The organism is Serratia sp. (in: enterobacteria) (assembly GCF_051654945.1).
In the GTDB taxonomy this organism is placed as follows: domain Bacteria; phylum Pseudomonadota; class Gammaproteobacteria; order Enterobacterales; family Enterobacteriaceae; genus Chania.
On sequence record NZ_JBOFZA010000099.1, the window covers coordinates 1 to 57671 of the forward strand.

35 protein-coding genes, 4 tRNA genes and 1 other annotated feature (1 of these 40 running past the window's edge) are annotated in these 57671 nt (G+C 56.9%); of the genes, 22 read left to right on the forward strand and 17 right to left on the reverse strand.

The window, feature by feature from the left end:
- Window positions 1-203 precede the first annotated feature (203 nt).
- The 5 genes from ACRDCA_RS24360 to ACRDCA_RS24380 form a co-directional block, all read right to left on the reverse strand.
- Entirely contained in the window at window positions 204-1373 is a 1170-nt protein-coding gene (locus tag ACRDCA_RS24360; RefSeq protein ID WP_438691854.1) for an HlyD family type I secretion periplasmic adaptor subunit, read from the reverse strand.
- A gap of 10 nt (window positions 1374-1383) precedes the next feature.
- A complete protein-coding gene (locus ACRDCA_RS24365) occupies window positions 1384-3522 on the reverse strand; it encodes a type I secretion system permease/ATPase (protein WP_438691855.1) in 2139 nt (712 codons plus the stop codon).
- Between the two features lie 26 nt (window positions 3523-3548).
- Window positions 3549-4946: a TolC family outer membrane protein gene (locus ACRDCA_RS24370; RefSeq protein ID WP_438691856.1), complete on the reverse strand. Its 1398-nt coding sequence runs from the start codon at window positions 4944-4946 to the stop codon at window positions 3549-3551.
- 183 nt (window positions 4947-5129) lie between these two features.
- A complete protein-coding gene (locus ACRDCA_RS24375; protein ID WP_438691857.1) occupies window positions 5130-27641 on the reverse strand; it encodes an Ig-like domain-containing protein in 22512 nt (7503 codons plus the stop codon).
- A 686-nt stretch (window positions 27642-28327) separates the two neighbouring features.
- Window positions 28328-29719, reverse strand: coding sequence for an MFS transporter (locus tag ACRDCA_RS24380; protein ID WP_438691858.1), 1392 nt, complete (start codon window positions 29717-29719; stop codon window positions 28328-28330).
- 211 nt (window positions 29720-29930) lie between these two features.
- Between ACRDCA_RS24380 and pncC the strand changes: the two genes are divergently transcribed.
- The 13 genes from pncC (at window position 29931) to luxS (ending at window position 39779) form a co-directional block, all read left to right on the forward strand.
- A complete protein-coding gene (gene pncC, locus ACRDCA_RS24385; protein ID WP_438691859.1) occupies window positions 29931-30419 on the forward strand; it encodes a nicotinamide-nucleotide amidase in 489 nt (162 codons plus the stop codon).
- A gap of 112 nt (window positions 30420-30531) precedes the next feature.
- Window positions 30532-31596: a recombinase RecA gene (recA, locus tag ACRDCA_RS24390; protein ID WP_438691860.1), complete on the forward strand. Its 1065-nt coding sequence runs from the start codon at window positions 30532-30534 to the stop codon at window positions 31594-31596.
- Window positions 31597-31657: 61 nt separating this feature from the next.
- Window positions 31658-32188, forward strand: coding sequence for a recombination regulator RecX (gene recX, locus ACRDCA_RS24395; RefSeq protein ID WP_438691861.1), 531 nt, complete (start codon window positions 31658-31660; stop codon window positions 32186-32188).
- Between the two features lie 131 nt (window positions 32189-32319).
- Window positions 32320-34947 (forward strand): alanine--tRNA ligase, encoded by a 2628-nt coding sequence (alaS, locus tag ACRDCA_RS24400; RefSeq protein WP_438691862.1) that lies wholly within the window; start codon window positions 32320-32322, stop codon window positions 34945-34947.
- 254 nt (window positions 34948-35201) lie between these two features.
- Window positions 35202-35387, forward strand: coding sequence for a carbon storage regulator CsrA (gene csrA, locus ACRDCA_RS24405; protein ID WP_004091602.1), 186 nt, complete (start codon window positions 35202-35204; stop codon window positions 35385-35387).
- 333 nt (window positions 35388-35720) lie between these two features.
- Window positions 35721-35813 (forward strand) — tRNA-Ser (locus ACRDCA_RS24410).
- Window positions 35814-35816: 3 nt separating this feature from the next.
- Window positions 35817-35893, forward strand: a tRNA-Arg gene (locus ACRDCA_RS24415).
- Between the two features lie 199 nt (window positions 35894-36092).
- Window positions 36093-36169, forward strand: a tRNA-Arg gene (locus tag ACRDCA_RS24420).
- 52 nt (window positions 36170-36221) lie between these two features.
- Window positions 36222-36298 (forward strand) — tRNA-Arg (locus ACRDCA_RS24425).
- Window positions 36299-36462: 164 nt separating this feature from the next.
- Window positions 36463-37029: a fructose-1-phosphate/6-phosphogluconate phosphatase gene (gene yqaB, locus ACRDCA_RS24430; RefSeq protein WP_438691863.1), complete on the forward strand. Its 567-nt coding sequence runs from the start codon at window positions 36463-36465 to the stop codon at window positions 37027-37029.
- Window positions 37026-37454 (forward strand): YqaA family protein, encoded by a 429-nt coding sequence (locus ACRDCA_RS24435; RefSeq protein WP_438691864.1) that lies wholly within the window; start codon window positions 37026-37028, stop codon window positions 37452-37454. Before yqaB ends, ACRDCA_RS24435 begins: the two co-directional genes overlap by 4 nt.
- Window positions 37455-37535: 81 nt before the next feature.
- Window positions 37536-39098: a glutamate--cysteine ligase gene (gshA, locus tag ACRDCA_RS24440; RefSeq protein ID WP_438691865.1), complete on the forward strand. Its 1563-nt coding sequence runs from the start codon at window positions 37536-37538 to the stop codon at window positions 39096-39098.
- Between the two features lie 165 nt (window positions 39099-39263).
- Window positions 39264-39779 carry an S-ribosylhomocysteine lyase gene (luxS, locus tag ACRDCA_RS24445; protein WP_025120397.1) on the forward strand — a complete coding sequence of 172 codons (516 nt, stop codon included), beginning with the start codon at window positions 39264-39266 and terminating at the stop codon, window positions 39777-39779.
- 198 nt (window positions 39780-39977) lie between these two features.
- On the opposite strand, the gene ACRDCA_RS24450 is transcribed toward luxS, so the two are convergent.
- The gene (locus tag ACRDCA_RS24450; RefSeq protein ID WP_438691866.1) at window positions 39978-41267 is read right to left on the reverse strand and encodes an HlyC/CorC family transporter; all 1290 of its coding nucleotides are present in this window, start codon (window positions 41265-41267) and stop codon (window positions 39978-39980) included.
- Between the two features lie 60 nt (window positions 41268-41327).
- Window positions 41328-42122, reverse strand: coding sequence for a cytochrome C assembly family protein (locus ACRDCA_RS24455; RefSeq protein ID WP_025120395.1), 795 nt, complete (start codon window positions 42120-42122; stop codon window positions 41328-41330).
- A 166-nt stretch (window positions 42123-42288) separates the two neighbouring features.
- Between ACRDCA_RS24455 and ffh the strand changes: the two genes are divergently transcribed.
- The 6 genes from ffh (at window position 42289) to ACRDCA_RS24485 (ending at window position 46486) form a co-directional block, all read left to right on the forward strand.
- The gene (gene ffh / locus ACRDCA_RS24460; RefSeq protein WP_248944129.1) at window positions 42289-43650 is read left to right on the forward strand and encodes a signal recognition particle protein; all 1362 of its coding nucleotides are present in this window, start codon (window positions 42289-42291) and stop codon (window positions 43648-43650) included.
- 215 nt (window positions 43651-43865) lie between these two features.
- On the forward strand, window positions 43866-44114 hold the full coding sequence (gene rpsP, locus ACRDCA_RS24465; protein WP_004932501.1) for a 30S ribosomal protein S16: 249 nt from the start codon (window positions 43866-43868) through the stop codon (window positions 44112-44114).
- A gap of 18 nt (window positions 44115-44132) precedes the next feature.
- Complete coding sequence (gene rimM / locus ACRDCA_RS24470; RefSeq protein ID WP_021182184.1) at window positions 44133-44681, forward strand: ribosome maturation factor RimM; 549 nt, start codon at window positions 44133-44135, stop codon at window positions 44679-44681.
- Window positions 44682-44733: 52 nt separating this feature from the next.
- Window positions 44734-45501, forward strand: a complete 768-nt coding sequence (gene trmD / locus ACRDCA_RS24475) for a tRNA (guanosine(37)-N1)-methyltransferase TrmD (RefSeq protein WP_438691867.1) — start codon at window positions 44734-44736, stop codon at window positions 45499-45501.
- A 53-nt stretch (window positions 45502-45554) separates the two neighbouring features.
- Window positions 45555-45911, forward strand: coding sequence for a 50S ribosomal protein L19 (gene rplS, locus ACRDCA_RS24480; RefSeq protein ID WP_025120393.1), 357 nt, complete (start codon window positions 45555-45557; stop codon window positions 45909-45911).
- Window positions 45912-46105: 194 nt separating this feature from the next.
- Entirely contained in the window at window positions 46106-46486 is a 381-nt protein-coding gene (locus tag ACRDCA_RS24485) for a VOC family protein (protein WP_438691868.1), read from the forward strand.
- Here ACRDCA_RS24485 and ACRDCA_RS24490 read toward each other — a convergent pair.
- From ACRDCA_RS24490 to ACRDCA_RS24515, 6 genes are all read right to left on the reverse strand, one after another.
- Window positions 46483-47130: a helix-turn-helix domain-containing protein gene (locus ACRDCA_RS24490; protein WP_438691869.1), complete on the reverse strand. Its 648-nt coding sequence runs from the start codon at window positions 47128-47130 to the stop codon at window positions 46483-46485. The two genes, ACRDCA_RS24485 and ACRDCA_RS24490, sit on opposite strands and share 4 nt — an antisense overlap.
- Window positions 47131-47267: 137 nt before the next feature.
- Window positions 47268-47486 carry an ogr/Delta-like zinc finger family protein gene (locus ACRDCA_RS24495; protein ID WP_025120391.1) on the reverse strand — a complete coding sequence of 73 codons (219 nt, stop codon included), beginning with the start codon at window positions 47484-47486 and terminating at the stop codon, window positions 47268-47270.
- A 57-nt stretch (window positions 47487-47543) separates the two neighbouring features.
- Window positions 47544-48098 (reverse strand): lysozyme, encoded by a 555-nt coding sequence (locus ACRDCA_RS24500; RefSeq protein WP_438691870.1) that lies wholly within the window; start codon window positions 48096-48098, stop codon window positions 47544-47546.
- Complete coding sequence (locus ACRDCA_RS24505; RefSeq protein WP_438691871.1) at window positions 48082-48300, reverse strand: HP1 family phage holin; 219 nt, start codon at window positions 48298-48300, stop codon at window positions 48082-48084. Before ACRDCA_RS24505 ends, ACRDCA_RS24500 begins: the two co-directional genes overlap by 17 nt.
- A gap of 279 nt (window positions 48301-48579) precedes the next feature.
- The gene (locus ACRDCA_RS24510; protein ID WP_438691872.1) at window positions 48580-49344 is read right to left on the reverse strand and encodes a DUF481 domain-containing protein; all 765 of its coding nucleotides are present in this window, start codon (window positions 49342-49344) and stop codon (window positions 48580-48582) included.
- 203 nt (window positions 49345-49547) lie between these two features.
- Window positions 49548-50894 (reverse strand): anaerobic C4-dicarboxylate transporter, encoded by a 1347-nt coding sequence (locus ACRDCA_RS24515; protein WP_021182193.1) that lies wholly within the window; start codon window positions 50892-50894, stop codon window positions 49548-49550.
- 636 nt (window positions 50895-51530) lie between these two features.
- Between ACRDCA_RS24515 and ACRDCA_RS24520 the strand changes: the two genes are divergently transcribed.
- Together ACRDCA_RS24520 and tyrA are read left to right on the forward strand one after the other, a co-directional pair.
- Complete coding sequence (locus tag ACRDCA_RS24520; RefSeq protein WP_438691873.1) at window positions 51531-52604, forward strand: 3-deoxy-7-phosphoheptulonate synthase; 1074 nt, start codon at window positions 51531-51533, stop codon at window positions 52602-52604.
- A gap of 6 nt (window positions 52605-52610) precedes the next feature.
- The gene (gene tyrA / locus ACRDCA_RS24525; RefSeq protein ID WP_065686940.1) at window positions 52611-53732 is read left to right on the forward strand and encodes a bifunctional chorismate mutase/prephenate dehydrogenase; all 1122 of its coding nucleotides are present in this window, start codon (window positions 52611-52613) and stop codon (window positions 53730-53732) included.
- Window positions 53733-53897: 165 nt separating this feature from the next.
- On the opposite strand, the gene pheA is transcribed toward tyrA, so the two are convergent.
- The 4 genes from pheA to bamD form a co-directional block, all read right to left on the reverse strand.
- Entirely contained in the window at window positions 53898-55055 is a 1158-nt protein-coding gene (gene pheA, locus ACRDCA_RS24530) for a bifunctional chorismate mutase/prephenate dehydratase (protein ID WP_438691874.1), read from the reverse strand.
- 84 nt (window positions 55056-55139) lie between these two features.
- Window positions 55140-55265, reverse strand: a sequence feature (Phe leader region).
- Window positions 55217-55264, reverse strand: coding sequence for a pheA operon leader peptide PheL (pheL, locus tag ACRDCA_RS24535; RefSeq protein WP_192958309.1), 48 nt, complete (start codon window positions 55262-55264; stop codon window positions 55217-55219). (Overlaps the previous feature by 48 nt.)
- A gap of 124 nt (window positions 55266-55389) precedes the next feature.
- Entirely contained in the window at window positions 55390-55734 is a 345-nt protein-coding gene (raiA, locus tag ACRDCA_RS24540; RefSeq protein ID WP_025123763.1) for a ribosome-associated translation inhibitor RaiA, read from the reverse strand.
- Between the two features lie 311 nt (window positions 55735-56045).
- Window positions 56046-56777: an outer membrane protein assembly factor BamD gene (bamD, locus tag ACRDCA_RS24545; RefSeq protein ID WP_438691875.1), complete on the reverse strand. Its 732-nt coding sequence runs from the start codon at window positions 56775-56777 to the stop codon at window positions 56046-56048.
- 132 nt (window positions 56778-56909) lie between these two features.
- Here bamD and rluD point away from each other — a divergent pair, with 132 nt between their 5' ends.
- Window positions 56910-57671, forward strand: partial view of a 23S rRNA pseudouridine(1911/1915/1917) synthase RluD gene (gene rluD, locus ACRDCA_RS24550; RefSeq protein ID WP_438691876.1) — the 5' portion only. 216 nt of this gene lie beyond the right edge of the window; 762 of the gene's 978 nt are visible here — the first part of the coding sequence; the start codon lies at window positions 56910-56912; its stop codon lies off the right edge, out of view.

The window sequence follows — 57671 nt, forward strand, 5'->3', positions numbered from 1 at the left end:
AGATGTTCTGAGCTACATAACGCATTACTACAACCATCGAAGAGCGCATAGCTTTAATGATGGTCAGACACCGCATGCCAAAGAGAGGCATGCGGTGTAAAAAACCTTAATCGGTGTTCGATATTACTAGACCACATCACCTGCCCTGTACGCTGAACTAGCTCCCTCTCCCTGTGGGAGAGGGTTGGGGTGAGGGGTGACCATCAACGTTCGCGCAGTGACTCCTTCACCTTGTTCAGCGGCTTGATCAGGTAATCCAGCACGCTTTTCTGGCCGGTTTTGATCTCCACGCTGGCCACCATCCCCGGCACAATCGGGAACTTCTTACCGGCCTTGTTCATCAGTTCTGCCTGCTTGGTGCGCACGTAAACCCGGTAGTAATACTGGTCACGTTTGACCTCGTCCTGAATGGTATCAGGTGAAACGTTTTCCACCTCGCCATTCAGGTTGCCGTAGATCGAAGAATCATAGGCGGTCACCTTGACGGTGGCGGGCAGTCCAGGGCGGATATAGGCGATATCCCGTGGGTTGATGCGAGTTTCGATCAGTAACTGATCTTCCAACGGCACGATTTCCATCAGCTTGCCGCCCGGCTGTAATACGCCGCCCACGGTAGTCACCTGAATGTCCTTCACGATCCCACGCACCGGCGAAACCATAGTGGCGCGATCCAACTGATCTTCCTTGCCGTTCACCAGTTCCAACTGGGCGTCGAGATCGGCGTTGTTTTTCACCTGCTCCTCACGGGCGCGCACGGCGTACTGGTTACGGGCCTCATCAATCTTGCCGCGCAGCTCGCTGACCTGACGCCGCAGGCGGATCACTTCAACCTGTCCGGCGGCCCCTTTGGCGACCAGCGGTTCGGTCATGCGTAACTCCTGTTGGACCAACTGCATCGATTGTTGCAGGTTGGTGACGGTCTCATCGCGGTTGCGCTTGCGGGAGTCATATAGCTGGCGCTCACGGGCCACCAAATTCGGCTCCTGCATCGTGTCGGCACTAAACTGCAAAGGTTCGCCGGTCAGTTCGGAGCGCAGGCGTTCGGCGGAGGCGCGTAGGGTCCGCACGCGGGAAAAGGCTTCGCCATAGTTGGACTGAAAGCGTTTCACGTCCAACTGCGCCAGTTTCTGGCCTTTGCTGACGATGTCCCCTTCGTGCACATACAGATGATCGATAATCCCACCGTCCAGGCTCTCAATCAGCTGCGCCCGGCTCAAGGGAGTGACCTTGCCGGTGCCAACGGTAACCTCATCGAGTATCGCAAAATAGGCCCAAACCACGAACAGGATCATCCCCAACAGCGTCAACCAAAGTACCGAGGAATGCCGCCGCCCCTGCCGTGCCAGATCGTCTTGCATGGTGATATTGCTCATTGATCGTTCCTCATGCCACGCCCTGTTCTTTATTGATCGGCTTATTGGCCGCCTGCAGGATCTGATCCCGTGGCCCGTCGGCGACTACCCGGCCGTTATCCAATACCACGATACGGTCCACCAGCTTCAACAGCGCAGGCCGATGGGTGACCAAAACCAGCGTACGGCCACTGAGCCAGCCGTGCATCTGGCGGATCACGTACTCTTCCAACTGCTCATCCATCGAGGCGGTGGGTTCATCCAGCAGCACGATTTGCGGATTGCGCAGGATCATGCGGCTCAGCAGCACCATCTGGCGTTGGCCACCGGACAGGCCACGGCCGCCCTCATGAATAATGCGATCCAGGCTGGCGGCGTCCTGTTGTACCAGGCTTAGCGCCCCCGAGATCCGCAGCGCCTGGAGCATTTCCGGTTCGGTAGCGTGCGGGTGGCCGAGCATCAGGTTCTGGCGCAGGCTGCCGAAAAACAGCCGCGATTCTTGCGAGAGGAAGCCCAACTGGCGGCGTACATCGCTGGGATCGATATGGCTGATGTCAACCCCGTCGATGATCACCTTGCCACGGGTAGCGCTGGCCTGGCCGGAAAGCAGCTTCAGCAGCGTCGATTTGCCCGCGCCAACCTTACCGAGGATCGCCACCCGCTCGCCGGGTTTGATCTCCAGATTATTGACGGTGATCGAGTTGTCCCCTTTCTCCACGTCGTAGCTGTATTGCAGGTTACGCAGTTGGAAATGGCCGCTGAGTACCGGACAGTGCGCCATCTTGCCTTCTTCCGGCTTATCGAGCGGCTTTTTCAGCAGATCGTCAAGGCCGGTCATGGCGGTTTTGGCGTGCTGCCAGCGTGAAAACACCATGGTCAGCTGCATCAGCGGGGCGATGGTGCGGGAAGACAGCAGGCTACAGGCCACCATGGTACCGGTGGTGATATCGCCGTTGAGCACCAGATAGCTGCCAAATACCAGCATCCCGGCATAGGTCAACTGCTGCACCGTCGAGGCCCAACCGCTGAGCCGCGCCCCCCACAGCCGCTGTTGCATACCGATGGTGGCGCTGACCGCGTGGGTTTGCTCCCATTGGCGCTGGAAGTAAGGTTCGGCCTGCAACGCTTTGATGTCCTCAACCCCTTCGATCGACTCAACCAGCACAGCGTTGCGCAGTGCGCTTTCACGCATGCCTTCTTTCGCCAGCTTGGCCATCGGCCATTGCAGCAAGATCCCGGGGATCACGATCAGCGGGATCGCCAGCATCGGGATAAACACCAGCGGGCCGCCTACCAGCGCCATAATGACCAGGAACAGCAACACGAACGGCATATCCGCCGCGGCACCCACGGTGGTGGAGGTCAGTAATTCTCGTACCTGATCGATCTCCCGCAACTGCGAGATAAAGGAGCCGGTTGATTTTGGCCGCGCTTCGTTTTTGATCGCCAGAGCGCGGGCAAACAGCATGCCGGAGATCTTCAGATCGATTTTCTTACCCATCAGATCCGAAATTACGGTGCGCGACAGGCGGATGGCGTACTCCAGCGCCGCCGCGATCAGCACCCCGAAGAACAGCACCCACAGGGTCGAGTAAGACTGAGCCGGAATAACCCGGTCATACACCTGCATCGAAAACAGAATGCCGGCGAGCGCCAGCACGTTGCTGATGATCGACGCCAGCGAGATCTCACCGATCTGCCGTTTGGCCCCGCGAAAATGTTGCCAGAACCAGTGTTTGCGATAGGGCTGCACGAAGTCGTCGATGCGTGAGTCTTGCCCACGCTCCGCTGTACCCAGTAGCACAATGGTGCCTTGGCCTTTGAGCAGTAACTCCACCAGCTCGGCTTCCCGCTGTACGTCGCCGCTGTCGTTGAGCCAATAGAGCGCCTTGCCCTCGCTGTCGAGGGATTCGATCACCATCAGGCCGCCGTCGTCGATCTCGATCAGCGCGGGCAGGATCTCGTTACGCCAGCGCACTTTCTCCCTCGGCTGCAAGCTGACGCTAAGCCCCATCAGGTGGCCCAGCCGTTCCAAACGACGCGGGGCAGGCAATTGTTCATACCAGCGCATTTGCTGGCGGACGGATTTAACGTCGACAGCCAGACCGTAGCCGTTGGCCGCTCGGGCCATCGCTGCGATCCAGGCTTCGAGTGAAGCAGGTTGTGACATAAGCGCTCCTGGCAAAATCATTCAGACTACAGCGACGGTAGGGTGTCGCCACTGGCTCGTTGGCGCTCGATACCCAACATATCCAATAAGTTGTCGACCGCAGAGGCGTAGCGCACCGCCGCGTCCCAGCCGTCGTACAGGGCGATGACGCGTGAGCTTTCTGCCTGTAGCACGTCTTGTTCCACGCTGAGCAGGTCGTTCAGGCTGCGCTTGCTGAGCTTGTATTCATCCTGATAGACGCTGCGGGTATAGTCCGCACTGCTCAGCTGTTGCGCCCCGGCCAGCTCTCGCTGCTGCGCCCCGATCAGATCCGCATAGGCGGTAGACGCTTTCTGGTTCATATCCAGTTTGGCGGCCTCGACCTGAGCCTGTGCCGCCTGACGATCGCCCTCGGCGGCATCGACCTTGGCATTGACCGCGCCGCCCTGATAGATCGGTGCCTGCACGACTAGCTGCAACTGATCGTTCCAGTAGGACTGTGATTCGTTGCCATCGCTCTCATAACGGGTGCGGCCAGCCTGAACGGAGATGGTTGGCCAGTGTTGGGCCTCGGCCTGGCGCACGCGCTGGATAGCCGCCTCCTGCTTGGCCTGGGCGCTGAGTACCGCATTGCTTTTTTGATAAGGCAGCGATTTGAGGGTGATTTTCTGTTGCAGCAGTTGCTGCGGCAGGTCGGGGAGTTTATCCGGGACAACACCGGTCAGCACGGTGAGCTGAGCCAGGGCCGAACGGTGCTGGGCGCGATACTGTTCCAGCGTGGCGTTCATCCCGGCGATACGGGTTTGTGCCTGCAAGACGTCGGATTGCGAGCTGAGACCGGCGTTGGCCCGCAGTTCGGCAATCTCCTTGACCCGGTTCAGCGACACCAGGTTGCGCTCCGCTGCGGTGCACAAATCCTGATAGCGCTTGACCTGAAGATAGGCTTGCAGCGTTTGCTGGCCCACCTCGGTCATGGTTTGGTAGAGCGTGTAACGATAGGCATCGGAGAGGTTATGTTGCTCGTCGATGCTGCCGCTGGTCTTGCCAAAGTCGTACAGCAACTGGTTAAGCGTCACGCCTGCTGAAGCGGTGTTGTTCAAGGTGCCAGAGGAGTCTGTCTGGCTGGATTTGCCAAAATTACTGTTGAGGCCGATTTGCGGGAACCAGGCGCTTTGTGCCAATGCCAGGTCAGCCTTACCCACATTGATTTGCGCTGAAGCCTGGGCAATTTGCGGGTTACGCGCAAACGCTCGCAGGATCGCGTCCTGTAAGGTTAATGTCATCACCGAACGTTCTGTCGGTGCGGCTTGCCAGTTGAATTCGACCTGCGGTGCGGCGAGAGTCTGACAAGTCAGCCCGCCTAAGCCGCCCAAAAACAGTCCGATTGTGGCCGCACGCCGTAACGTGAGCCGAGTTCCATCCATGCCATAAGCGTGTTTTTTCATTATCGCTACCACGTCTATGCCGATAACCGCGGTGGTGCCGTTTCGGCTTTGTTATTGTGACGATCGTTAATTCGGCGGCCCGTCTCCCGAACGGTACCGCCGTACTGCCTTGGCCTGAAGACTGTCATTCCCATGCCACTGGCTCGCAGCTTGCGGGCCAGTGGCTGACAGCAAGGCCGGTTACTACACCAGATTGACGTGCAGGCCTTGCTGCACCAGAACATCTCCCAGGGTGTTGCCGCTTTCGAGAGCGGAGTTGTGGTACACGTCGAACACTTGACCATCGACCGTCCGCTGGCCCACCGAACTCCAGGTACCGCCTTCGCCCTGGGTCAGATTGACCTGGTCACCGATGCTGCCCTTGATCAGCAGGTTGTCGCTGGCGGCGTCCTTGACGTTCAGCGCTTCGTGCAGATCCAGGGTGATGCTGTTGGTGCCGCTGGTGCCCAAATCGAAGATATCGATGTGTTGCACTTTCAGGCCCAACGCCGTCAGATCCAGGTTGAGGTTCTTGCCATCCAGCTCCAGGGTATCGATGCCCGCGCCGCCGTCGATCGACAGGAAGTCGAGGGCGTTGACGTGGATCACATCGTTACCGCTGCTGCCATGGATGGTGTCGCCGCTGGCGGTAGTCCCATCCGCCAGATTGATGGTCACGCCGCCAATGCTGAAGGTGGTGTCTTCAACCTTGGTTTCGCTTGCCGTATCCACTGGCAGGGTTGGGTTCACCACCAGCGTGCTGGCGACCGGCTCACTGGTATCGGTAGTGGTTTGAGTGCTGCTGGCCTCGCTGGTTGGCGTGCTGGTTTCGGTTGTCGCATGCTGCACGCTTGCCACCTGAGCATGCTGTACTGCGGTGTGATCGGTCGTGCTCTCGGTGCTGGTGTTTTCGGAACCCGAAGTATCCAGCGACAGCGTTTCGACCGCGGCGTTAGATGTCATCAGCAGTGGCAGCTCAATACCGGAAGTCAGCCCCGCAGAGACGGTGACCCCGTTACCCGCCAAGTCAGTCACCGAAGCTGCCACCACCGTGCCCAACAGGGTTGGCAACAGGTTAAGCAGGTTCAGGTTCTTCAGGGCGTTGGTGGTATCGAATTTCACCGTCCAATGTCCGGTGGCATCCACGGTGCCCAACAGCGTACTGCCCAGCAAGGTCACGCTAACCTTCGCGCCTTGCTGCACGTTTAGGCTGGTGCCGCTGACGGACAGGCCGTTAGTCAGAATGCTCAGCGCACTGCCCAGGGTGCCGAGGGCATCAATGCCCAACAGCGGCAGCGCGTGGATTTTCACCGTGGCGTTGGCGTTGGCCGAGCTGGTGTTGCCGTAGTGATCGGTGACGGTCACGCCGACCGACAGTGGGCCATCTGCCAGGCTGGCCAGCTTCAGGGTAGGAACGCTGACGCTCCATTTCCCGTCATTGCCTACGGCAGCGGTCAATATCAATCCCCCCACATTGACGCTGACGCTACCGCCGATGGCGTTGGTGGTGGTGCCGCCGATCAACTGGTTCAGGTTGGCTTCGCTCAGGTTGAGGAAACCATCGCCAAACAGGCTGCCCAGGCTGACGGTCGGCAGGTTATGGATACCCACGCCCAGGTCGGCGTTGATGCTGCCGGTCTTGCCCGCTGAGTTGGTGACCGACACGCCTAGCGACAGATTGCCATCCAGCAGGCTGGACAGGTTGAGCGGCGTCAGGCTGAGTGACCAACTGCCATCCGCTTTCACCTGGGTGGTGAAGGTATTGCTGCCAAGGTGAACCTGAATGGTTGATCCCGGCGCGTTGGTGGCATGACCGCTGATGATCTGGTTGGTGGTCGCTTCCAGGGCATTCAGCAGGCCGTCGCCGCCAAACAGCGGATCCAGCGTCAGGGATGGCAGGGCGTTGATCAGCACGTTGAGTGGGCTAACCTTGCTTACGGTGTTACCCGCCGCATCGGTGATGCTGGTGGTCACGTTGGTCACGCCATCCAGCAGCCCTTGCAGATCCAGCGTTGGGATCGGCAACTGCCATTTACCGGTAGCATCGACGCTGGTGGTGTAGGTGTGGCTGCCCAGCGTCAGGGTGATGGTGGTGCCTGCCGCGACGTTACCGGCGTTACCGCTCAGGATCTGCGGTGACAGCAGATCGCTGAGATCCAGCGTGCCGTTGCCAAACAGCGGGTTGAGCGTCAGCGTTGGCAAAATGGTCGCCACGTTGAGGCCCACGCTGGCACCGCTGGTGTTGCCCGCCGGATCGGTCACCGTTGCGCTGACGGTCAGATTCCCTGCCGCCAGGTCCGCCAGTTGCAGCGGATTGATGGTGGCGCTCCAGCCACCGTCAGCACCGACGACGGCGTTCAGTTGCAGCGTGCCGACCTTGATCACGACCTGAGAACCGGCCGCCGCATTGGTGGTGGTACCGCTGATGGTCTGAGTCAGCAGCGCTTCGGCCGCATTGAGGAAGCCGTCGCCGCCAAACAGCGGGTTCAGCGCCAGCGTTGGCAGCTTGTTGACGATCACATCGATCGCCGTATTCAGCACGCCAGTGTTGCCAGAGCCATCCAGCACCGAAACGCCCACGTTGATATTGCCATCCAGCAGGGTGTGCAGGTCGGCAGGTTGCAGCACCAGGCTGAACTTGCCGTCGGCACCGACGGTGGTCAGGAAGTCTTTACCTCCGAGAGAAACCCGCACCTGCGCACCGGCGCTGGCAAAGGCCACGGTACCGCTGACGGTCTGGGCCACCAACGCTTCCGCCGCGTTGAGGAAGCCATCACCGCCAAACAGCGGATCGAGCGTGATCACCGGCAGTTTCACATCCAGTTGCAGCCCGGCGGTGGCGCTGGTGGTGTTACCCACTCCATCGGTGGCCGTTGCGGTAACGGTAAAGTTGCCGTTGCCCAGCCCTTGCAGGATGCCGAGGATATCCGGCGTAACGGTAGCGCTCCATTTGCCGCCGTCGCCCACGATGGCGGTCAGCGTTTGCGAGCCGGCGATATCCAGACTAATGGTGGCACCCTTCGCCAGGTTGGTGACGGTGCCGCTGATGGTCTGATTCAGCAACAGGTCTGCCACATTGAGGAGGCCGTCGCCAAAGATCGGATCCAGCACGATGTGTGGCAGATTGTGGATGATCGCGGTGATATCGATGTTTTTGCTCACCACGTTACCGGCCGAGTCGGTCACCGAGACGCCCAGCGCCAGATTACCGTCACTCAGCGCTGCCAGATCCAGTGGTGGGATCGACAGGCTCCAGACACCGTCCGTACCGACACTGACGGTATAGGTTTTAGTGCCCAGGCTGACGCTAAGGCTACCGCCGCCGATACCGAGGCCGTTAATCACCCCGCTGACCGTCTGTGACACACCGGCTTCTACCGCATTCAGCAGGCCATCGCCAAAGGCGACGACCGGGCCGATCACCGGCAGGTTGTGGGTCAGTACGTCGATATCGATCAGATCGTTGACCACGTTGCCGTGGGAGTCGACGATCTGCACGTTGACCTGTGCCAGACCATCACCCAGCAGGTTGAGCTGGCTAGGCAGCAGTGACACGCTCCACTGGCCGTTACCGCCCACCACCGCATCCAGCGTGATGCCTGCGACGGTGACGTGGACGACCGCACCGTTGTAATCACCGGTGGCGTTACCGCTGATCACCTGAGTGAGCAGCGATTCGGCCAGATTCAGCACGCCATCGCCGCCAAACAGGGCATTAACCCCCGCACCGAGCGTCTTGTTCAACGCCACGTTCAGCGTGACGTCGGTGTGGCTGCTGTTGCCAGCCGTGTCGGTTAGGGTGACGCCGATAATCTGCGGCCCATCGGTCAGGCTTTGCAGGTCAAGCGTCGGCAGTGGAATGCTCCATTTACCATCCGGGCCAACCACTACGCTGGCGGTCAACGGCCCCAGCGTCACGGTGACGGTTTCGCCAATGCCGCCGGTACCGGTCAGTGTCTGGCCGAGCAGCGCTTCTGCCAGCGTCAGGATATTGTCCCCGGTCAGCAGGTCAACCTTCAGCAGTGGCAGTGTGGTATCGGTCGTGATGACGTGTGTGGCAGGCGTGATGTTGCCTGCCGCGTCGGACAGCGTGGCATTGATGGTGTTGCTGCCCTGCGGCAGGTTGACCAGATCGGCTGGCGGTACGTTGACCGACCAGGTACCGGTGGCACTGACCTGTGCACTGTAGGTTTTGCCGTTCAGCGTGATGGTGACGATGCGGCCCGCTTCAGACACCGAGGCGGTACCAGAAATCGCCTGGGCGACGGTGCTTTCACTGGCGTTCAACACGTCGTTACCCGCGAAGGTATTGATGGTGAGCGTCGGTGGAATGCGGTCGACCAACACGGTTTCGCTGGCGGTAAACACCGTCGGCAGCGGTGACAGCAGCGTGGTGCTGGCGCTGACCACAATGTTGCCATCAACCGGGAAGGTGACCACGGTGCTGAAGGTACCGTCCGCCAGGGTGGTGACCGGGATCCCGAGCGGTAAGCCGCCCACGATAATGGTCACTACCTGTCCCAGCCCGATCCCGCCAACCACTTTACCGGTCAGGTTGATGATCAGCCCGACTTCACTGGCGTTAACGATGTTATCGCCGGTGATCGGATCGATAGTGATGATCTGGCCCGGAGGCGTCAGGTTAACGGTAAAGTTGTGGTTGTCGACGGCGAGATTGCCAGCCTGATCGCTGACCTGAGCCGTGATGCTCGGCGTACCGCTCAGGGCTTTCAGATCGGCAGGCGGCACCGACACGCTCCAACTGCCGTTTGCCAGCACTACTCCAGTATAGGTTTTGCTATTGAGCGTGACGGTGATCTGCTGCCCAACCGCGACGTTAGTGGAGGTCCCGGTAATCAGCTGCACCGACTGACTTTCGGCATAGTTGATAATGTTATCCGTCGTGAAGTTGGCGATGGTAACGGTAGGCAGGGTGGTAACCGAGATATGGACCGAAGAACCGGCCGTACCCTGGTTGCCTGCGGCATCCGTGGCAGTCACGGTGATGCTGTTATCCCCTTCAGCCAGCGCTTTCAACTGCGGTGTAGTCAGCGCCAGGCTCCAGTTGCCGCCGCTGACCTGGGCGGTAAAGGTTTGCGTCCCAATCTTCACGCTGACCGAGGTGGCGTCACCTGCGCTGCCGCTGAGGACTTGCCCCAGGTTGGCTTCGGCCAGGTTGAGGAACCCATCGCCAAACGGTGTGTTGATGGTTGGCACCGGTGCGGTGAGATCGCTGGTGAAGTTCAGCGCGGTGCTATTGGTATTGCCCGCAGCATCGGTCGCGGTCACGGTCAGCGAATGAGGCCCATCCAGCAACGTGCTGAGGGTGGCCGCTGGCAGCGGTAACGTCCAGTTGCCGTTGGTATCAACCAGTGCGTTGTAACTCACACCATTGACATCGATCACCACTTTCACCGCCTGACCGGCGCCATTGACCCCAGTGGTGCCGGTGATCGTCAGGGCACCGGCGGCTTCGCTGATGCTCAGCACGCCGTCAACGCCAAACGGAGGAACGATGGTAGGACTCGGCAGCGTCAACAGGGCGTTAACATCCAGCGGCGCTGTGGTGGCCGTATTGCCGCCGCGATCCTCGACGGTCACCTCAATGGTATGCGTACCGTTGGTGAACACGCCAAGCTGAGTGGTGTTGAGAGGCAGTGACCAGCCTCCCAGACCATCGGCCAAGGCCGTGAAGATCTGCTGGCTTGGCAGACCGGCATCCACCGTCACAGTGACGATTTGGCCGCTACCGACCAGACCGGTTTTGCCGGTCAGGGTTTGTGCCAGCGCCGCTTCGGCAATATTCAGCAGGCCATCGCCAAACGGCAGATCGAGGGTTGGCAACGGCAGCTTGTTAACCAGGATCTCCAGCGAGCCGTTGGCGCTATTGGTGTTACCCACCGCGTCGGTGGCCGTCACCGTGATTGGCCAGTTGCCGTCTGGCAGGCCAAGCAGGGTGGCGCTATCGAGCGGCAGCGTCCAACTGCCGTCGGCATTCACCGTGGCATTCAGGTTCAGACCGTTGACGTTCACCGTCACTTTCTGACCCAGATTGCTGGCAAGGCCGGTAGTGCCGGTGAGGGCACCGCCCAGCAGGGCTTCGGCATGGTTGACGATGCCATCAATAAACGGCGTATCCAATCCGGCCACCGGCAGCCCGGTAAGGGTACTGTTGAAGTCCAGCGTCGCACCTTGGCTGTTGCCGCCCTTATCGGTGGCAATCACGCTGATGGTGTGTGGACCATCCAGCAGCCCCAGCAGATCGGTGGTTGGCAGAGTGACGCTCCACTGGCCGTTGTTACCGACCGTGGCGTTGTAGTCTTTACCGTTGAGGCTGACCACCACCGTCTGACCGTTGCCGATAATGCCGGTGGTGCCGGTCAACAACTGATTGACACCGGCTTCCACCAGATTCAGGGCACCGTCGCCAAATGGCAGGTTAATGGTCGGGTTCGGCAGGATATGCGATAGGATCTCCAGTGACCCCCCCGCGCTGGCAGGGTTACCTGCGGCATCTACCGCAGAGACCACCACCTGCACGGTGCCATCGGCCAGCAAGGCCAGGGCATTGGCTGGGATCAGTGCGCTCCAGGTGCCATCGCCATTGACGATGCCGTTTACTACATAGCTGCCAATCTTGACTAGCACTGGGGTGTTAACCAGCAGGTTGAGCGCGGCACCGCCGATTGGCGTTGCTACCCCCAGCTCGAGAATGTTGAGAATGTTATCGCCAAACAGCGGGTTCAACGTCAGTGATGGCAGCGTATGGGTGTTGACCGCCACCGTAATCGAGTCTGAAACGCCATTACCGGCGGCATCGGTGACGCTCACGCCGATGGTCACGCTGCCGTCCAACAGCCCTTGCAGGATATTGCTTGGGATATTGACACCCCACGCACCGGTGATCGGATCCGCCAGGGCGGTGTAAACATTAGCTCCCAGCGTGACGGTCACGGTCAGGCCCGGATCGGTATGCCCGCTCAACACCTGCCCCAGCAGCGCTTCCGCCAGATTCAGGATGTTATTGCCGGCAAACAGATCGATCTCCAGCAACGGTGGCACGGTATCAACGCTGACGTTATGCGTCGCACTGGCCGGGTTGTCGGCGATATCGGTGACCGAAGCGGTGACGGTCTGCGGGCCTTGTGGCAATGCCTGCACGTCGGCGCTTGGCACCGTGGCGCTCCAGCTACCGTCTGCACCCACCACCGCGGTGTAGGTTTTACCGTTAAGCAGTACGCTGACCACCTGGCCAGGCTGCACATGGCTGGACCCACCGCTGATGACGATGGCAGATTTCGCCTCGTTGGCGTTGATGATGTCATCACCGGCGATCACGTTGACCGACAGCTGCGGCAGATTGCCCGCATCGGTGATCACGGTGAGGTTGTGGTTGGCGTTGGCCTGGTTGCCCGAAGTATCGCTAACCGTGGCGGTGATGGTGTCTTTGCCGTCTGGCAGAGCCGCTACATCCCCTGCCGGAACTTGCAGGCTCCAACTGCCGTCCGCGCCGACGATGGCGGTGTAGGTTTTGCCATTCAGCGTAACGGTAACCTGTTGCCCTTGTTCAACGCGTTGGCTACCCCCGCTGATGGTCAGCGGCAGGTTGGATTCCGCCAGGCTGAGATAGTCATCGCCGGACAGGGTGTTGATGGTCAACAGTGGAGCCTGGGCCGGATCGGTATCCAGGGTGATGCCGTGGCTGACGCTGCCGGTGTTGCCTGCGGCATCGGTCAAGGTGGCGGTGATGGTGGTGCCACCGTTCGGCAGGTTGGCCAGATCGCCAGCCGGAATGGTGACGCTCCAACTGCCATCCGCCAGCACCAGTCCGTTATAGGTCAAGCCGTTGATGGTGACCTTCACCACCACCGGTTGGCCGCTGTCGTTGAGTGGGGCGGTGCCGGTGATGGTCAACGATTGCTGGCTTTCCGCAATGTTGATGATGTCATCACCGCTGACGGTGTTGATGGTCAACACCGGCACCGTCAGATCCACCGTAGCACTGGAGTTGATGCTGGAAGTATTGCCAGCGATGTCGCCGACGGTAACCCCAATAGTGGCTGGGCCGTCCGGCAACGCGGCCAGATCGGCGCTTGGCACGCTCACGCTCCAGTTGCCGTTGTTATCCACGATGCCGGTATAGGTTTTTCCTCCCAGCACCACGCTGACGGTTTGACCACTGCCGGTGATCCCGGTGGTGCCGCTCAGCGTTTGATCGCTGGTGGACTCCGCCTTGTTCAGATAGCCATCGCCGAACGGCGTGTTCAGGGTGGCAACCGGCAGGCTGTTGATCAGCACGCCCAACTGCTGCGAGCCGGTGACCAGATTGCCCGCTTCGTCGGTGGCGCTGACGGTGACGGTCAGTTTGCCATCGCCCAGGATGGTCAGATCGGCGGATGGCACCGTGGTGGTCCAACTGCCATCGGCTTGCACCACGGCAGTGTAGAACTTGCCGTTCAGCGCGATGGTGACGCTGGCCCCGGCGGCCACGTTGGTGGAACTCCCGCTGATGCTGATCCCTGCGGCGGCTTCAATGGCGTTCAGCTGGTTATCGCCAGTGATTGGGGAGATCGCCAACGCACTCTGGGTGAGATCGACCGTGACATCATGGGTGCTGCTGGCCGGGTTACCGGCTTTATCGGTCACTTCGGCGGTGATTGTCAGGCTGCCGTTGGTCAGCAGGGCCAGATCGGCGGCCGGAACGTTGGTGCTCCAGGAGCCGTCCGCCTGCACGGTGGCGGTATAGGTTTTGCCATTGAGGGTCAGGGTAACAATCTGTCCGGCTTCAACCCGCAGGCTGCTGCCGCTCAGGGTTTGCGTTGCCTGCACCTCGGCACCGTCAATAATGTTGTTGCCCGCAAAGGTGCCGATGGTCAGCACCGGCGCGTTCAACGCACTGGCATCAACTCCGATAGCGTGGGTGACGCTGCTGCTGTTACCGGCGCTGTCGGTCAGGGTGGCCACCAGGTTATAGCTGCCATCTGCCAGCGCGGTAAGATCGGCGGTTGGCAGCGACGTGCTCCACGAACCATCCGGTTGAACGATCGCGGTATAGGTTTTGCCGTTCAACGTCAGCGTCACGGTACGACCGGCATCCACGGTGGAAGCGGTGCCCGATACGGTCTGGTTGAGCAGCACTTCCGCGCTGTTAAGCACATCATCCCCGGCAATAACGCCGATGGTGAGGGTCGGGGCGATCTTATCAACCACCACGGTGCCGTTCAGCGTATTGCTGTTGCCCGCAGGATCGGTAACGACCACGTTGAGCGGTGGCGTGCCGTCCGGCAGCGCTTGCAGATCGCCAACCGGTACGGTCACGCTCCAGTTGCCGCTGCCATCCACCGTACCGGTGTAGGTTTTATCCCCAAGGGTGACGGTGACGGTTTGCCCCGGCGTGGTGGTGCCGGTTGAACCGGTGATGGTTTGCGGCTGGCCCGCTTCCGTGCCGTTCAGGATGCCATCGCCAAACGGCGTATTGAGGGTGGCATCCGGCAGGTTATGGATAAACACGCCCAAGCTATGGCTGCTGCTGACCGGATTACCGGCCTGATCGACAGCGGATACGCTCAGGTTGATACTGCCGTCTGCCAGCAGAGCCAGATCGGCCGGCGGTACCAGCACGCTCCATGAACCGTCCGCCAGCGTAATGCCGGTGTAGGTTTTGCCGTTCAGCGTCACGGTCACGGTTGCGCCAGTGGCCAGGTTGAGGCTGCTGCCGTTGATGGTTAATGGCAGCAGGCTTTCAGCCAGATTCAGCTTATCGTCACCGGCAATCACGTCGATGGCGATACCGCTCAGCGCCGTGTTGACCACCACGTTGTGCGTCGCCGTGGCCGGGTTGCCAGAGGTATCGCTAACGCTGACGCTGATGGTGCTGTTGCCCTGAGCCAGTTGGCCCAGATCGGCGGCAGGTACGCTGGTACTCCAGGTCCCATCTGCCTGCACGGTAGCAGTATACGTTTTGCCATTCAGCGTGATGGTCACCAACTGGCCCGCTTCCACGTGGGTGGTGGTGCCGCCCAGCGTCTGGCTGGTTTTCACCTCTGCGCCGTCGATAATATCGTTACCGGCAAACACCCCGATGCTCAGGGTTGGCAGATCCAGCGGATTGGCATCAACCGTCACGGTATGGGTGACGGTGGTGGAGTTGCCCGCCGCATCGCTCAGCGTGGTGGTTAATGGATAGCTGCCATCGCCAATCGCTTGCAGATCGGCGCTTGGGATGGTGGCACTCCAGGTGCCGTCGTTGGCGACTACCCCGGTATAGGATTTACCGTTGAGGGTCACCGTGACGGTACGCCCGGCGTCGGCAATTGAGGCGGTGCCGGAAACTACCTGGTCGCTGAGGCTTTCCAGCGCGTTAACTTTGTCATCTCCGGCGAACGGTTTGACCGCCAGGGTTGGTGGCACCAGATCAACCTGTGCCGTCACGCTGCCCGACACGCTGTTACCGGCGGAGTCCGTAGCGGCCACGCTGATGGTATTGCTACCCGCAGGCAGGTTTTGCAGATCGGCCGACGGGATGGACACGCTCCAGTTACCGTTGCCATCCACGGTGGCGCTATAGGTTTTCCCTCCCAGACTGACGATCACGCTTTGTCCTGCACCAGGGATACCGGTGCTGCCACTCAATACTTGTGCAGTGGTGGCCTCAGCCTGGTTCAGGAACCCATCGCCAAACGGCAGATTGATGGTTGGAGCCGGTAAGGTGTGGGTGAGCACATCCAGCGTATGGCTGTTGCTGACCGGATCCACGCCCGGGTTGGAGGTGCTGGCGGTGATCGTGGTCAGGCCGTCTTGCAGTGCCAGCAGATCGGTGCTGTTAACCGATACGCTCCAACTGCCGTTGGCGAGCACCACGCCGGTGTAGGTTTTGCCGTTCAGGGTCACGGTAACGGTTTGACCCGCATTCACATTGACGGTGGTCCCGCTGATGGTCAGCGGCTGTGAGGCTTCGGTCAGGTTCAGCTTATCGTCACCGGCAATCACGTTAATGGCGATGCTTTCCACTGCCGTATCAACGGTGATGGTATGGCTGCCGGTAGCCGGGTTGCCCGCCCGATCGTTGACGCTGGCGGTGATGGTGGTCTGGCCGTTGGCCAACAACGCCATATCCGCCGCCGGAACGTTAACGCTCCAACCGCCGCCCACCTGCACCGTGGCGAAGTAGGTTTTGCCGTTCAGGGCCAGGGTCACGATCTGGCCTACTTCCACGTGAGTAGTGGTACCGGACAGGGTCTGGATGACCAGCGCTTCGGCACCGTTGACGATATCGTCGCCAGCGAATGCGCCGATGCTGACTGTTGGCAGATTGGCCGGGTTGGCATCGATATTGAGACTGTGAGTGACGCTGGTGCTGTTGCCCGCCGCGTCGGTGAGGGTGGCCACCAGACTATGGCTGCCGTCGCTGAGTGCTTGCAGATCGGCCGCAGGCAGGCTGGTGCTCCACGAACCGTTCGGTTGCACTACAGCGGTGTAGGTTTTGCCGTTCAAGGTCAGGGTAACGGTACGGCCCGCATCCGCGATCGAGGCGGTGCCGGACACGCTCTGTGCCACCAGGACTTCGGCGGCGTTCAGCACGTCATCTCCAGCTACCAGACCGACGGTGAGGGTTGGCGCAGTGGCATCAACGGTGACGGTAGTGTTCAGCGTACTGCTGTTGCCCGCCGCATCGGAGACTACGACAGACAGGGCTGGCGTGCCGTCTGGCAACGCTTGCAGGTCAGTAGACGGAACGCTGACGTTCCAGTTACCGCTGCCATCCACGGTGCCGGTGTAGGTTTTGGCCCCCAGCGTGACGGTCACGGTCTGCCCCGGCGTGGTGATGCCGGTAGAACCGGTGATGGTCTGCGGTTGGCCTGCCTCAGTCGCGTTGAGAATACCGTCGCCAAACGGCGTATTGAGGGTCGCGTCCGGCAGGGTATGGATGAACACGCCCAGATCGTGGCTGCCGCTGACCGGGTTACCGGCCTGATCGACGGCGGTCACGGTCAGGGTGGCGGCGCCATCGGCCAGCAACGCCAGATCGGCTGCCGGTACAGAAACGCTCCAGGAACCGTCTGCCAGCGTGGTGCCGGTGTAGGTTTTCCCGTTGAGAGTGACGGTCACTGTCGTACCCGTGGCCAGGTTGCTACTGCTACCGTTGATAGCCAATGGCAACAGACTTTCCGCCAGGTTGAGTTTGTCATCACCGGCAATCACGGCGATCGACAGCCCGCTGATATCGGTATCGACCGTCACCGCATGGCTGGCGTTAGCCGGGTTGCCCCCCTGATCGCTGACGCTGGCGTTAATGGTGGCCTGGCCGTTAGCCAGCAGCGCCAGATCGGCGGCCGGTACGCTGGTACTCCAGGAACCGTCGGCTAATACGGTGGCGGTGTAGGTTTTGCCGTTCAGGGTGAGGGTGACGATCCGCCCGGCTTCCACATGGGTACTGGTCCCTGAGAGCGTTTGGGCGGTTTTGACTTCCGCGCCGTCAACAATATCGTTACCGGCAAACACGCCGATGCTCAGCGTTGGCAGATTGGCCGGGTTGGCATCGACGCTGATGCTGTGGGTGACGCTGGTGCTGTTACCGGCGGCATCGGTGAGGATGGCCACCAGATTATGGCTGCCGTCACCGAGCGCTTGCAGATCGGCGGCAGGCACGCTGGTGTTCCACGAACCGTTTGGCTGCACCACGGCGGTGTAGGTTTTGCCGTTCAAGGTGATGGTCACGGTGCGGCCCGCATCCGCGATCGAGGCGGTACCGGATACGCTCTGCGCTACCAGCACTTCGGCAGCATTCAGTACGTCATCCCCGGCAATCAGGCTCACGGTGAGGGTTGGCGCGGTCACATCGACGGTGACGGTGGTGTTCAATGTATTGCTGTTACCGGCGGTATCGGTAACCGTGACGGTCAAGGCTGGCGTACCGTCTGGCAACGTTTGCAGATCGGCAGGAGGTACGGTGACGTTCCAGTTACCGCTGCCGTCCACGGTGCCAGTATAGGTTTTACCGCCCAGGGTGACGGTGACGGTCTGGCCCGGTGTGGTGATACCGGTAGAGCCGGTGATGGTTTGCGGTTGGCCCGCTTCGGTACCGTTCAGGATGCCATCACCAAACGGCGTGTTGAGGGTGGCGTCCGGCAGGGCATGGATAAACACGCCCAGATCGTGACTGCCGCTGACCGGGTTACCGGCCTGATCGACGGCGGTGACGGTCAGGCTCGCAGTGCCATCGGCCAGCAACGCCAGATCGGCCGCCGGTACGTTGATGCTCCAGGAGCCATCCGCCAGCGTGGTGCCGGTATAGGTTTTCCCGTTGAGTGTGACAGTCACGGTGGTGCCCGTGGCCAGGTTGGCACTGCCGCCGTTGATGGTTAATGGCAGCAGGCTTTCCGCCAGGTTGAGCTTGTCATCGCCCGCGATCACGGCGATGGACAGGCCGCTCAGGTTGGTGTCGACGGTCACGTCATGGCTGGCGTTGGCCGGATTCCCAGCGCTGTCGCTGACGGTGGCGGTAATGGTGGTTTGGCCGTTGGCCAGCAGCGCCAGATCGGCGGCCGGTACGCTGGTGCTCCAGGAACCATCGGCCAGCACGGTGGCGGTGTAGGTTTTACCGTTCAGGGTGAGGGTAACGGTCTGGCCGGCTTCCACATGGGCAGAGGTCCCTGAGAGCGTTTGGGCGGTTTTCACTTCTGCGCCGTCGACAATATCGTTGCCAGCGAACACGCCAATGCTGAGCGTTGGCAGGTTGGCCGGGTTGGCGTCGACGTTGATGCTGTGGGTGACGCTGGTGCTGTTGCCGGCGGCATCGGTGAGGGTAGCGACCAGATTATGGCTACCGTCACTGAGGGCTTGCAGATCGGCGGCTGGCAGTGAGGTGCTCCAGCTACCATTCGGTTGCACCACGGCGGTGTAGGTTTTGCCGTTCAGGGTCAAGGTGACGGTGCGCCCTGCATCGGCAATCGAGGCGCTGCCGGATACGGTTTGTGCCACCAGCACTTCGGCGGCGTTCAATACATCATCCCCGGCAATCAGCCCCACGATGAGGGCTGGCGCAGTGGCATCGACGGTGACGGTAGTATTCAACGTACTGCTGTTACCGGCAGCATCGGTGACCACGACAGATAGCGCTGGTGTGCCGTCTGGCAGCGCTTGCAGATCGGCGGACGGAACGCTGACGCTCCAGTTGCCACTGCCATCCACGGTGCCGGTATAGGTTTTGCCGCCCAAAGTGACGGTCACGGTCTGGCCTGGGGTGGTGATACCGGTAGAGCCGCTGATGGTCTGCGGTTGGCCTGCCTCCGTCGCGTTCAGAATACCGTCGCCAAACGGCGTATTGAGGGTGGTGTCCGGTAGAGCATGGATAAACACGCCCAGATTGTGACTGTTGCTGACCAGGTTCCCGCCCTGATCGACAGCGCTCACGCTGACGGTGGTACTACCATCGGGCAGCAACGCCAAATCGGCGGCAGGAACCTGAACGCTCCAGGAACCGTCTGGCAGGGTCAGACCGATGTAAATCTTGCCATTCAGCGTCACGGTGACGATGGCACCCAGTGGCAGGTTGGCACTGTCACCCGTGATGGTCAGTGGCAACTGGCTTTCGGCCAGGTTCAGTTTGTCATCGCCTGCGATCTCGTCGATAGACAGCCCACTGAGGTTGGTATCGACGGTCACGTTATGGCTGGCGTTGGCCGGGTTGCCGGCGCTGTCGCTGACGGTAGCGGTAATAGTGGTCTGGCCGTTGGCCAACAGCGCCAAATCGGCGGCCGGTACGCTGGTGCTCCAGGAGCCGTCTGCCAATACGGTAGCGGTGTAGGTTTTACCGTTCAGCGTGAGGGTGACAGTCTGGCCCGCTTCCACATGAGCTGAGGTGCCGGACAGGGTCTGAGCGGTTTTCACTTCTGCACCGTCGACGATGTCGTTACCGGCGAATACGCCGATGCTGATGGTCGGCAGGTTGGCCGGGTTGGCATCTATCCCCAAGACATGCGTGGTGCTGGTACTGTTACCGGCAGCATCGGTGAGGGTAGCGACCAGATTATGGTTACCGTCACTGAGCGCTTGCAGATCGGCGGCAGGCAGGCTGGTGCTCCATGAACCATCCGGTTGCACTACGGCGGTGTAGGTTTTGCCGTTCAAGGTCAGGATGACGGTGCGGCCCGCGTCGGCCACAGAAGCCGTGCCGGACACGCTTTGCGCGACCTGTACCTCGGCGGCGTTGAGCACGTCATCCCCGGCAACCACGTTCACGGTGAGGGTTGGCGCGGTCACATCGACGGTAACGGTGGTGTTCAGCGTACTGCTGTTACCGGCGGCATCGGTGACCACGACAGATAGCGCTGGCGTGCCGTCTGGCAGCGCTTGCAGATCGGTTGAAGGTACGGTGATGCTCCAGTTGCCGCTGCCATCCACGGTGCCGGTATAGGTTTTGCCACCGAGCGTAACGGTGACGGTCTGGCCCGGCGTGGTGATACCGGTAGAGCCGGTGATGGTCTGCGGTTGGCCCGCTTCCGTGCCGTTCAGAATACCGTCGCCAAACGGCGTATTGAGGGTGGCGTCCGGCAGGGTATGAATAAACACGCCCAGATCGTGGCTACCGCTGACCGGGTTACCGGCCTGATCGACGGCGGTCACGGTCAGGGTGGTCGTGCCATCGGCCAGCAGGGCCAGATCGGCCGCCGGTACGTTGACGCTCCAGGAGCCATCCGCCAGTGTGGTGCCAGTGTAGGTTTTACCGTTGAGTGTGACAGTCACGGTGGTACCCACGGCCAGGTTCTGGCTGGTACCGTTGATGGCCAATGGCAGCAGACTTTCCGCCAGGCTGAGTTTGTCGTCGCCCGCAATGATGGCGATAGACAGCCCACTAATATCGGTATCGACGGTGACCTCATGGCTGGCGTTGGCCGGATTACCAGCGCTGTCGCTGACGGTAGCGGTAATGGTAGCCTGGCCGTTAGCCAGCAGTGCCAGATCGGCGGCCGGTACGCTGGTGCTCCAGGAACCGTCAGCCAGTACGGTGGCGGTGTAGGTTTTACCGTTCAGCGTAATGGTGACGTTCTGCCCGGCTTCCACATGGGTAGTGGTCCCTGAAAGCGTTTGAGCCGTTTTCACTTCCGCGCCGTCGACAATGTCATTACCGGCGAACACGCCGATGCTGACGGTCGGCAGGTTGGCCGGGTTGGCATCGACGTTGATGGCGTGGGTGACGCTGGTGCTGTTACCGGCGGCATCGGTGAGGGTGGCCACCAGATTGTGGCTGCCGTCGCTGAGCGCTTGCAGATCGGCGGCTGGCAGGTTGGTGCTCCAGCTACCATTCGGTTGCACCACGGCGGTGTAGGTTTTGCCGTTCAAGGTCAGGGTGACGGTACGGCCCGCGTCGGCAAGCGAGGCGGTGCCCGATACGGTCTGTGCCACCAGCACTTCGGCAGCATTCAGCACGTCATTCCCGGCAATCAGGCCGACGGTCAGGGTTGGCGCAGTGGCATCGACGGTGACGGTGGTGTTCAGGGTGTTGGTATTGCCAGCGGCATCGGTAACCGTCACGGTCAAGGCTGGCGTACCGTCTGGCAGCGCTTGCAGATCGGTTGAAGGTACGGTGACGCTCCAGTTGCCGCTGCCATCCACGGTGCCGGTATAGGTTTTGCCACCGAGCGTAACGGTGACGGTCTGGCCCGGCGTGGTGATACCGGTAGAGCCGGTGATGATCTGCGGTTGGCCCGCTTCCGTGCCGTTCAGAATACCGTCGCCAAACGGCGTGTTCAGCGTAGCGTCCGGCAGAGTATGGATAAACACGCCCAGTGCGTGGCTACCGCTGACCGGGTTACCGGCCTGATCGACGGCGCTCACGGTCACGGTGGTGTTGCCATCGGCCAGCAACGCCAGATCGGCAGCCGGTACCGTGACGCTCCAGGAGCCATCCGCCAGGGTGGTGCCGGTGTAGGTTTTACCGTTCAGGGTCACGGTAACCGTGGCACCTACGGCCAGATTCTGACTGGTGCCGCTGATGGCCAATGGCAACTGGCTTTCGGCCAGGCTGAGTTTGTCATCGCCGGCAATGATGGCGATGGATAGCCCACTGAGGTCGGTATCGACGGTGACGTCATGGCTGGTGTTGGCAGGGTTACCGGCGCTGTCGCTGACGGTGGCGCTGATGGTGGTCTGGCCGTTGGCCAGCAGCGCCAGATCGGCGGCCGGTACACTGGTGCTCCAGGAGCCGTCTGCCAATACGGTGGCGGTGTAGGTTTTACCGTTCAGGGTGAGGGTGACGGTCTGGCCTGCCTCCACATGACTGGTGGTACCGGACAGGGTTTGGGCAGTTTTTACTTCCGCACCGTCGACAATGTCGTTACCGGCGAATACGCCGATGCTGACGGTTGGCAGGTTGGCTGCATTGGCGTCGACGTTGATGCCGTGAGTGACGCTGGTGCTGTTACTGGCGGCATCGGTGAGGGTAGCCACCAGACTATGGCTGCCGTCGGCCAGGGCGGCGAGGTCGGCGGCTGGTAGTGAGGCACTCCAGGTGCCGTCCGCCTGCACGGTGGCGGTATAGGTCTTGCCATTCAAGGTCAGGGTCACAATGCGGCCGGCATCGGCCACAGAGGCGGTGCCCGAGACGGTTTGTGCCACCAACACTTCGGCGGCATTTAACACATCATCTCCAGCCACCACGTTCACGGTCAGGGTCGGTGCAGTTTCATCGACGGTGACGGTGGTGTTCAGGGTATTGGTATTGCCTGCGGCATCGGTGACCGTGACGGTCAAGGTTGGCGTACCGTCTGGCAGCGCCTTCAGGTCAGCACTTGGCAGCGTGACGCTCCAGTTGCCATTGGCATCCACGGTGCCGGTGTAGGTTTTACCGCCCAGAGTGACGGTGACGGTTTGCCCCGGCGTGCTGATACCGGTGGATCCAGTCAATGTTTGCGATTGGCCCGCTTCCGTGCCGTTCAGAATACCGTCGCCAAACGGCGTGTTCAGCGTAGCGTCCGGCAGAGTATGGATAAACACGCCCAGGCTATGGCTGCCGCTGACCGGGTTGCCGGCCTGATCGATAGCGCTCACGGTTACGGTGGTGGTGCCATCGCCCAACAACGCCAGATCGGCAGCCGGCACCAGTACGCTCCAGGAGCCGTCCGCCAGGGTAGTACCGGTATAGGTTTTGCCGTTCAGGGTCACGGTAACCGTGGTTCCGGCGGCCAGGTTGGCACTGCTGCCGCTGATGGCCAATGGCAACTGGCTCTCGGCCAGGCTGAGTCTGTCGTCCCCGGCAATCACGGCGATGGACAGCCCGCTCAGGTCGGTATCGACGGTCACGTCATGGCTGCCGCTGGCTGGATTCCCGGCGCTGTCGCTGACGGTGGCGGTAATGGTGGTCTGGCCGTTAGCCAGCAGTGCCAGATCGGCGGCCGGTACGCTGGTGTTCCAGGAACCGTCAGCCAGTACGGTGGCGGTGTAGGTTTTACCGTTCAGCGTAATGGTGACGGTCTGTCCCGCTGGTACATGGGTTGTGCTCCCAGAGATCGTCTGGGCGGTCTTCACTTCTGCGCCGTCGACAATATCGTTGCCAGCGAATACGCTGATGCTGAGCGTCGGCAGGTTGGCCGGGTCGGCATCCACGTTGATGCCGTGGGTGACGCTGGTGCTGTTACCGGCGGCATCGGTGAGGGTAGCCACCAGATTATGGCTGCCATCGGCCAGGGCGGCGAGGTCGGCGGCTGGCAGTGAGGCGCTCCAGGAGCCGTCCGCTTGTACCACGGCTGTGTAGGTTTTTCCGTTCAAGGTCAGGGTGACGGTGCGGCCCGCATCGGCCACAGAGGCGGTACCGGACACGGTCTGTGCCACCTGTACTTCGGCGGCATTTAACACATCATCTCCGGCCACCACGTTCACGGTCAGTGTCGGTGCAATTTCATCGATGGTAACGGTGGTGTTGAGGGTATTGGTATTGCCTGCGGCATCGGTGACCGTCACGGTCAAGGTTGGCGTGCCGTCTGGCAGCGCTTGCAGGTCGGCAGCAGGAATAGTAACGCTCCAATGGCCGCTGCCATCCACGGTGCCGGTGTAGGTTTTACCGCCCAGGGTAACGGTGACGGTCTGCCCCGGCGTGGTGATGCCGGTAGAGCCGGTGATGGTCTGCGGTTGGCCCGCTTCCGTGCCGTTCAGGATGCCATCACCAAACGGCGTATTCAGGGTCACGTCCGGCAGGGCATGGATAAACACGCCCAGGTTGTGGCTGTCGTTGACTGGATTACCGGCCTGATCGACGGCGTTCACGGTCACAGAGAGGGTGCCATCGGCCAGCAACGCCAGATCGGCGGCAGGCACATTGACGCTCCAGGAGCCGTCCGCCAGTGTGGTACCGGTGTAGGTTTTACCGTTCAGGGTCACGGTAACGGTCGTACCCGTAGCCAGGTTGGCACTGCTGCCGTGGATGGTCAGTGGTGACTGGCTTTCGGCCAGGCTGAGTCTGTCGTCCCCGGCAATCACGGCGATGGACAGCCCGCTCAGGTCGGTATCGACGGTGACCTCATGGCTGCCGCTGGCTGGATTCCCGGCGCTGTCGCGGACGGTGGCGGTAATGGTGGTCTGGCCGTTAGCCAGCAGTGCCAGATCGGCGGCCGGTACGCTGGTGCTCCAGGAACCGTCAGCCAGTACGGTGGCGGTGTAGGTTTTACCGTTCAGCGTAAGGGTGACGGTCTGGCCTGCCTCCACATGACTGGTGGTACCGGACAGGGTTTGGGCAGTTTTGACTTCCGCGCCGTCGACAATATCGTTACCGGCGAATACGCCGATGCTCAGTGTTGGCAGGTTGGCTGCATTGGCGTCGACGTTGATGCCGTGAGTGACGCTGGTGTTGTTACCGGCGGCATCGGTGAGGGTGGCCACCAGATTATGGCTGCCATCGGCCAGGGCGGCGAGGTCGGCGGCTGGCAGGGAGGCGCTCCAGGAGCCGTCCGCTTGTACCACGGCGGTGTAGGTTTTACCGTTCAAGGTCAGGGTGACGGTGCGGCCCGCATCGGCCACAGAGGCGGTACCGGACACGGTCTGTGCCACCTGTACTTCGGCGGCATTTAACACATCATCTCCAGCCACCACGTTCACGGTCAGGGTCGGTGCAGTTTCATCGATGGTAACGGTGGTGTTGAGGGTATTGCTGTTACCGGCGGCATCGGTGACCGTCACGGTCAAGGTTGGCGTGCCGTCTGGTAACGCTTGCAGATCGGCGGCAGGAATGGTGATGCTCCAATGGCCGCTGCCGTCCACGGTGCCGGTGTAGGTTTTACCACCCAGGGTGATGGTGACGGTCTGGCCCGGGGTGGTGATGCCGGTGGTGCCGGTCAATGTCTGTGGCTGCCCGGCTTCTGCGCCGTTCAGGATGCCATCACCAAACGGTGTGTCCAACGTGACCGCAGGCAAATTATGGGTATAAACCTCAAGATTATGCGTGGTGGTCACGGTAGAACCGTCGTTGCCGGTGACGCTGGCAGAAATGCTGTTGTTGCCTTCGGCCAGCAGTTGCAGATCGGCACCAGGCACCTGCAATGTCCAACTGCCATCGGCCAATACCAGCGCGGTATAGGTTTTGCCATTCAGCGTGACGGTAACGGTAGCCCCGGTAGCGACGTTGGCCGTGGTACCGCTGATGGCCAGCGGAAGCCCGGCTTCGACGGCGTTGAGCTTATCGTCCGAAGAGACGATGCCGATATTGATTGCCGAAGCATTGCTGTCTACGGTGATAACCTGTGGAGCGGTAGTGGTGGTATTGCCCGCCTGATCGCTGAGCGTGGCGATTATCTCATAGCTACCGTCGGTCAACGCGGCCATATCCGCGGCTGGCACGCTGATGCTCCATTTGCCATCGGCACCTACGATGCCGGTATAGGTTTTGCCATTGAAGGAAACGCTGACCACCTGCCCAGCCTCGCTGACGGAGGCGGTACCGGTAATGTTTTGCGCCGATTTTTGCTCATCGACGGTGATCAGATCATCGCCGGTAAACTTGTCCAGCGTCAGCACCGGTGGCACGGTGTCCACCAGCACATGCTCGGTCACGGTAGTGCTGTTGCCTGCGGCATCGGTGGCCGTCACGGTAAGGGTATTGTCCCCTTGGGCCAATGCCTGCAGGTCTGCGGCAGGCAACTCAAGACTCCACTTGCCGTCCGGGCCTGTTACTGTGGTGTAGGTCTTGCCATTCAGGGTGACGACAATGGCCTGGCCCGGATTGCTGGTGCCGCTCAGCGTCTGTGGCGTCTGCGCCTCGGCGGCATTGAGTACGTCGTCCCCGGCCAGTTGGTTGACGGTCAGCGTTGGGGCGGTCAAATCGACGGTGATAGTTTCATGCGCATTGGCGCTTTGCCCCGCTTTGTCGGTGACGGTGGCATTGAGGGTGAGCGAGCCATTGGCCAGTGCGGCCAGATCGGCAGCCGGCAGGGACAGCGACCAGCTTCCGTCTGCCTGCACCACTGCGCTGTAGGTTTTACCGTTCAGGGTGAGGGTAACGGTTTGGCCCGCTTCGACGTTCTGGGTGTGGCCGCTCAGCGTTTGAGCGCTCTTGGTTTCGTTGGCATTGAGGACGTTATCGCCGGTCAGTGCGTTAATCGAGATCTGTAGGGTCGGATTGACGACGGTGGTATCAACCGAAATCTGATGATCGACCGTGGTTTGGTTGCCGACTTTATCGACGGAGGTCACGGTTAACTCGTAGTTACCGTTTTTCAGCAACGCCAGGTCTGCTGCAGGCAGTTGCAGGCTCCACTTGCCGTCGCTACCTACCGTCGTGGTATAGGTTTTACCGTTCAGGGTAATGGTAATGGTCAGCCCGGCTTCGCCGGTACCGCTCAGCGCCTGCGCTGCCTTTAACTCGGCACCGGTCAGGTGGTCATCGCCGGTCAGCTTGTTGACGGTCAAGACTGGCGGAGTGGTATCGACCAGCACGGAGATCGTTTTTTCAACGCTGATCCCATCCTGATTGGTCACTTTCACCGTCAGTTGATAATTGCCGTCTTTCAGGCCAGACAGGGCAGCCGAACTGAAATCAAAGCTCCACTTGCCATCGGCACCGACCGTGGTGGTGTAGCTTTTGCCGTTGAGCGTCAGCGTGATGGTCGTGCCTGCGGCAACGCCGGTAGTCAGGCCGCTCAGCAACTGGGCAAGTTTAACTTCGCTGGCGTTAAGCACGTTATCCTGGCCCAGCCTCCCGACGGTCAGGGTCGGTTGCTCTGGCGGTACGGAAGGTTCGTCGTTGTGGTGATCGTTCTTCCCTGTCCCGGTGGCGATGGCGACGCCAGCCCCTAATGCCAGGCCTGCCAGAATGGCGGCGATGGCTCCGTTAGATAATTCATGATCGGTGATCAGCAGCGACGAAACGTCAGACAGGGATTCAAACTGCGGTGTAATCAACACCGGTTCGGCACTAGCGGCGGTTGCCGGGAATATCGCGTGCTGAATGGTGCCATTGCCATCATCAAACACCAGTTCGCTGTGTTTGCCGTCGGCATCCACTTCAAAGAAGCTTTGATACCGTACCGTCGTGCCGTCTTTCATGTGCACGATCAGATCGTTACCTTGACGTTCATAGCTGCTCACCAAAGCCTGGGTGCCATGGATCCGCACAATGCTGCTTTGTGTCAGGCTGACGGAACTGCTACCGGTTGCTACGTCTGCGATCCTTGCGCCGCCATGACGAGCAATAATATCAACAGCCCCAAGGGTAAAATTGGTTTGTGCCATGTTGTTAGCCTCTGAACGCCAAAGTGAATTTGCATCGCACACCAAAGCCGGTTGTGTGGCTTTTGTAGGCGCGCTGGAATGCTCGATGGGCGTACCCTCGAGCTAAATTTAACCTGGTATTTAGACGACTAATTAATGCAAAGGTAACGAATTGCTCTTCCTTGATGGGATTCTATGATTAAGTTTCCTAACTTATGTGTGAGGTAAGGTATAAGCGAGCTTTGATAAAAATGCCATACGCAGCAATGATTATTGTGCGCGCTTGTTATTGATAAAAATTCTTATTCGCTAAGATGAGTCAGTACCCATGAATAATTGATGGTTTCTTGGTCCTGCGGGGTGTTTTAATTTTAAATTAGATAAATTGCATTTCACTTACCCTTTAAATTAGCCATTATTATAATATAATTTGATTATAATCAGGTGTTTAATTTTTATATGTTAAGGGTTTTACTTATTTAATAAGTAGTGCTACAGGGTGGGGTAAATAAGATAATTACATAACAAAACTAACGTTTGTTACAGGTTTTATTGGCATATTTCTACGGGATAATAAAGAAGTGTTTTTTGAAAGTGTGAGGCTAATACTTTTTACTTATTAGTTATGCTACTGATTTCTCTTGGCGGTATAAGAAAATCTTCATATTTATGAGGTGGAGAGGCATGGCGGGCCATGCCTGGCCAATCTAAAGCATGGTGTAGGCCTTTTTCAGCCCGGTATCTTCTTCAGGGTCAGCACCTTGCGGATGGGCTGGCTCTTCTTCCGGCAGCGATTCCGCCGATGGCGTTTCTGCTTGCGGATCGGGGGCGGCTTCCGGCGCTGGCATGGTCTCTTGAATGGTCTGTTCATCGAACGTTGGGTTCAATGCAGGGGAGAGCGGAGAGCTGGAGAGGCTGTCTGGCATGGCGATATGCGGCACCGGCGCATCCTGCACAAACTGTGACTCATCCTGTTTGACTGTTCTGCTACAGGCCATAATCAACAGGCCACACAAGGCGAAAAACACATACAGGATATTCCCCCCCAGAGGCTGGATCAGCGCACCGACGGCCAGCGGCCCGATGCTGGCACCCACGCCAAATGCCATCAGCAGACAGGCTGCCAGGGATACGCGGCGTTCAGGCTCAATCATGTCATTGGCCAGCGCTACCGCCAGTGGGTAAAGGGTGAATTGCAACATGCTGACCATGAAGCCGACGATCAATAGCACTGGGAAATCGATATGAGGCAACAGGGCCAGCGGTAAGGCGGCAATCACCAGCAGCAGCGCGTTAATCCGCATCAGCAGCGTGCGGTTGTAACGGTCCGACAGCCAGCTCAGCGGAAACTGTGCCACCAGCCCGGCAAAGATGGCGATGGCCATAAACAGGCCGGTTTGCTGAGTGGTCAATTCCTGCTGGCTGGCATACACCGGTGCCAGCCCGTAGAAGGATCCTACTACCATGCCGATCACCAGCGTGGTGGCCAACACTTTGGGAATGGCACGCACAAAGTAGCGCAATTCCATGGGGGCGGGCGACATATGCCGGGCATTGGTGCGGGTTGTCAGGGCGATCGGCACCAGGCAGAGAGAGAAGCACAGCGCGATGAGCAGCAGCGTGGTGATACCCAGATTGGCTTGCAGCATCAGCACAACCTGCCCCAGAGACATGCCAAGGTAGGAGGCAGCCATATAGAAGCCGAATACCATGCCGCGCTGGTTGGATTCGGACTGATCGTTCAGCCAGCTCTCCAGCACCATGTACTGACACATCATACACAAGCCGATAATCAGCCGCAGCACCACCCAGACCGGGATGTACTCCGTCAGGCCATGGCCGAGTACCGCAGCAGTAATGATCCCGGCGCAGGAAACATAGGCACGGATATGCCCGACGCGAGCAATCAGAAAGTGGCCCACCTTGCCGCCGATCACCAGGCCGATGTAGTTGGCAGCGATAATGGCCCCGATCAGGGCACCGCTGACGTTGATGGAGGTTAGCCGCAGGGAAATGTAGGTGGTCAGCAACCCTGAACCCAGCAACATCAACAGGGTGGTGGTATAGAGCGGAAAGAATACCCCTAACGTTTTTTTCACTCGGCCTTCCTGTTTTTGTCGAAGATTGATCCAATCCGAACAAACTGGCCTGCCGCAGCAGGCTGGACGCTAACCCCGATACTAGCAGTTCAAACAACGGCTTAAAACCGCAGTCCTGCGAGGCGCTTGGCATTTCGGCCTGCAAACCGCCTCAGAAGCTTGATAAATGCTACTATCGGGCGCATATACCTTGATTCATTAAGGAGAGGCAATGAGCGACAATCGGTTGCGTGAACTCAGTATTCTTGTCGGGCAAAGGCTGAAGGCCAGCGAGCGTTGGATCAGCTGTGCGGAGTCCTGTACGGGCGGCGGTATTGCCAAGGCAATTACCGATATTGCCGGCAGCTCGGCCTATTTCGATCGCGGCTTTGTGACCTACAGTAACGCGGCAAAGCATGAGTTATTGGGCGTAGCGGAAGCGACTTTGCAGGCGCATGGCGCGGTCAGTGAGGAAGTCGTGCGTGAAATGGCACAGGGGGCAATGCATGCCGCCAAGGCCGATCTGGCGCTTTCGGTCAGCGGCATTGCCGGCCCGGATGGTGGCAGTGCGGAAAAACCGGTCGGCACCGTGTGGTTTGGTTTTGCCGAACGCTCCGGCCGGGTGCTGGCGCGCAAGATGCAATTTGCTGGCGATCGTGATGCGGTACGCCTGCAAGCCACGATTTTTGCGCTGCAAACGGCGCTTGATGAATTTTTGTAAAATTAGGCTTGATACTGTATGACCATACAGTATAATTAGCGTCATTTCCTGGACAACATACATTCAGCGGCAGTGTAGGAAGACACCGACATTGCGCAACGAAGGAGCAAAAATGGCTATTGATGAGAATAAGCAAAAGGCGTTAGCTGCAGCACTGGGTCAGATTGAGAAACAGTTCGGCAAAGGCTCCATCATGCGTCTGGGTGAAGACCGCTCCATGGACGTAGAAACGATCTCCACTGGTTCACTGTCGCTCGATATCGCACTGGGCGCAGGCGGTTTGCCAATGGGCCGTATCGTTGAGATTTATGGCCCGGAATCTTCCGGTAAAACGACCCTGACTCTGCAAGTGATTGCCGCCGCTCAGCGCGAAGGTAAAACCTGTGCGTTTATCGATGCCGAGCACGCGCTGGATCCTATCTACGCCAAGAAACTGGGCGTGGATATCGACAACCTGCTGTGTTCTCAGCCGGATACCGGTGAGCAGGCGCTGGAAATCTGTGATGCGCTGACCCGTTCCGGCGCGGTTGACGTCATCATCGTCGACTCCGTTGCGGCGCTGACGCCAAAAGCGGAAATCGAAGGCGAAATCGGTGACTCACATATGGGGCTGGCGGCACGTATGATGAGCCAGGCCATGCGTAAATTGGCCGGTAACCTGAAGAACGCCAACACCCTGCTGATCTTCATCAACCAGATCCGTATGAAAATTGGTGTAATGTTCGGTAACCCGGAAACCACCACCGGGGGTAACGCCCTGAAGTTCTACGCTTCTGTCCGTCTGGATATCCGCCGTATCGGTGCGATTAAAGAAGGTGACGAAGTCATCGGTAGCGAAACCCGCGTGAAAGTGGTGAAGAACAAAATCGCTGCACCGTTCAAACAGGCAGAGTTCCAGATCCTGTATGGCGAAGGGATCAACAGCCGTGGCGAACTGGTCGATCTGGGTGTGAAACACAAGATGATCGAGAAGGCCGGTGCCTGGTACAGCTACAACGGCGAGAAGATCGGGCAGGGTAAGTCCAATGCCTGTAACTTCCTGAAAGAAAACCCGGCCATTGCTGCGGAACTGGACAAAAGACTGCGTGACCTGTTGCTGCACAGCAATGGCGAAGCGGTTGCTGCCGGCGCCGAGAAGGCCGATGACAATGAAGCAGAAACCAGCGAAGAGTTTTAATCTTTGCCGGTAGTTATAGGCACCCTGGTGGTGCCTATATCGATCACCAAGGTCTTCAGATATGAATGATGCAGGCCAGCCTGCTGGTAACCAGCAAAACGCGTTGATTAGCCGTGCGATGCGGCTATTGTCCCAACGCGAACATAGTGAAGCCGAACTGCGCCGCAAACTTGCGGCGCCGTCATTTATGGCGAATGCCAAATTCGGTAACAAATCCTCCAAAGATACCCCTGAAGAACCCGTCGATCCCGCCATCGTTGAACAGGTGATTAGCTATTGCTACCAGCATAACTGGCTGGACGATCGGCGTTTCGCCAATAGCTTTATCGCCAGCCGTAGCCGTAAGGGCTATGGTGCCCAACGTATCCGCTCGGAACTGACGCAAAAGGGCGTGGACAAGGAAATTGTCCAGGATGCACTGGCGGAATGCGAAATCGACTGGTGTGAGCAGGCCAGGGAGATCGCGTTGCGCAAATTTGGCGATCCGCTGCCGGTAGAATGGAAAGACAAGGCCAAGGTGTTGCGCTATCTGCTCTACCGCGGCTTCTTCCAGGAAGAAATTCAGTCGATTTACCGTGATTTTGCGCAATGAATGCACACGGCGTTTTACTTCCCCCCGAAGAAAATTTATCTTATCCCCACATTTAGTTCGTGAGCCAGAGGATCTCGTCAGGATGTCGAGCCTCTCTCACGCGTCGTTATTCTAGTCTTTCCGGGAAAATTATGAGCAAGAGCACCGCTGAGATCCGTCAAGCGTTTCTCGATTTCTTTCATAGTAAAGGCCACCAGGTTGTAGCAAGCAGCTCCCTGGTACCTAACAATGATCCGACATTGCTGTTTACCAATGCCGGCATGAACCAATTTAAAGACGTTTTCCTGGGGCTGGACAAGCGCGCCTACTCGCGTGCCACCACTTCACAGCGTTGCGTGCGTGCCGGTGGCAAGCACAACGATCTGGAAAACGTCGGCTATACCGCCCGTCACCATACTTTCTTTGAAATGTTGGGTAACTTCAGCTTCGGTGACTACTTCAAGCACGATGCCATCAGCTATGCGTGGGAACTGCTGACCGGTGAAAACTGGTTCAACCTGCCAAAAGACAAGCTGTGGGTCACCGTGTATGAGACCGATGACGAAGCCTTCGACATCTGGCAACAGCAAATCGGCGTGCCAGCGGAACGTATCATCCGCATCGGCGACAACAAAGGCGCGGCCTTTGCTTCCGATAACTTCTGGCAGATGGGCGACACCGGCCCGTGCGGCCCGTGCACCGAGATCTTCTTCGATCACGGCGACCACATCTGGGGTGGCCCTCCGGGTAGCCCGGAAGAAGATGGTGACCGCTATATCGAGATCTGGAACATCGTGTTCATGCAGTTCAACCGTCAGTCTGATGGCACCATGCTGCCGTTGCCGAAGCCTTCGGTGGATACCGGTATGGGCCTCGAGCGTATCGCTGCGGTGCTGCAACATGTGAATTCCAACTACGAAATCGATCTGTTTACTACCCTGATTGCCGCCGTTGCCAAACTGACTGGCGCAACCGATATGGGCAACAAATCGCTGCGCGTGATTGCCGACCATATCCGTTCTTGTGCCTTCCTGATCGCCGATGGCGTGATCCCGTCGAATGAAAACCGTGGCTACGTGCTGCGCCGTATCATTCGTCGTGCGATCCGTCATGGCAATATGCTGGGCGCGAAAGACACCTTCTTCTATAAGCTGGTTGCTCCGTTGATCGAAGTGATGGGCCCGGCTGCCGACGAGCTGAAACGCCAGCAGGCACAGGTTGAGCAGGTCCTGAAATCCGAAGAGGAACAGTTTGCCCGTACGCTGGAGCGCGGTTTGGCGCTGCTGGATGACGAATTGGCCAAACTGCAGGGCGATACCCTGGACGGTGAAACGGCATTCCGTTTGTACGATACCTATGGTTTCCCGGTGGATCTGACCGCCGACGTCTGTCGTGAACGTGGCCTTAAGGTCGACGAACAAGGCTTTGAGCAGGCGATGGAGGCCCAGCGCCGCCGTGCGCGTGAGTCCAGCGGTTTTGGCGCGGACTATAACAGTCTGATCCGCGTTGATGGCGCAAGCCAGTTCAACGGTTACGATCGCGAAGAGCAGCAGGCAAAAGTGACGGCTCTGTTCCGCGATGGCCAGCCGGTGGATGAGATCCATGCGGGCGAAGAGGCCGTAGTGGTACTGGACGAAACGCCATTCTATGGCGAATCGGGTGGCCAGGTCGGTGACAAAGGCGTGCTGAAAGCGGCCGGTAGCGAATTCATCGTTAGCGATGCGCAGAAATATGGCCAGGCAATTGGTCACCTGGGCAAGCTGACCAGTGGTTCGCTGAAGCTGAATGACCGTGTTGACGCGGTCATCGATAGCGCACGTCGTAACCGTATCCGCTTGAACCACTCTGCCACGCACCTGCTGCATGCGGCATTGCGTCAGATCCTGGGCGAGCACGTCGCGCAAAAAGGCTCGTTGGTTAACGACAAGTACCTGCGTTTTGACTTCTCGCACTCCGAAGCGATGAAGCCAGAACAAATCCGTGCGGTAGAAGATTTGGTTAATCAGCAGATCCGTCGTAATCTGCCGGTGCAGACCGAAGTGATGGCGTTGGACGATGCCAAAGAGAAGGGCGCGATGGCGCTGTTTGGCGAGAAGTACGACGACCACGTGCGCGTGCTGACCATGGGCGACTTCTCTACCGAACTGTGTGGCGGTACGCACGCCAGCCGTACCGGTGATATCGGCCTGTTCCGCATCCAGAGCGAGTCGGGTACCGCAGCCGGTATCCGCCGTATTGAAGGGGTGACAGGGGAAGGGGCGATAGCTACCCTGCATCAGCAGAGCGATCTGTTACAGGATGTTGCCCACCTGGTGAAGGGTGACAGCAATAACCTGAGTGATAAGGTGCGTGCGGTGCTTGATCGCACCCGCGCGCTGGAAAAAGAGCTGCAACAGCTGAAAGATCAGCAAGCTGCGCAGGAAAGTGCTTCGCTGTCGAGTCAAGCCAAACTGGTCAACGGCGTGAAACTGTTGGTCAGCCAGTTGGATAACGTTGAGGCGAAGACCATGCGTACCATGGTTGACGATCTTAAAAATCAGCTGGGTTCAGCGATCATCGTGTTGGCAACGGTGGAAGAAGGCAAAGTCAGCCTGATTGCGGGTGTGACCAAAGATTTGACCGACCGGGTAAAAGCCGGCGAGCTGATCGGCAACATCGCACAGCAGGTTGGCGGCAAGGGCGGTGGACGCCCTGATATGGCTATGGCTGGGGGCAGCGATGCCAACGCCTTGCCTGCGGCATTAAACAGCGTAGAGGCCTGGGTGGCCGCGAAACTGTGAATATAAATAAATAGGCACGTTACTGGCGCCATAAGCCACTGTGGTTTATGGCGTTTTTAGACTGTGCTAACACAATGTAGTGACAATTGCGGGAACAAAGTTTTCCAGGTCGGCTAAACTTATTCTTAATCTGGAGTGACACCAAGTCTGCTTACATTTATTGTGGGTTCTTGACTTACGTTTTCACTGTATATAATGGATAATGGCGGGGAAACTGAGAGACCCGACTCTTTTAATCTTTCAAGGAGCAAAGAATGTTAATTCTGACTCGTCGAGTTGGTGAAACCCTCATGATTGGCGATGAGGTTACGGTCACAGTGCTAGGGGTTAAAGGCAACCAAGTTCGTATTGGTGTGAATGCCCCCAAAGAGGTGTCTGTTCACCGCGAAGAAATCTACCAGCGCATCCAGGCCGAGAAGTCTCAACAGACGACTTACTGATTTCTAAGTAGCGTCTCGTTCTATAGCGAGACGCTCCTTGCTTTCCCTTCATTCGCTTTCCCCCCGTTTTTCACGTCAGTTGCACGCTTCCCCACATTTTTATCCAAAATCTATCTCCTGCGACAAAAGGCTTTACCGCAGTAACACGCTATTTTCCTGTTGATAAAGCACTCTTTTTGCCGTGAAATCACTCATGTTGTCTGTGATTTGTGCAAACACGCAGGAGTTGGGAAAAAATGTTTGACTTATAAACCCACGAAAGTAATATGTGCGCCACGCAGTGCCGATGAGCTTCTTTAAAGCAAGTTAGGCACGATTCGCAAGAAGCGTACTGGTGAGGTGGCCGAGAGGCTGAAGGCGCTCCCCTGCTAAGGGAGTATGCGGTCAAAAGCTGCATCCGGGGTTCGAATCCCCGCCTCACCGCCATTTGCATCCATAGCTCAGCTGGATAGAGTACTCGGCTACGAACCGAGCGGTCGGAGGTTCGAATCCTCCTGGATGCACCATATTATAAAGTGTTTGTCTGAGAGTGTGTGGTTCACAGATGAACGCGAGCTGAAAGGTAGCACAAAGGGGGATAACGTTGCTTTAGCAACGGCCCGGCGGGCGAAGTGGTTACGCTGAGTAATCCTCCTGGATGCACCATATTTTGCAGTATGGTGGGGTAGTAAAACATACCATACGGTATCAAAAAAGAATTCCTGTGCATCCATAGCTCAGCTGGATAGAGTACTCGGCTACGAACCGAGCGGTCGGAGGTTCGAATCCTCCTGGATGCACCATTCTTAAAGAGAAGTTTCACGGAACGAAACCCATCGCTGAACAAATAAAATTGCATCCATAGCTCAGCTGGATAGAGTACTCGGCTACGAACCGAGCGGTCGGAGGTTCGAATCCTCCTGGTTGCACCATTTTATAGAGAAACCCGCTTCGGCGGGTTTTTCGCTTTCTGTTATCCTGCTTCTGTCTGCTGAATCCTCCTATCTACACCGCATTTTCCGTCATGCTCTGGCAGCGACAACCTTTCGGCTTTACGCTAAAGTAGCTTTCTTTGCTCAATGGTCATGGAGTCACGATGTACGATCGCTACCAAGGTCTGATCTTCGACATGGACGGTACCATTCTGGACACCGAGCCAACGCACCTCAAGGCGTGGCATGAGGTGTTGGCACGTTACGGCATGAAGTTTGATGCGGCCGCCATGACAGGGCTGAACGGTTCACCGACCTGGCGCATTGCTCAGGCGGTGATTGCCGCCCATCAGGCCGATCTCGATCCTCACCAGCTGGCCGCCGAGAAAACCCGTGCGGTAGAAAGCATGCTGTTAGACACGGTGCGTCCATTGCCGCTGATTGAGGTGGTGAGGTCTTATCATGGCCGTCGTCCCATGGCGGTAGGTACGGGCAGTGAACACCGGATGGCGGAGATGTTACTGCGCCATTTAGGGCTGTTCGACTGTTTTGATGCCATCGTCGGGGCTGATGATGTCCAACGTCATAAACCGGAGCCGGATACCTTCCTGCGCTGTGCGGAGTTGATTGGTGTGCCTCCTGAACACTGTGTGGTGTTTGAGGATGCCGATTTTGGCATTCAGGCGGCCAAAAGCGCCAATATGGCCGTGGTAGACGTTCGCACGTTGTGAGTAGTACGCTGGCGGTCATGTCGCTGTTTGGCAGCAGCTTCCTTAGTGCGACGCTGTTGCCTGGCAATTCAGAGATCGTGTTGGTCGCGTTGTTGACCAACAGCAGCGCTTCACCAGGTTTACTGGTGCTGGCTGCAACGTTGGGAAATACCCTGGGTGGGTTGACCAACGTCATTATCGGGCGCCTGTTACCGGCGTTGAAACCACAACGGGGGCTGGCAACGGCACTGGGTTGGTTACAACGTTTTGGCCCGGCTGCGCTACTGCTCAGTTGGGTGCCGGTTGTGGGCGATTTATTGTGCGTGTTGGCAGGCTGGCTGCGCATGCCATGGGGCTTTGTCACGCTGTTCCTGTGTCTTGGGAAAGCGTTGCGTTACATCATCTTGACGATGATTACCCTGCAAGGGATCGCCTGGTGGCAATAACCAAGTGAATATAACTCAATATTCTCTAGGGAGTGGATTCAGTATGCTTACAGCTATCGTTTTTAGAAGCGGGAGGTCAATTTGATCCCGGACGTATCACAGGCGCTTTCTTGGTTGGAAGCCCACCCTCATGCATTAAAAGGGATCCGGCGCGGTATTGAGCGTGAAACTCTGCGGGTGACCGCGGATGGCACGCTTGCCAGCACGGGTCATCCAGAACAACTGGGGGCGGCATTAACGCACCGTTGGATCACCACGGACTTTGCCGAGGCGCTGTTAGAGTTTATTACACCGGTTGACGACGATCTCGATCACTTGCTGACGTTCCTGCGTGATATCCATCGCCACGTGGCGCGTAATCTGGGTGATGAGCGTATGTGGCCGCTGAGCATGCCGTGCTTTATCGGTGCCGAGCAGGATATTGAGCTGGCGCAGTTTGGCACCTCCAATATTGGCCGGATGAAAACGCTGTATCGTGAAGGGTTGAAGAACCGCTACGGCGCGTTGATGCAAACCATCTCCGGTGTGCACTACAATTTCTCGCTGCCGCTAGAGTTTTGGCAGGCGTGGGCCGGCGTTGAGGATGAAGAGAGCGGTAAAGAGCAGATCTCCGCGGGATATTTCCGCCTGATCCGTAACTACTACCGTTTTGGTTGGGTGATCCCGTATCTGTTCGGGGCATCGCCAGCCATCTGTTCCTCGTTCCTCAAAGGCCGGGAAACCGATTTGCCGTTTGAGCGTAATGATCAGGGCATGTGCTATCTGCCTTATGCCACTTCGCTGCGTCTGAGCGATCTGGGCTATACCAATAAGTCGCAGAGCAATCTGGGCATTACCTTCAACGACCTGCAAACCTATGTGCAAGGTCTGAAGCGCGCGATCGCCACGCCTTCGGAAGACTATGCCAAGCTGGGGGTGAAAGAGGGCGATCGCTATCTGCAACTGAACAGCAACGTGTTGCAGATCGAAAACGAACTCTATGCCCCGATCCGGCCAAAGCGTGTCACCCACAGCGGTGAGACACCGTCAGATGCGCTGCTACGCGGCGGTATCGAATATATCGAGGTGCGCTCGCTGGACATCAACCCATTCTCGCCAATCGGTGTGGATGCGGTACAGGCGCGTTTCCTGGATCTGTTCCTGGTGTGGTGCGTATTGGCGGATGCGCCGGAAATGAGCAGCGATGAGCTATTATGCACCCGCAAAAACTGGAACCGCGTGATCCTGGAAGGGCGCAAGCCAGGCCAGACCATCGGCATCGGCTGTAACGATACCCGTGAACCGTTGGATAAGGTCGGTAAAGCGCTGTTTGACGATCTCAAGCGCGTGGCCGAAGTGTTGGATAGCGAAGCTGGCGATCGGCAATATCAGCAGGTATGCGAACAACTGGTGGCGGCGTTTGACGATCCGGAGCTGACGTTCTCGGCCCGTATCCTCAAGGAAATGAAGGCGCAAGGCACCGGCCATGTTGGCCTGGAGCTGGCGGAAAAGTATCGCCAAATGCTGATTGAAGAACCGCTGGAACTGTTGACCGAAGAGCAACTCGCTCAGGAGCAACAGGCCTCGTGGCAGCGTCAACGCGACATAGAAGCCAGTGATACGCTAAGCTTTGAACAGTTCCTGAAGGAAAACGGCGGGGGCTGAAAAAGAAAAAGGCCACATCACTGTGGCCAAATATACATCTCTGAAAACAGGGATGATGATAACAAATGCGCGTCTTTCATAGATTAAGACTCGCAGGGTTGGAAAAGGTTTCATCGGTACGAAAATAATTTCGAAATAAATTCATTTTACGAATGAGGTGACGACATGCCATTGCTGGATAGCTTTACCGTAGATCATACTCGCATGGCGGCTCCGGCTGTCCGCGTAGCTAAAACCATGAAGACTCCCCATGGCGATACCATCACCGTATTCGATCTACGTTTCTGTCGCCCGAATCTGGAAGTGATGCCGGAACGTGGGATCCATACCTTGGAGCATCTGTTCGCCGGCTTCATGCGCGATCACCTGAACGGTAATGGTGTTGAGATCATCGATATCTCGCCAATGGGCTGCCGTACCGGCTTCTATATGAGCCTGATTGGCGTACCGGAAGAAAAACGCGTCGCCGATGCCTGGCAAGCGGCGATGGCCGACGTGCTGAAGGTCACCGACCAGCGTAAGATCCCTGAGCTCAATGAGTTCCAGTGCGGCACCTACCATATGCACTCGCTGGAAGAGGCACAGGAAATCGCCAAGCATATCCTCGAGCACGGTGTAGTAGTGAACCATAACGAAGAGCTGGCGCTGCCAGAAGATAAGCTGCAAGAGCTGCATATCTAGGTCCCCTCACCCCAACCCTCTCCCACAGGGAGAGGGTGCTAATAACCCCTGCTCGTTTGGAAGTAAGGCGATAATATCAGCAACCTCGATCGCCTGCTTATCCAAGGTAAATCACTATACTTTAAGTCTGACTCGATCGGTCCCCTCTCCTTGGGGAGAGGGTTAGGGTGAGGGGTATAACACTGAAATTAAATAGGTTTAATGATTCTGCACGCTGGCCTGCAAGGATTTTATCGGCGTGACGCGCACCTGCTTGATCATATTGTCCTGTACGTCGAGGATATCGATATCATAGTGGCTGATGCGTACCCGGGTGCCGATGCTGGGGATCTCTTCCAATTCCTCCAGCAGCATGCCGTTGATGGTTCTGGCCTCGGTGGCGGGCAGCGTCCAGTTAAACGCCTTGTTTAACTCACGTACGTTGGCACTGCCGTCGATCAGCACCGAGCCATCGCTCTGCGGATTGACTTCCTCCGCCAGCGTCGGTGACATCGAGGTAGTGAAATCGCCGACGATCTCCTCAAGAATATCCTCAACCGTCACCAGCCCCTGGATATCCCCATACTCATCGACCACGATGCCGACCTTCTCTTTGTTGCGCTGGAATTTCACCAGTTGCACGTTGAGCGGTGTCCCTTCTGGCACGTAGTAAATCTCATCGGCCGCACGCAGCAGATTCTCTTTGTTGAACTCTTTCTTCTCGGTCATCAGCCGGTAGGCTTCGCGCACGCGCAGCATGCTGATGGAGTCATCGAGCGAATCGCGATACAGCACGATGCGGCCATGTGGGGAGTGGGTTAACTGGCGCATGATCGACTTCCAGTCGTCATTGATATCAATACCGACGATCTCATTGCGCGGCACCATGATGTCATCCACCGTCACCTTCTCCAGATCCAGCACCGAGATCAGCATGTCCTGATTACGACGCGAAAGCTTCGACTGGGACTCGTTCACAATGGTGCGCAGCTCTTCTTTGCTCAACGCGCCGCTGATGCGCACGTTGGTGCGGATACCGAAAATCCGCAGCAGCAGGGTGGTAATGCCGTTGAGTAGCCACACTAGCGGGAACATGATTTTTTGCAGCGGTGCCAGCAGGAAGCTGCTGGGGAAGGCGATACGCTCGGGATAGAGGGCGGCAAAAGTCTTGGGTAACACTTCGGCGAACAGCAGCACGACAAAGGTCAGCACCCCGGTGGCAATCGCCACGCCAATGTCGCCATACAGGCGCATCCCGACGATAGTCCCCAGTGCAGAGGCCAGGATGTTGACCAGGTTGTTGCCAATCAGCACCAGACCAATCAGGCGGTCAGGCTTTTGCAGCAGTTTCTCTACCCGGCGTGCGGCACGGTTGCCCTGTTTGGACAGGTGACGCAGACGATAGCGGTTGAGCGTCATCATGCCGGTTTCGGATGCTGAAAAATAAGCGGAGACCGCGACCATAATCAGCAGAATGAAAATGAGGGTCTCTGTCGAAACGTGCTCCAACGCGGTATTCCTTATATAGGGGAAAACAGTGCCTCAGCGGAGCGATGGAGCGCCAGACGATCAGCGCACAATCATCAGTTCCTGCAGCAGACGGCTGCCGAAGTAGGCCATGGTAAGCAGAAAAGAGCCGGCAAAGCTGAACCAGACCACGCGGCGGCCACGCCAGCCTTCGTGATAATGGCCCCACAGCAGCACGATATAGACGAACCAGGCCATGATGGACAGCACGGCCTTATGCACGTTTTCTTTGCTAAACAGGTTGTCCATATACAGCAGGCCGGTACACAGCGTCAGCGTCAGCAGCACGACACCAATCTGTGTGATATGAAACATCTTACGCTCAATACTCATCAGCGGTGGCATATCGGCGCTGAAACGGAGTTTTTTATGTTTCAGCAGGTAATCAAGCCAGGCGAGTTGCAGGGCATACAGCGTAGCGATAATCAGGGTGGCGTAAGAGAACAGCGCCAGGCCGATATGCACCATCAGCTCCGGGCTGGCTTCCAGATGGGTGATAAACTCCCCGGGCAGGAAGCTGGCAAATGCCAGGTTGATCATTGCAAAGCTGTAGACGATCGGCAGCAGGAACCAGCCGCGATCGCGGGAGGCGACGTAGGTCATCACCGAACAGATAATCAGGCCAACGATCGAGCCAATGTTCAACAGGCTGAGATTTTGCCCGGCGCTGACGTCAAAAATGCGCTGCTGGAGGGCGATAGCGTGGCAGACCAACGCCACTACGGCCGAGACCAGAGCCAGCCGACGGTATGCGCTATTCTTCCGCAACAAACTGGGAATGATCAGTCCAAGGCTGAGCAGGTAGGCCATCAAAGCCACAAGAGAGAATACTGGCATAGCGTTATTTAGCATCGGCATGGTTAATTAGAATGCCAGTATAACGTCGAGTGGCCCCTACTCCAACCAATCTCCAACGCTGAGGCAGAGATCGTCAAAGCAACGTGTTATAATCGGCGCAATTGTGTCGCCACTGCGGCCTGACTCTTACGTTGAGCATGAGACGATGTTTGAAAATTTAACCGATCGATTGTCGCGCACCCTGCGCAATATCAGCGGCCGCGGGCGGCTGACCGAAGAGAACATTAAAGAAACCCTGCGTGAAGTGCGTATGGCATTGCTGGAAGCGGACGTTGCGCTGCCGGTCGTGCGTGACTTCATCAACCGCGTGAAAGAGAGCGCGGTTGGTCATGAAGTTAACAAAAGCCTGACGCCGGGCCAGGAATTCGTCAAAATCGTCAAGAGCGAGCTGATTGCCGCGATGGGCGAAGTGAACACCGAGCTGAACCTGGCGGCACAGCCGCCGGCAGTGGTGTTGATGGCGGGCCTGCAAGGGGCGGGTAAAACCACCAGCGTGGCCAAGCTCGGCAAATTCCTGAAAGAAAAGCAGAAGAAAAAAGTATTGGTGGTTTCCGCCGACGTGTATCGCCCTGCGGCGATCCGGCAGTTGGAAACCCTGGCGGAAGGCGTCGGCATCGATTTCTTCCCGTCAGATGTGAAAGAAAAACCGATCGACATCGTTAACCGCGCGCTGCAACAGGCCAAGCTTAAGTTTTACGACGTACTGATCGTCGATACCGCGGGCCGCTTGCACGTAGACGAAGCGATGATGGACGAAATCAAACAGGTGCATGCGGCGATCAAGCCGGTGGAAACCCTGTTTGTGGTCGATGCCATGACCGGCCAGGATGCGGCCAATACCGCCAAAGCCTTTAACGAAGCACTGCCGCTGACCGGCGTGGTGCTGACCAAGGTCGATGGTGATGCGCGTGGCGGTGCGGCGTTGTCTATTCGCCATATTACCGGCAAGCCGATCAAATTCCTTGGTGTAGGTGAGAAAACCGACGCGTTGGAACCGTTCCATCCGGATCGCGTGGCTTCGCGCATTCTCGGCATGGGCGACGTGCTGTCGCTGATCGAAGATATCGAAAGCAAAGTTGACCGCGCACAGGCGGAAAAACTGGCGAACAAGCTGAAGAAAGGGGACGGGTTCGATCTGACCGACTTCCTAGATCAGCTCAAGCAGATGCGCAATATGGGCGGTATGGCCAGCATGCTGAGCAAACTGCCGGGCGCTGGCCAACTGCCAGACAACGTCAAATCGCAGATGGATGACAAAGTGCTGGTACGCATGGAGGCGATCATTAACTCAATGACGCTGAAAGAGCGTGCCAAGCCGGAAATTATCAAGGGTTCTCGCAAGCGCCGTATCGCGATGGGCTCCGGTATGCAGGTGCAGGATGTTAATCGGTTGTTAAAACAATTCGACGATATGCAGCGCATGATGAAAAAGATGAAAAAAGGCGGTATGGCGAAGATGATGCGTGGCATGAAAGGTATGATGCCACCGGGCTTCCCAGGCCGTTAAAATCCTGCCGCAGGCTTACTGTGGCAGGGTTTGCCGATTTGCCGTTCGCGGTAAAAACCGTCCGAAAGCGTGATGGTGCAAAAACGAATTACCGGCAATCTACGCTTTAGATTGCTTTTTGCGCCAAAATGAGTAAAATTTTCGGGCTTTTTATATTGCAACCGGGCCCCGTCCCTCAATGGGGCCCGGCTGTTTTATTAACTAAAGAGGATGTTATGGTAACAATTCGTTTGGCTCGTGGCGGCGCTAAAAAGCGTCCGTTCTATCAAGTAGTAGTAACCGACAGCCGCAATGCTCGTGATGGTCGTTTCATCGAGCGTGTAGGTTTCTTCAACCCAATCGCATCTGGTCAGGCTGAAGCACTGCGTCTGGACCTGGATCGCATTGAGCACTGGGTTGGTCTGGGTGCTACCGTTTCTGATCGCGTTCACGCGCTGATCAAAGACGCTAAGAAAGCAGCTTAATCTGTCGCGGTGGTGGCAATGAGCAAGCAACTCAAACCGGTAGCACCTAAGCAGCCGATTGTACTCGGTAAGATGGGGTCTACTTACGGCATCCGTGGTTGGCTCAGAGTATTTTCATCCACCGAGAACGCCGAAAGCATATTTGACTATCAGCCCTGGTTAATCCAGCGCTCTGGTCAGTGGCAGTTTGTCGAGTTGGAAGACTGGAAACGCCACAGTCAGGATCTGATCATCAAGGTCAAAGGCATTGACGATCGGGATGCGGCGAATTTACTGACCAATTGCGAGATTGTGGTAGATTCCGAGCAGTTGCCTCCGCTGGAAGGCGATGATTACTACTGGAAAGACCTTATGGGCTGCCAGGTAGTCACCACTTCCGGATACGAGCTGGGTAAAGTCATCGATATGATGGAAACCGGTTCTAACGACGTGATGGTCGTGCGGGCAAACCTGAAAGATGCATTCGGTATGAAGGAGCGGTTGGTCCCGTTTCTTCATGGGCAGGTTATCAAGAAAGTCGATCTCGCCGCCAAGATTATCGAGGCTGAGTGGGATCCTGGTTTTTGACCTCCGGATTTAATGGTCGAAGCAAGTGGAATAACAACATGGGGATTGGCTGGTGTTCATTGGTATCGTAAGCCTGTTTCCTGAGATGTTCCGCGCAATCACCGATTACGGGGTAACTAGCCGGGCAGTAAAAAATGGCCTGCTGAGCGTGCAGTGTTGGAGTCCACGTGACTTCACCTACGACCGGCATCGTACCGTGGACGATCGCCCTTATGGCGGCGGCCCGGGAATGTTGATGATGGTGCAACCCTTGCGGGATGCCATTCATGCAGCAAAAGCAGCGGCAGGCGAGGGAGCAAAGGTGATTTATCTGTCACCTCAGGGGCGCAAGCTGGATCAAACCGGTGTGCGCGAACTGGCGGCTAACCAGAAGATGATCCTGGTGTGTGGCCGCTACGAAGGGATAGACGAGCGCGTGATCCAAACCGAAATTGACGAAGAATGGTCAATCGGCGATTACGTTCTCAGCGGCGGTGAACTACCGGCAATGACCCTGATCGATTCGGTCGCCCGCTTTATACCGGGTGTTCTGGGCCATCAGGCTTCGGCAGAGGAAGATTCCTTCGCCGATGGATTGCTGGACTGCCCGCACTATACCCGCCCGGAGGTGTTGGAAGGGATGGAAGTTCCGCCAGTTCTGCTGTCGGGCAACCATGCCGAGATACGTCGCTGGCGCTTAAAGCAGTCGCTGGGCCGTACCTGGCTTAGAAGACCTGAACTTCTAGAAAGCCTAGCTCTGACTGACGAGCAAGAGGTGTTGCTGGCCGAGTTCCAACGGGAACATCGGGCTAAGCAACAGGACTATGAAGGGAACGTCTGAGCATTGTCTCGACGAGACCGATATATCAGTTTACCTAGGGTAAGAGACATATTATGAGCAACATTATTAAGCAAATTGAACAAGAGCAGATGAAGCAAGACGTACCTGCATTCCGTCCAGGTGATTCCCTGGAAGTGAAGGTATGGGTCGTTGAAGGTAGCAAAAAACGTCTGCAGGCATTCGAGGGCGTGGTTATCGCTATTCGTAACCGCGGTCTGCACTCTGCATTCACTGTTCGTAAGATTTCCAACGGCGAAGGTGTTGAGCGTGTATTCCAGACTCACTCCCCAGTAATCGACAGCATTACTGTTAAACGTCGTGGTGCCGTTCGTAAAGCCAAACTGTACTACCTGCGTGAACGTACTGGTAAGTCTGCTCGTATCAAAGAGCGTCTGAACCGCGTAAACTAACGCTGCATCCAAAAGTTAATAGTTATCAGGGGATTACCGTTAAGGTAATCCCCTTTTTTTATGGGTGTGCCGGGCAGGCGCTGTTGTTTGGCTGTGGTGGTCTGGCCCGCTAATTTGCCTGTCGTATTTATCCAAGACACCAGAAGGCTGATTTGTGACACTGGCGCTACTGACAGTTGAATGGAGTGTATGTAATGCAATTTGCCTATACGATTTTATACGTTGATAACGTGCAACAATCGCTGGATTTTTATCATCGAGCCTTTGGTTTTGAGATCCATTTCTTGCATGAAAGCGGGGACTGGGGAGAACTGGCGACTGGAGCCACGCGGTTGTCATTCTGTTCAAGAGAGTTACTGGCGACGCAAGGTAAAAAGAGCGCTAAAAGTGACTATCACCGCCCGGTGTTCGAAATTGCGTTCACCACTGACGATGTTGCGAAAGCGCTGAAGAAAGCACTGGCTGCCGGTGCGGTACTGGTTGAGGATATTCAACAGATGCCCTGGGGGCAAACGCTATGCTATGTAGCGGATCCAGAGCATAACCTCATCGAGATCTGTACTGCGATGGCCTAATCGTAGCCTTCACGAAACGCTTGCTGCCAATGGGGATTAATACACAACGTGGCAGGCGTTATCCCTAACCAGTGCTGGAACTCCCTGTTCATGTGCGACTGATCACAATAACCGCTGTCCAGTGCAATCTCTGTCAGAGAAGCGTGTATCGGGGCGGATAACAGGGATGCGGTTCTTCTCATCCGCAACAAGCGCAGCCAGAATAGCGGGCTTTTCCCCGTTTTATGCTTCACCAGCCGCTCAAGAGTACGCACACTGACCCCAAGAGACTGACTGGCCTGAGTCAGAGTGTTGGCAAGCCGTAACGACTGTAGGACTTCGTCAAGCTGCCAATCTACCCGAACGGTATCATGAATGATGGACTGCAAGGTCAGATGATCCGGCGTCAAATGTGGTGCGTTGAGGTAATGAAGTAATTTGGCCTCATCGACAACACACTCTGGCCGAAAGCGAAAGCCGTCATAGCGATCTCCCGCAGCGCTTGTCACGCCATAAGCACAGGTGTCGATCTCGGTGAGGCGCATAACCTGGCGCCCATCGTTGTAGGTCTGGAAAATCAAATCCCGGCAGCCATCGGGAACAACAATTTGCTGGCTCGCTGTATGCGAATGAAAAGTCCAGTGTTCCAGTACTAGCGGTGGCATTTTTCCTCCCTGACATCTCGGCTAAGGCTTTGCTTGCCCTTAGCTTACCATCAAATATCACAGGGGGATTATCGCCATTCCTCTGGCATTGACTGTAAGGCTGGGGATTACCATAACGGTAACCCCCCTTTATTTGATTACATCGCGGCGGCGCGCTGTTTGCCTTCTTGTGGGTGAGGCTGCGCCGGAATGATGTCGCCGGGTGAAACGATGACCCGGGCCACGGATTCATGAGTGGCAAAGGTACAGCTGCAATTAATGTTACGACATTGGTGATAGCGTTCTTTGGTCGACTCACTCAGATAGCGGCTGGAGCGAGTGTGTGCCACGCTACCGCATAGTGGACAATGCATCATAGAAACCCCCTCTTGATAAAACGGTGAAAAACTATTCGTTAACGCTGGCTCGAAAAATCACTGGGCGAGCCGTTCTTTCCCTGGGTAACTGGCGGTGTTTGGCGTGCTGAGCCCCTTCAGGCACAGTTCGCGTTCGGCGGCCCGCCGGCGTGCCAAACCCCGGTTCTTGACGCCATTGACATAAATCCAGCGTGGTAACTGATCGCAAGCCTGCTGCCATTGGCCCTGGTTGAGGAAATACACCAGGGTAGAGCGGCAGGCCGCACCGGAACCCACATTGAAGGCAAACGCCATGACGGCGTCATAAGTGGCCTGGGGCATTCGTGGTGGCAGACAGGCCGTCATGCGCTTCTCCATCCTGAGGATATCTTCCAGCAGGTTTTCCGCCGCCTGGGTTGGAGTAATGGTTTTACCAGGAACAACACCGGCCGTATGACCGATACCTTGCGTCCAAACCCCGGCGCTACATTGGTAAGGGGTTAACTGACACCCTTCAAAGTCTGCAATCAGGTCCAGACCTTGTTGTGAGGTTTGGATGTGCCTGGCCTGCGGCAGCAGCATGGCGATTGCCAGAATGGCCGCAGCGCTGCAACGCTTAACGATTGAGTTCATCAAAAATCCTCCGTGCTGCCGCATCGCGTTTGATGCTTTTCAGGATCTGCAGACTCTTGCGTCTGTAGTACCAGTTGACCAGGAAGGTGCCGATCCCTACCGCCACACCAATCAGAAAGGCGACATCCTGAGGTGAGAGCTTGCCAAGCCAGGCGAGAAACAGCGCGGCAGAGTAGGTAATGAATGAGGTTAATCTCTCCATCGCGTTAGCCCCACATCCGCTGTTGCAGTGGGCTGTTCGGTAGGAAAATGCGACTGTTGGCCACGATAAGCGGGTCGATGCAGTCCTCGTTTGCCGGGTCTATCATGGTTTTTACCTTAGCAATAAATACTGTATATGCATACAGTATTAATCAAAATGCTAAAGTCGTCAAGCAAGGAAATGGCTATTTTTAGCAAAATGTTCAATGCGCTAATGGTGATAAAAAAAGCCCATGAATTATGGGCTTAGAGAAAGGTTGGTCAGCGCTGCGGGGCGAAATTACAAACCGTACACCAGTGTGACTGACGTAGTGGTATCGGTATTTTTGGGTGCCGAAGCCGGTGGTTTGGTGTTGTAGGTGACCGTGTAGGCCAGCCGCAGGGCGAAGTCGTTATTGATGGCGACGTTTAACGCGGTTTCGGAGTTTACGGTGGTTTCATCGTTGGCCAGAGCAGACAGACCTTCGGATAAACGGGCCGTGTCTGTCAGCCTGTAGGAATAGTTGGCTGCGCCATAGGCCAGAGCACGGGTGGTGCGGCCACCGCCGTAATATTCATCATGGCGTACGCCAGGGCCGAATTCGACACGCAAATCCTGGCGTGGCTCGTTAAAGATCTGGCGTCCGTAACCGCCGGTCAGCGTAGAACGGGAGTCGTAGCCGTTGTAGCGATCGTTCAACCAGCCAACCTGACCGAACATATAGTTACGAGCCGTCAGATTATAACGGGTACGGCCACCGGCCTGGTATTTCTCGGAGGAGCGTACGTTGGAGGAGGTGGTGTTGTTCGCCGAGCCCCACAGACTGTAGGCCGTATCGCTGTTAAACCAGGTCATGGTGGTGTTGGCCAACAGGGTGGAGTTTTGTGTGTTGCCAGACTGGGCGTTGTAACCCGCCTGGACATTACCATCAAACGGCTTCTTGGCGGTGGCCGGATCGTCCATCGCGGTGAACAGGGTATTGTCGGCGAACACGGAAACACTGGTGAAGGTGGTCAAGCAGCTAATGAGCAGCGGAATGGCGCGACGAGCGCGTAAAGAGAGCATTTTGGATCCAGTAGTTAAGTGTGATTATAAGTGATGGCGCTCACATTATATCGGTTCGCTGAGGGGACAAAAATAGGCTTGGTTAGCTTAAGTTTTTAATTTAACGGGGGGACTTATGCACTTTTCGTCTACTGATAACATTGGCTTTTTGGCTGCTGTTAACGGCGGCAACGGGGAAATGCCCGTTGCCGCCAGAAAGGCGATTAAAGGAAGGTCATCACCAGCAGATAACCGGTAATGCAGGAGCACAGCACGCCGATCAGGCCTGGGATAATAAAGCTGTGGTTGATGATAAATTTGCCGATACGCGTGGTGCCAGAACGGTCAAAGCCGATACAGGCCAGATCGCTTGGGTAGGTTGGCAACACGAAGTAACCATAGGCCGCCGGGAAGAAGGCCAGCAGCATTTTAGGCTCGACGCCTAACTGCAAGGCCATTGGCGCTACGGCAGCCAGTGCAGCGGCCTGGCTGTTAACCAGTTTGGAAACCAGGAACAAGACGATGGCGTAAGTCCAGGGCTGGCTTTTCACTACGTCTTCCAGCACCACCTTTAATTCCCCCATATGCGCCTGGAAGAAGGTATCACTCATCCATGCCACGCCGAATACCGAGAAGATGGCGACCATCCCCGCTTTAAATACGGCACCGTTGGCGATATCGCTAGGTTTGACTTTGCAACCCATCAGGATCACCGCACCGGCGATCAGCATCATCATCTGGATCACCAGATTCATCGACAGCGGTTTCAGCACGCCCTTGGCATCGGCAAAGGAAGGGCGCAGGTCGGCAAAGGCTCCGAGCATGACCACGATAGCGATAGCGCCAAAGAAGATCAGCGTTGACCAGTAAGCCTGCTTAGGGAATGTTTGATTGAGCAGCGTTTCAGTGCCGCCATAGATATATGCGCGTTGCTCCGGGTCTTGGATCCTGGCCTGGAAATCCGCATCCTTATCCAGATCTTTGCCACGGCGTAGACTCCACAATGCCGCCATCAATACGCCGACCAATGAAGCCGGGATCGACACGGCCAGGATCTCCAGTAATGAGTAAGCTTTGCCGATGCCGTGACCAGCCGCAATGATCGAAACCAGGGACACTACGGCCACGGACACCGGCGATGCGGTGATGGCCATCTGCGAGGCGACAGAGGCAACCGCCATTGGGCGTTCAGGGCGGATCCCTTTTTTAATCGCGATATCAGAAATGATCGGGAACATGGTGTAAACCACGTGACCGGTACCGCACAGGAAGGTCAGCGTCCAGGTGGTAAATGGGGCGAGCAAGGTAATGTGTTGCGGGTGGCGGCGCAGTAGCCGCTCGGCGTATTGCATCATGACATTCAGCCCGCCTGCGGTTTGTAACACCGAAGCACAGCCGATCACCGCCAAAATGGTGAGCATGACATCTACAGGAGGTTTGCCGGGTTCCAAACCGAATATAAAGCAAAGCAGAAATAAGCCAATGCCGCTTATTAAGCCCAGCCCCATGCCGCCAAATCGGGTGCCGACTAATAGGCAAATAATAATAATTGCAAATTGCAATGTGATCATGAGAGTCCCTTGTCTGAAAGAAAAACTGCTAATGCTCATCGCTCCTCAGTGCAGGCAGTACGGGCTCTGTCTTCGCAGAGTAACCCTAAAGAGGTGTGAGCGATTTATGCCATAGTTATTTATTTGGCGCGGGATAACTGTGAGATCCCGCAATATTTATTCAATAGGCGTTATTATTCTTTCCGAAAACAAAACAATTGAATAAGTATTGAAAATCAATTGCCGGTTAATTGTAGAGAAATTGTATTCCAGTTGTTTAATTCGGCACGAAATCAGTTTGTTGGCCAAAGGATGGGGTGACCAGACCTGACGAGGGTTGTTGTACACACGCAGGTGTTAATGATTGCTTATAGTGGTGTTCATTTTTATTTACAGTAATTGGTTTTTGAGCGCCTTTATGTTGGCGTTCACGGCCATCTCATAGTGACTTTAAATTAAAATTTAATGATAAAAAACAGTTAAATAAGTGGGTTTTTTACTCTTTGCGTCCGGTTGTTGGTTCTTGTAATGGTTGTGGTAATTTTTTATTTACAGTAAATGGATTGAAAACTTTACAAGGAGTGGTTAAGGTAGCACCTGTAACGCTCAATGTTTTCACTACGCTCACGCATAACGGCAAACGACAGGAATAGCATCATGCAAAAAGACGCGCTCAATAACGTACATATCAGTGCAGAACAGGTTCTGATCACTCCGGAAGAGCTGAAGAACCAGTTCCCACTCAGTGCCAGCGATGAAACTGAAATCGCTGCCGCCCGCCAAACCATTGCCAACATCCTTAAAGGGCAGGATCACCGTCTGCTGGTGGTCTGCGGGCCATGTTCGATCCACGATCCCGATGCCGCGCTGGATTACGCGCGTCGTCTGCAAACCCTGTCGGCTGAATTGAGCGATCAGCTGTATATCGTTATGCGCGTCTATTTTGAAAAGCCAAGAACCACCGTCGGCTGGAAAGGTCTGATCAACGATCCGTATATGGACGGTTCCTTTGATGTTGAAGCAGGTTTGCATATTGCGCGTCGCCTGCTGCTGGATCTGGTCGGTATGGGCCTGCCGTTGGCAACCGAAGCGTTGGATCCGAACAGCCCGCAATACCTGGGCGATCTGTTTAGCTGGTCGGCGATCGGTGCGCGTACCACAGAATCTCAGACACACCGTGAGATGGCTTCCGGTCTTTCCATGCCGGTGGGCTTCAAAAACGGGACGGACGGTAGCCTGGGCACGGCAATCAACGCGATGCGCGCCGCCTCTATGGCACACCGCTTTGTCGGTATCAACCAGGCAGGGCAGGTTTGCCTGCTGCAAACTCAGGGTAACCCAGACGGCCATGTGATCCTGCGTGGCGGTAAAACCCCGAACTACAGCGCCGAGCACGTTGCCGCCTGCGAAAAACAGATGCAGGATGCGGGACTCCATCCGTCCTTGATGATAGATTGCAGCCATGGCAACTCAAATAAAGACTATCGCCGTCAGCCTGCCGTTGCCGAGTCCGTGGTTGAGCAGATCAGAGCGGGTAACCGTTCGATCACCGGCATCATGCTGGAAAGTAATCTGCATGAAGGCAGCCAGTCTTCTGAACAGCCGCGTGTGGATATGCGCTACGGCGTTTCGGTGACCGATGCCTGTATCAACTGGGAGAGCACGGAGACTCTGCTGCGCCAAATGCATCAGGAACTCGGCGCTGCGCTGATGGCACGTACTGGAGAGTAGTGAGTTATGGTGGCTGAACTGACCGCATTACGCGATCAAATTGACGAAGTGGATAAAGCGCTGCTGGCCCTGTTGGCGAAACGCCTGGAGCTGGTGGCGGAAGTGGGGGAAGTCAAAAGCCACTACGGTTTACCGGTCTACGTACCCGAGCGAGAGGCGGCGATGCTGGCTTCTCGCCGCCAGGAAGCGGAAAGCCTCGGCGTTCCGCCCGATTTGATCGAAGACGTGCTGCGCCGTGTCATGCGCGAATCCTACACCAGTGAGAATGACAAAGGCTTCAAAACGCTGTGCCCGCAGCTGCGCCCTATCGTCATTATTGGCGGTAACGGCCAGATGGGCCGCCTGTTCAACCGGCTGCTGACGCTGTCGGGTTATCAGGTAAAAGTGTTGGATCAGGAAGATTGGCCACAGGCGGACAGCCTGCTGGCGGATGCCGGTATGGTGATCGTCAGCGTACCGATCCATATCACCGAGCAGGTGATCGCCCAACTGCCGCCGTTGCCACAAGACTGTATTCTGGTCGATCTGGCTTCGGTGAAGAATCGCCCGTTACAGGCGATGCTGGCGGTACACAGCGGTCCGGTATTGGGGCTGCACCCGATGTTTGGCCCGGATGTCGGCAGCGTAGCCAAGCAGGTGGTGGTGTACTGCGATGGTCGTCAGCCAGAGGCCTATCAGTGGCTGCTGGAGCAGTTGCAGGTTTGGGGCGCGCGTTTGCATCGTATCAGCGCCGTCGAACACGATCAGAATATGGCCTTTATCCAGGCGCTGCGTCACTTTGCCACCTTCGCTTATGGCCTGCATCTGGCCGAAGAGAATGTGCAACTGGAGCAGCTACTGGCGCTCTCTTCACCGATTTATCGGTTGGAGCTGGCGATGGTGGGGCGGCTATTTGCTCAGGATCCGCAGCTGTATGCCGATATCATCATGTCTTCAGAAGACAATATCCATCTGATCAAGCGTTACTATCAGCGTTTTGGTGAGGCGATCAAGCTGTTGGAGCAGGGTGACAAGCAGGCCTTTATTCAAAGCTTCCAGAAGGTGGAGCACTGGTTTGGGGATTATGCCCAGCGTTTCCTGGTCGAGAGCCGTTCGTTGCTGCGGCAGGCGAACGACAGCCGCCAGTAACTAACGCCCCTCACCCTAACCCTCTCCCAAAGGGAGAGGGGACCGATCGTGCCACAACTCCAGTACCTGAACACGGCTCCGTACAGCTCCCTCTCCTTTTTGGGGAGAGGGTTGGGGTGAGGGGGAGCAGCGATCGCCGGATGTTCTGGTTTAACGATCGTCGTGTTAAGACGGATTCACCGGCACCACGTTTTCGCTTGGATAACAGCCCAATACTTTCAGCGAGCGGGTAATTGGCGTCAGCCCTTTCAACGCCTTTTCCAGCGCGACAGAGCGCAGGTTAGCCTGCACATCGATATAAAACATCTCTTCCCACGGGTTACCGTTGATCGGGCGTGATTCCAGCTTGGTCATGATGATGCCGTTGTCACGTAACACCAACAGGGCTTCTACTAAAGCACCGGATTGTTGACCGGTGGCCATGATCAGCGTGGTTTTGGCCGGGACCTGCTCGGAAACCTCGATCGCCTTGCGCGCCAGGATAATGAAGCGAGTGATGTTCTGTTGCTGATTAGCCAGGTTATGCTCAAGTACTTGCAGGTTGTACAACGCACCACCGGCTTCGCTGCCCAGGGCGGCGGCCGTTGGTGAGTTCAGTTTGGCAACCTTCTCCATCGCGGCGGCGGTGCTTTCGCAATACTCAATCTTCCAATGTGGATAGCGGTTTAAATACTGACTGCACTGTTGGAACGGCTGTGGATGGCTATACACGGTTTCGATCTGCGCCAAATCGCTATCGCTGGCTACCAGCACGCAGTGATCGATAGGCAGGGTAAGCTCACCCACGATTGACAGGCTGGTATGTTGCAGCAGGTCGTACACATCGTTGATAGAGCCGGAGCTGGTGTTCTCGATCGGTAAGATGGCGTAATCCGCCTGGCCGGTTTCCACCTGGGTAAAGATGTCCTGGAACTTCTGACAGCCGCATTCGATGAGCTGATCAAAATGGCGGGCAGCATATTGGCGGGCGGCAAGATGTGAGTAAGAACCTTTTGGCCCCAGGAAGGCAATGCGCGCGGAATGTTGGCTGGTCTGGTTAAGCTGGTGCTGCAACAGGGCCTGCTGGGTCAGTACGGAGTCTTCGATAATCAGCTGGAACAGGCGGGTGACGTAAAAGCCATCGAGGTCATAAGGCTTGGCGGCGCTGATCAGGGCATCCAGCAGGTCGCGTTCACGTTCTTTATCGCGGATCGGGCGGTGCGAATGCAGCTTGGTTTTGCCCACTTCCACCGCCAGTTCACGGCGTTCTGCCAGCAGGGCCAGCAATTTCATATCCAGTGCGCTGATGCGTTCGCGCAGCACGAGTAACGGGTTGTCAGTCATAATCAGCTTTGCCTTGTATTCTTATAGTCCCATCGTCTTGCAAGCTGTGGCTTGCATTCCATCGGGGCGGGTTGTCACATAGCCATAAAAAAAGCCCCCTGCTTGAGGAGGCTTGGTTGTTCGTCTTCGCATTCTTTCTCACACGACGAAACGCCTCCCAATCAGGGGAAGGTAAAAAAGAATGCGAAGAAAAACGGTTTACGGCTCATAGCGTTCCAAAGTGGGTGTAAATCAGGGTTTAAAGTAACCGCTGGCTTTTCATTGTGTCAATAGAAACCGGCAGACAAAAAACGCGCCCTCGGGCGCGTTTGATGTGAAACAATCACTTGCAGGGCTATTCCTCTTCTTCCTGCGCGATTTCCGGAGCCAGGTCTTTCACGCTGGCATAAGCGCGGCGGGCTTCGCCTTTATGCTGTACTTTGTTCAGCTGACGCTCAAGTTTGGCAATCAGGTCATTAACGGCGATATACATGTCTTCATGTTTGGCGCTGGCAACCAGCGGGCCGTTAGGGGTGGTAATGGTAGCGTCGACGGCAAACCCTTTAGGTTCTTTAGATAAGACAATGTGTGGGTTGATCAGCTGCGCCTGCCACTTTTCCAGTTTACTGAGACGGTCTTCGACATGACTACGGATTGCGGGGGTGATATCCATTTGTTTGCTGGTAATGTTGACTGTCATATAACTTACCTCTCTGTCTTTCCGTCTTGGATAGATTCAGCATACCCCGCTTTTTGCCGAAATGCGTGATAGAAAACACATATTTTTGTCACTTTTTGCAAAGTTAGTTCAATCTGTGATTTAGCCTCTGAAACGCTCATCTAACGCTTGAGTCTTAGCCGCAGAACGCGCATTATCGATAGGTTAACCAGTGGCGTAGCCTTGCTAACACCGTGTTTTTGCTTGTGTATTTATCCTGGAAATGGCTGAATTTGCAGCAAATGAAAACGGCAGCCGAGGCTGCCGTTTTGTTTTTGTGTCACGCTGAAAACTTAAGCTGCGTTGGCGGCGATGATTTTCGCGACCTTGTCGGCCTGAGCGGTCAGTTGCAACTGGCGATAGGCGTTTTCCATCAGCGGCAGCGCGTCGCGCGTCGCTTTGGTATCCGGGAATTCACGCATCATCTGTTCAACACGATTAACTACCGCGACGTAAGCGCCACGTTTAGTGTAGTATTCCGCCACTGAAAGCTCGTACTTGGACAGACGGTCCTTCAGGAATACCAGACGTTTGTAGGCATCGGTCGAGTATTGGCTGTTCGGATACTGCTGGATCAACTGGCTGAAGTCGCGGAATGCGGCGCGGGCATGCTGTGGATCGCGGTCAGAACGGTCAACCCCGAAGAAGCCTTGCAGCGCACTGTCATCCAACGCCATATCGGTCAGACCGCGCATGTACATGACGTAGTCAATGTTCGGATGCGTTGGGTTCAGACGCATAAAGCGATCGATAGAGGCCTGTGCCAGCGGTAAATCGGCAGATTTATAGTAGGCATAGATCAGATCCAACTGGACCTGCTGAGAGTACGGCCCGAATGGATAGCGGTTATCTAACGCTTCGAGTTGCGTAATCGCGCCCTTAAAGTTACCGTCCTGCAGTTTTTGCTGGGCAGTAGCATAGATTTCCGAAGGCGGGTTGTCGGGAACCGCATCCTTGGATGTGGAGCAACCTGCCAGCGCCAGGCTCAACGTGGCTGCCGCCACCAGATATTTCATACGCGTCATGACGTTTTGATTATCCTCAGGGTGTTATTCCGGGAGACTGTCCGTTAAGCTCCCGACAAAAGACCAGTTACAATAGCACATTATATTAAACGGCATCGCCGTGAAAACCCAACGTTAACGAAGAAGCTGCATATGGCACAACAAGTACAACTCACCGCAACGGTGGCCGAAACTCAACTCGGACAACGTTTAGATCAGGCTTTGGCCGAATTGTTCCCTGATTATTCACGATCACGCATAAAAGAATGGATCCTGGAAGACAGGGTACAGGTCAATGGCAAAACGATAAACAAGCCGAAAGAGAAGGTGCTGGGGGGAGAGGCGGTCGCCATTGATGCACAGATAGAAGAAGAGGCCCGTTGGGAACCGCAGGACATCCCACTGAATATCGTCTATGAAGACGCCGATATTATAGTGATCAACAAGCCTCGCGGCCTGGTGGTGCATCCTGGTGCGGGTAATCCGGATGGGACAGTGCTTAATGCATTGTTACATTATTTCCCGGCGATTGCCGACGTGCCGCGTGCTGGTATCGTTCACCGTCTGGATAAAGATACCACCGGCCTGATGGTGGTAGCGAAAACCGTTCCGGCGCAAACCCGTCTGGTGGAGGCATTGCAGGAACGTGAAATCACCCGTGAGTATGAGGCCGTAGCGATCGGCACCATGACCGCGGGTGGCACGGTGGAGCAACCTATTGCCCGCCACTCCACCAAACGTACTCACATGGCTGTGCACCCAATGGGCAAACCTGCGGTGACCCATTACCGCATTATGGAACATTTCCGTGCCCATACCCGTTTGCGTTTGCGCCTGGAAACCGGCCGTACGCACCAGATCCGTGTGCATATGGCGTATATCGACCATCCGCTGGTGGGCGATCAGCTTTACGGT

Excerpts from the sequence above, each read along its gene's own strand:
- ACRDCA_RS24520 (WP_438691873.1), top strand. The coding sequence starts at position 51,531 with ATGCAAAAAGACGCGCTCAATAACGTACATATCAGTGCAGAACAGGTT.
- ACRDCA_RS24360 (WP_438691854.1), bottom strand. The coding sequence starts at position 1,373 with ATGAGCAATATCACCATGCAAGACGATCTGGCACGGCAGGGGCGGCGG.
- tyrA (WP_065686940.1), top strand. The coding sequence starts at position 52,611 with ATGGTGGCTGAACTGACCGCATTACGCGATCAAATTGACGAAGTGGAT.
- yqaB (WP_438691863.1), top strand. The coding sequence starts at position 36,463 with ATGTACGATCGCTACCAAGGTCTGATCTTCGACATGGACGGTACCATT.
- ACRDCA_RS24500 (WP_438691870.1), bottom strand. The coding sequence starts at position 48,098 with ATGAACTCAATCGTTAAGCGTTGCAGCGCTGCGGCCATTCTGGCAATC.
- pncC (WP_438691859.1), top strand. The coding sequence starts at position 29,931 with ATGAGCGACAATCGGTTGCGTGAACTCAGTATTCTTGTCGGGCAAAGG.
- rpsP (WP_004932501.1), top strand. The coding sequence starts at position 43,866 with ATGGTAACAATTCGTTTGGCTCGTGGCGGCGCTAAAAAGCGTCCGTTC.
- raiA (WP_025123763.1), bottom strand. The coding sequence starts at position 55,734 with ATGACAGTCAACATTACCAGCAAACAAATGGATATCACCCCCGCAATC.
- recX (WP_438691861.1), top strand. The coding sequence starts at position 31,658 with ATGAATGATGCAGGCCAGCCTGCTGGTAACCAGCAAAACGCGTTGATT.
- ffh (WP_248944129.1), top strand. The coding sequence starts at position 42,289 with ATGTTTGAAAATTTAACCGATCGATTGTCGCGCACCCTGCGCAATATC.
- rplS (WP_025120393.1), top strand. The coding sequence starts at position 45,555 with ATGAGCAACATTATTAAGCAAATTGAACAAGAGCAGATGAAGCAAGAC.
- ACRDCA_RS24365 (WP_438691855.1), bottom strand. The coding sequence starts at position 3,522 with ATGTCACAACCTGCTTCACTCGAAGCCTGGATCGCAGCGATGGCCCGA.
- ACRDCA_RS24515 (WP_021182193.1), bottom strand. The coding sequence starts at position 50,894 with ATGATCACATTGCAATTTGCAATTATTATTATTTGCCTATTAGTCGGC.
- csrA (WP_004091602.1), top strand. The coding sequence starts at position 35,202 with ATGTTAATTCTGACTCGTCGAGTTGGTGAAACCCTCATGATTGGCGAT.
- ACRDCA_RS24510 (WP_438691872.1), bottom strand. The coding sequence starts at position 49,344 with ATGCTCTCTTTACGCGCTCGTCGCGCCATTCCGCTGCTCATTAGCTGC.
- pheA (WP_438691874.1), bottom strand. The coding sequence starts at position 55,055 with ATGACTGACAACCCGTTACTCGTGCTGCGCGAACGCATCAGCGCACTG.
- alaS (WP_438691862.1), top strand. The coding sequence starts at position 32,320 with ATGAGCAAGAGCACCGCTGAGATCCGTCAAGCGTTTCTCGATTTCTTT.
- ACRDCA_RS24490 (WP_438691869.1), bottom strand. The coding sequence starts at position 47,130 with ATGCCACCGCTAGTACTGGAACACTGGACTTTTCATTCGCATACAGCG.
- ACRDCA_RS24485 (WP_438691868.1), top strand. The coding sequence starts at position 46,106 with ATGCAATTTGCCTATACGATTTTATACGTTGATAACGTGCAACAATCG.
- ACRDCA_RS24455 (WP_025120395.1), bottom strand. The coding sequence starts at position 42,122 with ATGCCAGTATTCTCTCTTGTGGCTTTGATGGCCTACCTGCTCAGCCTT.
- ACRDCA_RS24505 (WP_438691871.1), bottom strand. The coding sequence starts at position 48,300 with ATGGAGAGATTAACCTCATTCATTACCTACTCTGCCGCGCTGTTTCTC.
- rimM (WP_021182184.1), top strand. The coding sequence starts at position 44,133 with ATGAGCAAGCAACTCAAACCGGTAGCACCTAAGCAGCCGATTGTACTC.
- luxS (WP_025120397.1), top strand. The coding sequence starts at position 39,264 with ATGCCATTGCTGGATAGCTTTACCGTAGATCATACTCGCATGGCGGCT.
- ACRDCA_RS24370 (WP_438691856.1), bottom strand. The coding sequence starts at position 4,946 with ATGAAAAAACACGCTTATGGCATGGATGGAACTCGGCTCACGTTACGG.
- bamD (WP_438691875.1), bottom strand. The coding sequence starts at position 56,777 with ATGACGCGTATGAAATATCTGGTGGCGGCAGCCACGTTGAGCCTGGCG.
- recA (WP_438691860.1), top strand. The coding sequence starts at position 30,532 with ATGGCTATTGATGAGAATAAGCAAAAGGCGTTAGCTGCAGCACTGGGT.
- ACRDCA_RS24375 (WP_438691857.1), bottom strand. The coding sequence starts at position 27,641 with ATGGCACAAACCAATTTTACCCTTGGGGCTGTTGATATTATTGCTCGT.
- ACRDCA_RS24495 (WP_025120391.1), bottom strand. The coding sequence starts at position 47,486 with ATGATGCATTGTCCACTATGCGGTAGCGTGGCACACACTCGCTCCAGC.